Here is a 57,671-nt window from a genome sequence, read left to right on the forward strand (position 1 = left end):
TCACGACATGCTGGCCACGACAGGCGCGGCTGGGGAAGGGGGCAGATTGTGCCTCGTTATGGTCGGGGCAGCCAGTGGCGGGGCGTGGCTGATGCCCCTTTTGTGCATAGTTGCGTCAGGTTTTATGTCGTGCTCGGGTTGCTTCGCCATTGAGTCGCCCCCGCCCTGGCTCTAGAATCGGCTTCCGGCACTTATGCCACCGACACTCCGAGGAGACGATATGAACGGATTACCCCCTTTGCGCACCACACCGGCCCGATACACGACAGGTCGTGGCTGGCTCTGGGTTCGCAGCGGGTTCGATATCTTCAACAAGGGGATGGGGATCAGCGTAGCCATGGTGCTGGTCTGGTTTATGGTAGGCATGCTGCTGGAGCAACTGCCGGCGGGGGGCCTTATCTCCCAGCTGCTCTACATGGTGTGGGGCGCGGGTTGGGTGGCGGTCGCCGCTCGGGGTTATCGGGGGGAGCCGCTGCAGTTTGCCGATCTCTTCGCCGGTTTTCGCCACAAGTTGACCCCGCTGATGCTCGGCGGTCTGCTGGTGTTGCTGCTGTTCAGCCTGGTTGGCCTCGTCTGTCTCGGTCTGCTCTCCGTGTGGGGGCTGCTCCCGCTGTTGACGCAGGATCCCGAGAGCATGGTGGTCTCTGCCAGCCAGTTGCAACAACTGCTGCTGGTGTTGCTGGTGGGAATGCTGCTCATCATTCCCGTGCTGATGGGGGTCACCTTTGCTCCTGCGCTGATCTACCACCACGATATCGGCATCATCCAGGCGGTGCGTCTGAGCTTCTTCGGCTGCTGGCGCAATATGTGGCCCTTCTTCTGGTGGGGGCTGCTCTCAGCCATGTTGCTGCTGTTTGGCGCGGCGCTGCTGCTGGTGGGTCTGCTGGTGGTGATCCCGGCGCTCAACTACTCCATCTATGTGGCTTATCGGGATATTTTCCTGGACGAGAGTGCGCAGCAGGAAGCGCCTCACTCAGAACCATTCGGATTTGAAGCCTGATCAAGGGATCGGAATGAAGAAGGGGCACGCAGCGGCCCCTTCTCTTCATGGTCGGGTTTGAGGTGTGCTTACTCCTGCCAGATGGGATCCGCCGCCATGCGGGCTAGCAGAAAATCGAGGAAGCTGCGCAGCAGTGGCGACATCTGTTTGCGGGTGGCATACACCCCGTAGACCCCGAGGCGCTTGGGCTGCCAGTCGGTCAGCAGGGGCACCAGTTCTCCGCGCTCCAGATAGGGTTGGGCCGAGTAGCGTGGCTGCAGGCTGATCCCTGCGCCTTCCAGCGTTGCTTCCAGCAGCAGGTTGGAGATATTGGCGCTCAGGTTACCGCTGACCGGCACTGACTCGGGACCGTCCGGTCCATTAAACTCCCACAGGCTCTTGCCGAAGTAGGTGTAGGTGAGGCAGTTGTGCAGCGCCAAATCCTGCACCTTGTGTGGCATCGGATGACGGGCCAGATAGGCCGGGCTGGCACAGACTACCGAGTGGCAGGTGCCGAGACGGCGCGCCACCAGATTGGGGTCGAGGTCGTTGGTGATGCGGACCGCCAGATCGATCCGCTCCTCTACCAGATTGACGGTTCTGTCGAGCAGCAGAATGTCAATGGCCGTCCCCGGGTATTGCGTCAGATAGTCGTTGGCAGCCCCGACCAGCAGCGCTTCTGACAGGGAGTAGCTGCTGGTGATCCGCAGTTGTCCCTTGGGGGCGTCATCTCCCTTCACGGCGATCTGCTCCATTTCTTCGCCGAGGGCCAGCATGGCGCGGGCCCGGTTCAGCGCTTCCTCTCCCGGCCCGGTCAGGCTCAGACGACGGGTGGTGCGGTGCAGCAGGCGAGCGCCCATCCAGCTCTCCAGCTCGGCCAGATAGCGTGACACCATGGCGCGCGACATATCCAGTTTCTCTCCGGCGCCGCTCAGGCTCCCCTGTTCGACTACGCTGACGAAGACCCGCAATGCGGTCAGTCGATCCATGTATGGCTCTCTATATGTTCGATAAGTGCAACAGTGATGTGCTTTTTATGCTGTATTTGCACCTTATGTGATCCAATACACTCTGTCCATCAAATGAACCCCCGAATACTTAATGAGGAATAGATGATGAACAACACCCTGATCCGCAACCTGACTCTGGCGACCACCCTGCTGAGTGGCGCCGCACTGGCCGCCCCCCTGAGCGTGACCGTCTATAACCCTGGCGAGAAGGCGATCTTCCCGGTCTCCTCCTCACTGGTGACCGGTGACAAAGAGGCCATCCTGATCGATGCCCAGTTCGACGTACAAAATGGTCAGGCGCTGGTCGACATGATCAAGAAGAGCGGCAAGAAGCTGACCACTGTCTATATCAGTGCCGGTGACCCCGACTTCTACTTCGGTCTGGAGCCGGTCATGGCTGCGTTCCCGGATGTCAAGGTGCTGGCCGACCAGCATGTGGTTGACCACATCAACCAGACCAAGGATGCCAAGCTGAACTACTGGAGCCCGATCCTCGGCAAGGGGGCACCGAAGAGCCTGACCGTGCCGCAAGTGATGACGGCCAGTCACCTGACGCTGGATGGCGAGAAGATTGAAATCAAAGAGATGAACACCCCGAATGCCTACCTCTGGGCCCCTTCCATCAAGACTGCTTTTGGTGGTGTGCCGGTTTACCACGGGGTGCATGTCTGGATGGCCGACAGCCAGACCAAAGCGGCCCGCAGCAACTGGGTCAAGGCGCTGGACAACCTGCTGGCCCTGAAACCCGAACGTGTAGTACCGGGCCACTTCCTGGGCACTGCGCCCAAAGGCACTGCTGCTGTGACCTTTACCCGTGACTATGTAGAGCGTTTCGAGCTGGAGCTGGCCAAGGCAAAAAATTCCGGCGAGCTGATTGAGGCCCTGAAGAAGGCCTATCCGGCACTGCCGGTTGACGATGGTCTGGCCATCGGTGCCAAGGTCAATACCGGCGAGATGAAGTGGTAAGCCACTGAGCCTGCTCTCCCTGTGTTTTTTTACCGGGCCTCAGGGCCCGGTTTTTTATCCGAGATTGAAGTGAGAATGAAGATGAGCGAACCACAAACCATCCTCCATTATGTCTATGACCCGCTCTGTGGCTGGTGCTACGGTGCCGCCCCCCTGTTGCAGGCGGCAGCCACCATTGACGGGCTCGAGATCGAGCTGCATGCGGGCGGTCTCTGGCTGGGTAGTCGCCGTCAGCCGATGGGCGAGGCATTGCGTGATTATGTGCGTCCCCATGATCAACGGATCGAAGCGCTGACCGGCCAGCATTTTGGCGAGCGCTACTTTAACGAACTGCTGCTGAGGGAAGGGGCTCTGCTGGACTCCGAGCCGCCGATCCGTGCGGTCTTGGCCGTCACGACATTGGCGGGCGATGGGCTGGCCATGTTGCACCGGATCCAGCAATCCCACTATAGGGAAGGGTGCTGGATTGGTGAGCCGGCGTTTCTCGCCACGCTGGCGGCAGAGCAGGGGATTGCAGCGGAGGCATTCCAGCAAGCTTATCTGCAGGCCCCCTTGCTGCAACATCTGGCAGATAGCCATAGCTGGATGAAACGGCTGGGTGGTCAGGGTTATCCTACCCTTGGGCTGATGCACAAGGGGCGGGTCACGCCTGTACGGGTTGCCGATTTTATTGGGGAACCGGATGCTCTGCGCACGCATCTGCTGGCGCTAATGACATGATGGCTGTTATTTGAACACGGGATCGCTTCAGGAAAGGTGTCCAAGGCCGATAGGCAGACAAGCACAGAAACGGTATGAAATCCTTCTGTTTTCCGGGTGCAGGCTATGCTCTATATGACCATTCCCGGTGGATGTTGCGGGAGTGAAGACTCATTTCAAGGAAGCCCTTATATGTTCAAAAACATGTCCATCGGCCAGAAACTGAGTGCCGGATTTGCCATCCTGGCCTTGTTGGTACTGGGCTTGGCCTGGTTTTCAATCAGCCAGCTGGCAAAGCTCTATGGTGATACCGAAACCATCACAGGTAATTTGCTGCCTTCTACTCGTCTGGCGAGCCAGATGCATGTCGCAGTGCTGGATGCGCGTCGTTCAGAGTTGGCCCAGGTCATCGGTGGCCTGAACAAGGATGAGCAAGAGGTAAGCGATCGCACCCTGACCTTCAATAAGGCCAAGCAGGAATTTGAGCAAGCAGCCCAAAAATATGGTGCTTTACCTTTCACTACTGGTGAAGAGAAGCAGGTTTATGAGCAGGTGGTTGCGGCGGGGGCCAAGTATTTTTCGGTGCATGACCAGCTGATAAATGCCTTTGCTGCTGGCGATCTGGATAAAGTCAGAAGTCTGCGCAAAAACGAGACTCGTGCCGCATTGGAAGAGGTTGGTGCCAAGTCTTATCGTTTGCGGGAGATCAATAACGAGATTGCCGATGAGATGGTGAAAGACATTGCGGCCATGTATAGCAATGCCAGAACCATGAGCATTATTGTCAGCCTGGTGACGCTGGGTTTTGTGGTGGTGATTGCCTGGCTGTTGACCGCCCAGATCCGCAATCCGGTGATGGCCCTGCTGGAGCAGACCCGCCGTGTCTCCTCCGGTGATCTTACCTCCCGCATCGATATGCAACAGTTCAACAATGATGAACTGGGGACTCTTGCCAAAGGGTTTGGCGAGATGCAGACCAATTTGCGTACCCTGGTCAGTGAAGTCTCGGGCTCAGTGGTGCAACTGAGTTCGGCCACCGAAGAGATGAGCTCGGTAGCAAGGCAGTCAGCGGCCAACATGAGTGCCCAGCAGCATGAACTTAATCAGCTGGCAACCGCGATGAACGAGATGCAGGCTACGGTTCAGGAGGTTTCTCGCAACACCAGCGATGCCGCCAGTGCCGCCACCTCGGCCAGCGAAACCGCAGAGATTGGGGCCAAGACTGTTAATGACTCTATTTTGCGCATCGAGCGGGTGGCGGGGGCCATCGAGAGCACTGCAGTGGTGATCCGCCAACTGGGCGATGATAGCCGCAATATCGGCATGGTGCTGGAGGTGATCCGCGGCATTGCCGAACAGACCAACCTGCTGGCATTGAACGCGGCGATTGAAGCGGCCCGGGCCGGTGAGCAGGGACGGGGTTTTGCGGTGGTGGCTGATGAGGTGCGTACTCTGGCCAAACGAACCCAGGACTCCACCTCCCAGATCAATACCATCATTGCCGAGTTGCAGCAGCGTGCCGAACAGGCGGGCAGTACCATGCAACAGAGTCAGGAGCTGATGAACACCACGGTAGCTACCGCGCGGGAAGCGGGCGAGTCTATCTCCCAGATCAGTGGCTCGGTCAGCAGCATCTCCCACATGAACATCCAGATTGCAACGGCCACCGAAGAGCAGGGCGCGGTGAGCGAGGAGCTCAACCGTAACGTGGTCAATATCAGTCATGCTTCCGAAGAGGTGGCCGCCGGTGCCACCCAGATGGCTCAGGCGTGCAACGAGTTGAACCACCTGGCTACCCAACTGCAGGATATGGTGCGCCGTTTCAGGGTGTAATCCATCGGCGAGTCAAACAGCTCGATTACCGCGAGGTGATCGGGCTTTTCTGTTTTGGAGGGGCAGCCAGAGAGGCTCACTGCAAGTGGATGACTTGTCCCGCCGGACGATATTGTGCATGCTGATGGCCCATTTTCCAGGCAGGACTCTTGCTGTATGAATCTTCGCGATCTCGAATATCTGGTGGCGCTGGATGAGGAAAAACATTTTCGCAAAGCCGCTGAACGCTGCTTTGTCAGTCAACCCACCCTGAGCGGCCAGCTGCGCAAGCTGGAGGATGAACTCGGGGTCATTTTGATCGAACGTACCTCGCGCAAGGTGCTGTTTACCCCGGCTGGCGATGCCATGGCCCATCAGGCTCGTCGGGTGCTCAAGGAGGTGCGCGAGCTCAAGAGCATCGGTCAGCACTTCTCCGAGCCGATGTCCGGGGAGATCCATATCGGTTTTATTCCGACCGTGGGCCCCTACCTGTTGCCCCGCATTATCCAGACCCTGCGTGAGCATTTTCCCCAGCTGGAGTTCTATCTCTATGAGGAGCAGACCCAAACCCTGCTCAAACGGCTGGAAGAGGGGGAGCTGGATTGCGTCATTCTGGCCGAGATGCCGGGGATGGAGGGGTTTGGTTCAATCCAGCTCTACCACGAGCCGATGTGGTTGGCTGTGCCTTGCCATCACCCCGAAGCACAGGCCAGACAGGTGCCACTCGGCAATCTCAAGGGCAAGAAATTGCTGATGCTGGCCGATGGCCACTGTTTGCGGGAGCAGGCGATGGGATTCTGTTTCGCCGGCGGGATAGGTGAGGATCAACGCTTCAAGGGGACCAGTCTCGAGACGCTGCGCAACATGGTGGCCGCCGGTAGCGGCATGACCCTGGTGCCAAAGCTGGCCGTACCCGCCGATCATGATGAGGGAGGTGTGAGCTATCGTCCTGTGGTTGACCCTGTGCCGGGTCGTACCATCTCGCTGCTCTATCGCCACTACTCGGTACGTCGCCCCTGTTTCAACGAGCTGGCAGCCTCGATTGCCACGCTGATGAGCAAGCAGTTGGCCCAATAAAAAAACCGGCAGCCAAGGCTGCCGGTTTTGCTTCTGCCGCGAGAGCAGCTTAGAAGATATCGTCGGTTGAGACAGGCCCTTCCACATCGGGGTTGTCACCACCATAGACCTGATTGCCGTCCGAACTGGGCGCGGCGTAACGGGTCGGCTCGGTCCCTTCCTTGAAGTATTCGTCGGTTCCGCCACTGGTCGCCAGCAGTCCGGTTTCGCTGTCAATCTTCACCGTCATGATCCCTTCGGGAACCGGCATCTTGTGCTCCGGCAGCTTTTTGAGGGCGACTTTCATGAAGTCGATCCAGATAGGCTGTGCAGCGCCACCACCAAACTCGGCACGGCCAAGGCCACGCTGGTGGTTGTCAAAACCGATCCAGGAAGTAGCTACGATGTCCGGGGTATAGCCGGAGAACCAGGCATCCCGCGATTCGTTGGTGGTACCGGTTTTGCCGGAGATATCGTGACGTTTCAGGTCACGGGCTGCACGCCAGCCGGTACCACGCCAGCCGTTGCCACCCCAGATGGCTGTGCTCAAGGTGTCGGTGATCAGGAACGCGCTCTGGGCACTGATGGTATGCGGGGCGATGGTTGGCGCGAGAGGGGTCTGCGTGCCATCTTGTGCTGCGTCATCAACAGTTGGCTCCGGCAGTGTGCTCTGCTCGGACGCCGTCTGCTGTTCGCAATTGTTGCAGGCAATGGCAGGATTGGCCTGATAGAGGGTGTTCTCCAGGCTGTCGGTGACTTTGTCGATGAAGTATGGGGTCACCAGGAAGCCACCGTTGGCCAGTACCGAGTAACCACGCACCACCTCGAGGGGGGTAAATTCGGCTGCGCCCAGCGCCAGCGACTCATGGGGCGAGATGAAGTCGCGGGGGAAGCCAAAGCGTGTCAGACCGTCGATATAGGTATCCAGACCGATGGCGCGCATCAGTCGAACCGACATCACGTTCTTGGACTTGGCCAAACCCAGACGCAGCGGGGTGGGGCCATCATAAACGGCCGGGGAGTTCTTGGGCTGCCACATGGGCCCTTTTGACGGATCCCACTGGTTGATTGGCGCATCGTTGATGAGCGACGCCAGGGTATAGCCGTGCTCCAGCGCGGTCGCATAGAGGAAAGGCTTGATATTTGAACCGATCTGGCGACGCGCCTGATCGACCCGGTTGAATTTGGATAGTTCGAAGCTGAAGCCGCCAACTACTGCTTCCAGCGCGCCATTTTTCGGGTTCATGGCAACCAGCGCGGCGTTGACGTCCGGGATTTGGGCCAGCAGCAACTCTTCGCCCTCTTCCCGCACCCAGATCTGGGCGCCGACTTTCAGTACATCGCGTGCCGATTTCGGGGCATAGCTTTGGCGGTCGTCGGTAATAAAGGAGCGAGCCCATTTAATGCCGTTCCAGCCCAGCTCTGCTTCCTTGCCATTTTTAAGTACCAGTGTGGCGCTACGGTCACCGAGCTTGGTAACTACGGCCGCCATCAGCGGATCATAAGTGGGTTGCTTGCCAAGGTGGGCCACGATCTGCTCGTAATCCCAAGCTGTTTCGCCTGCCTTCCACAACTGGGCCGTCGGGCCACGATAGCCGTGACGCATATCGTAGGCAAAGACGCCATCCAGCAGTGCCTGTCTGGCGGCCCGTTGGCGTTCGGCAGAGACGGTAGTGTAGACGTGTAGGCCCATGGTGTAGGCATCTTCACCAAACTGCTCTACCATCTTCTGGCGTACCATTTCACCCAGATAGGGAGCGTGCAGGGTCACTTCGGCGCCGTGAAAACGGGCCTTGATCGGCATTTTGGACGCTTCGTCAAACTGGGCCTGGGTGATCTTGCCGGTCTCCAGCATCCGACCAAGCACAACGTTGCGGCGCGCAAAGGCGCGCTCTGGGGATCGGATGGGGTTGAGCATGGAGGGGGCTTTGGGCAGACCGGCAATGATGGCGATCTCGTCCAGCCCCAGATCCTTGACCTCTTTACCAAAATAAACCTGAGCCGCAGCACCGATCCCGAAGGAGCGATAACCGAGAGGGATCTTGTTGAGGTACAGTTCGAGGATCTCGTCTTTTGAGAGATTCTGCTCGATCCGCCAAGCCAGGAAGACCTCCTTTATCTTGCGGATGATGGTTTTCTCATTGCTCAGGAAGAAGTTGCGTGCAACCTGCTGGGTAATGGTGCTGGCACCCTGACGGGCATGACCTGATACGGCCCAGACGGAGGCGGCGCGAATAATACCGATGGGGTCAATGCCGGGGTGCTCGTAGAAGCGGGCATCTTCGGTTGCCAGTACGGCATCGATCATTGGCTGGGGGATTTCATCCAGGCGCAACGGAATGCGACGGATTTCGCCATATTGGGCGATCAATTCCCCATCCCGGCTGTAGACCCTCATCGGGGTTGCCAGTTTGACATCACGCAGTGCGGTGACATCGGGCAGTTGGGGTTTGATATAGAAGTAGATACCGATGAGGCTGGCAACACCCAGCACAGCACCCAGCATCATGACAATAAACAGGCGAACGAGCCATTTCAGCATGGAAGAACTACCAATCGTCTTAAATTTAGCCAACGGGCGCAGAGTATAGCCCTTTTGCCATCTGGAATTCGAGGTTTTCCTGTGGCAAGTCACCCATCGATAGGATGCGAGAGGTTAGCACTACAGTGAGCAATAACCAAGGTGCCTCCCTTTATCTCAAGAAAGCGAGGTGGGTCACTTTTCGGTATAAACTTTATGACATTGATAGTTAGAGCATTTAGGATGGATCAAGCTCTCATCTGATTAGAGTGTCCTACACTCAATTCAGGTATAAAACCCAATAACGCATGGATGTGTATATGTTTGGGCTATTTAATAAGGGATCCCTCCTCCCCCTGGTGGGCATTGATTTCGGTAGCCAGACCATCAAGGCCGTTACCCTCACTGGTCGTCCCGGCAAGCTGCATATTGAATCTGTTGCCGAGGTCGCCACCCCGAAAGGTACGCTGGTTGATTACCAGCTACAGGATATCGAGCGGGTCAGCCCATCTTTGAAAACCCTCAAGCGCCTTATCTCTGGCCACAGCGATTATGCCGCGACAGCGGTGACCGGCTCCAACGTGATCACCAAGGTCATCCAGATTGATGCTCGCCTTGGTGACAAGGAGCTGGAGAGTCAGGTGCAGCTGGAGGCCGAACAGATCATTCCCTTTCCCCTCGATGAAGTCAGCCTCGATTTTGAGGTGCTGGACACCAGCGCCAGTGAAGATCGTCAGGATGTTCTGCTGAGCGCAGCCCGTACTGAGAGCGTCAATGGCCGGGTCAGCGCTCTCGCTGAGGCTGGCATTGCCGTCAAGGTAGTGGATGTGGGAGCCCATGCCTTGGGGCGGGCCGTTGTGGCCTGTTTGCCCGAGTTGCAGGAGAGTGAGCGACCGATCGGGGTGATCGACATTGGCGCCAGTGCCATGACCTTCGCAGCCTTGGTCAAGGGAGAGGTGATCTACTCGCGCTTGCAGAATTTCGGCGGTGATCAATATAGCCAGGCGCTCTCCTCTTTTTATGGCATGACCCTCGATGAAGCTGAGCAAGCCAAGACCAAAGGCACCTTGCCTGTTGACCATGAGTTGGACGTGTTGATGCCACATATCAACTCGCTGTTGCAACAGGTGCGGCGCAATATCCAGCTGTTTTGTAGCTCGTCAGGTTATCGCGATATAGCCAAACTGGTGTTGACCGGGGGAGGCAGCTTGCTGCCTGGCTTGTTGGTACAGGTAAAAGAGGAAGCCAACTGCGAGGTGTTTCATCCGGATTTGTTCGCCCTGTTTGGCAAACCGAAAGGAGAGGTTGATCTGGTACATGGCGCTAAATACATGACGGCATTCGGGTTGGCTCTGAGGAGTTTTACACCATGTCAAATATAAACCTTCTCCCCTGGCGCGAGGCTCGTGCTCAGCGGCAAAAGAAACAGTTCGGTGCCCTGCTCGGGCTTTTCGTGTTGGTCACTGTCGCACTGAGCCTCTTTGCCAACTGGCTGGTCGAGCGTCAGATTGCCGCCCAGCAGCAGCGTAATCAGCGTCTGGTTCAGGAGATGACCATCCTGGATGCACAACTGGGAGAAATCCGCCTGCTTAAAGAACGTCGCAAGGAGCTGATCGATCGGATGCAACTCATCGAACATCTCCAAATGCGTCGAAATGTGCCCGTTCGTCTTTTCAACCAGCTGCCCTCTCTGGTACCCAATGGGGTTTACCTCAATACCCTCTCGTTGCAGAACAATATTATCGATGTCAACGGCAAGACAGAAGCTTATGGTCGAGTGGCCAGCATGATGCGTCGAATCGATGGTTCCGGCTGGCTGGGACAGTCGAAAATAAGCACCATTTTTGCAGCGGAGGTCGCGCCGGTATCGTTGAGTCAATTCTCGATGATGTTCCTGATTGCCAATAATACCGCTGCTGCCGGGGATATGGCCAAGGAGAGCAAATGAACCTTCAGCAACTCAACGAGCTTGATCTGAATGACATCGCGAGCTGGCCAAAATGGGCGAAAGCTGTCTTTATCCTGCTGTGCTGTGTGTTGACTGGTGGCGCTATTTATTACTACGTGATTGCCAATTCCTTAGGCAATCTGACCAAAGAGAGCGCCAGAGAGACGGAGCTGAAAGGCCAGTTTGAAAGCAAGGCGATGCTGGCAGCCAATTTGGGCGCCTACAAGGCACAAATGATCCAGCTCGAGCAACTGGTCGATACCCAGCTCAAGCAGCTGCCCAATACCCATGAGGTCGCCGGTTTGCTGGACGATATCAGTTTTATTGCCACCGATAATGGCTTGAAACTCAATCGCATCAACTGGGAACCGGAGGTCAAGCACGAGTTTTCTACCGAATTGCCCATGCGGATCGAGGTGGTAGGTAATTATCATCAGATCGGCAAGTTTACGGCAGATATGGCAGCCCTGCCTCGTATCGTCATACTCGACTCCTTTACCTTGAGTCAGAGCAAGGATGAGGGAGACCTGATTGCTATGTCGATGCTGGCCAAAACCTACAAGTACAACGGTAAAACAGTGGAGCAGAAACAATGAGACGTATCTGCTGGTTGTTACCTGCCCTCTTGCTGACGGCCTGTGGTGGTCAGGAGGAGATGGATTCCTATATTGCCGAAACCAAGGCAAGACCCCCTGTACCTATTGAACCCTTACCCCAGTTGAAGCCGTTTTCCCCCATGCACTATCAACAACGCGATCTGCGTAGCCCCTTCATGATGCCGCAACCAGAAGCAAGTGTCGGGCGCGCGAATAGTGCCCAGGTGAAGCCTGATTGCGCACAGGTTATGATGGACAGAGAAAAAGAGGTATTGGAAAACTACTCTCTCGCCAGCTTGTCAATGCACGGCTCCTTGGGAAAGGCCGGGCAGTTGTGGGCCCTGATCAGCACACCTGATGGAAAATCAATACGGGTCGGGCTCAACCAGTATATGGGGCTCGATCAGGGTAGAGTCATCAAGATTACTCCTACGGCAGTGGATTTACTGGAAACCATTCCGGACGGGAAGGGGTGCTGGGTAACAAGAGAAACCCAGTTGGCGATGGCCAATATGCAAGAAAAACAATAATCAGGGACGAACAGCAATGAGAACAACCATAGACAGTGTAACAAAAGTGGCTTTGCTGTTTTGCGCCAGTGCCTTTGGTCAGGCGTGGGCAGTGGCAACCTTGCAAGAGATAAAAGTTAATCCATTGCTGGCAGACCAGTTGCAACTGGAGCTCAGCTTCAGCGAGCCTGTGAGTGGCTTTACCGATCGTCTCTCCTATCAACCTAACCAGCTCCTGTTGCATGTCCCCGGTGCTGTGGGCGCACTCAAGGTGAACCCGCTGCCTATTCAGCGTCAGGGAGTAGACAACATCAAGGTGGAAGGGAAGGGGGCAGGCCTTGATATCAAGATCGCTCTCGATCAGCTGGCTCCCTATCAGGTGCAGCAACAGGGTAATAAATTGCTGGTTTCCCTTGGTGAAGGGACCTCATCAGCTCTGATTAATGGCGAAAGCGCCCTGATTGCACCTGCCGCAACGGCTTCCTCAGCCATGGTGGCCACTCCAGCTCCTTCGGCACTGCTCAATTCTCAGGTTGTTGCCAAGTCAATGCCTGTTGCACCGGTAACCCCTCCTGTTGCGACGCCTGCTGCCAGCAAACCACTGCTCGGCAGCTATCAGAACAGTGGCGGTGGAGCCTATTTCAACTCGGTGACCGGGGTGGATTTTCGTCGTGGCAAGGATGGTCAGGGGGAGTTTCTGGTCACACTTGACAACAGCTCGGCTGCCGTCGATGTGAGCAGCCGCGGTCAAACTGTGCTGGCCAAGTTTCATGGTACTCGCGTGCCTGATGGTTTGCTTAATCTGATCAATGTGCAGGATTTTGCGACACCGGTCTCTCAGGTTGAGGTGTCCCGGCAGGGCAACGATACCCTGTTTGAGCTGTCGGTTAATGGCCAGTTTGATTACCGTTACGATCAGGCTGATAAACTGTTCATTATCGAAGTGAAAAAACGCACGGCGGCATCTGCGTCTTCAAAGCAGTATCAGGGCAAGCCCATCTCATTGAACTTCCAGGATATCCCGGTTAGAACCGTGTTGCAGCTTATCGCTGACTTCAACAACCTCAATCTGGTTACTACCGATTCTGTGGCAGGCAATCTGACACTACGTCTGGATGGCGTGCCCTGGGAGCAGGCGCTCGACATCATTTTAAAAGTGCGCGGTCTGGATAAGCGGCTTGATAACAACATCCTGCTGGTTGCTCCGGCTGAAGAGATTGCGGCACGGGAGAAACAGCAGCTGGAGAGCCGGAATCAGGTGGCTGATTTGGCCCAGTTATATACCGAATATATGCAGATCAACTATGCAAAAGCATCCGAAGTGGCTGCTCTGCTCTCATCCGAGAGTACCAAGTTGCTATCGCCACGTGGCGCGGTGAGTGTGGATGAACGGACCAACGTGCTGGTTGTGAAGGATACGGCTGAGGTTATCAGCAGTATCAAGCGGATGCTGGATATTCTGGATATCCCGGTCAAGCAGGTGGTGATCGAAGCGCGTATGGTGACCATCGATGACGGTTTCGATGAAGCGCTCGGGGTACGTTGGGGAGTGACCAAGAACGATGGTCACGGCAACAGCACTTCAGGCTCTATTGAAGGGAATGATTCGTCCGGTAATAACGACGGTAGTTCAACGATTACCAGACCCTCGGTCGATAATCGGATGAACGTCAATCTGCCGGTGACCAATGCTGCCGGTACCTTGGCATTCCAGGTTGCCCGTCTGGCCGATGGAACCCTGCTTGACCTTGAATTGTCTGCGCTGGAAAAAGAGAGCAAGGCCGAGATTATCGCCAGTCCGCGGGTGACCACTGCGAACCAGAAACCGGCGTTGATCGAACAGGGTACCGAGATCCCCTATGTGGAGTCCTCTTCCAGTGGTGCAACCTCGGTCACCTTCAAGAAGGCGGTACTGAGCTTGAAAGTCACGCCGCAGATCACCCCTGACAACCGGGTGATCCTCGACCTGACCGTGACCCAGGATACCAAGGGCGAAACCGTACCGACCGGTACCGGTGATGCAGTCTCCATCAACGCCCAGTCCATCACGACGCAGGTACTGGTTAACAATGGCGAGACACTGGTGCTGGGCGGCATCTATCAGCAGACTATCAAAAGCGATGTGACCAAGGTGCCCTTGCTGGGTGATATCCCCGGATTGGGCGCCCTGTTCCGCAAGACCACCAGCGAGAACAAAAAGCGTGAACTGCTTATTTTCGTGACCCCCAAGATAGTCACCGACGCCTTCTGAAGGCTTTACATGTGAAGGTAAAACACATATAACCTTACGCCCCAATGAGGCTGGGGCGTAAGGGCTGCGGTTGCCAGTCCCGATATCTATTGAGATAATCCCCCTCCTGATCCATCGCAAGATAAGGTTCATAGGTACCCCGATCCAGTATTTATCGGGGTCGTACAGTTTGTAATTACTAACGAAAAAACATGGCTGAGAAACGCAATATTTTCCTGATAGGTCCCATGGGTGCGGGCAAGAGCACCATAGGTAGACATCTGGCAGAACAACTGCATATGGAGTTTTTCGACTCAGATCATGAGATTGAGCGCCGCAGTGGTGCTGATATCGGCTGGGTGTTTGATGTTGAAGGCGAAGAGGGTTTCCGTATTCGCGAAGAGAAGGTGATCAGCGAATTGTCTGAGCAGCAGGGTATCGTGCTGGCAACCGGTGGTGGAGCCATCAAGAGCCGGGAAACCCGCAACAAGTTGTCTGCTCGTGGCATCGTGGTCTACCTCGAAACCACCATTGAAAAGCAGTTGGCGCGTACACAGCGAGACAAACGCCGTCCTCTGCTACAGACTGAAGAGCCGCCGCGTGAGGTGCTTGAGCGTCTGGCACAAGAGCGCAACGCCCTGTATGAAGAAGTGGCTGACTTTGTTATCCAGACAGATGATCAAAGCGCAAAGATCGTTGCCAATCAGATTGTGAAGCTGATCGGTATGTAATCAAGAGGACGTCCATGGAACGGTTGAAGGTCGAACTGGGTGAACGCAGCTATCCCATCGAGATAGCTGCAGGGTTGTTGCAGCGCCCCGAGGCGCTGGTATCGACCATCAAGGGCAAGCGGGTGATGATAGTGACCAACACGGTCGTTGCTCCGCTTTATCTTGAACGGGTAACCGCTCTGCTGTCGGGTTTTCAGGTTGAACACCTGATCCTGCCTGACGGCGAGGCGTACAAGAACCTAGCGACTTTTGAGCAGATCATGTCTGCTCTGCTTGAAACCAACCATGGGCGCGATACGACGCTGATCGCTCTGGGGGGCGGCGTGATCGGGGATGTGGTGGGCTTTGCGGCAGCAAGCTATCAACGTGGCATTCCTTTTATCCAGATCCCGACCACTCTGCTCTCCCAGGTTGACTCCTCTGTTGGCGGTAAAACCGCGGTCAACCACCCCCTCGGCAAGAACATGATTGGGGCTTTTTATCAGCCCAAACAAGTTGTTATCGATACCGAATGTCTGAGTACCTTGCCAGCCCGCGAATTTGCCGCAGGGATGGCCGAGGTGATCAAGTACGGCATCATTTGGGATGCTGATTTCTTCAGTTGGCTGGAGCAGAACATGGTGCGTCTGCAACAGCTGGAACCTGCCGCGCTGGCCTACGCCATCAAACGTTGCTGCGAGATCAAAGCCGATGTGGTCGGTCAGGATGAGACCGAGCACGGCGTCCGTGCACTGCTCAATCTGGGCCACACCTTTGGTCATGCCATCGAGGCTGAGCAGGGGTATGGCAACTGGCTGCATGGTGAAGCGGTATCCGCTGGCACCATGCTGGCAGCCTGGACTGCGCAGGCCCGTGGCGATATGAGCGAAGCGGACGTTGCGCGAGTGCGCGCTCTGCTGCTGGCCGCCAATTTGCCCATTCATGCGCCTGCCGAGATGGATTTCGCCGCCTTTATTCGCCATATGCGCCGTGACAAGAAGGTGCTGGAAGGCAAGCTGCGTCTGGTGTTGCCGGTTGGCATCGGCCATGCGCAGGTGGTGGGGGATGTGTCCGATGCCGAGTTGCTGGCGGTGATCGAGTCTGGTCGTGACGAATAAACTGCTAAAACTTCCTTCCCAGCGGCAGCTGGTTGACCGGCTGCTGCATCTGATTGAATTCAATCACCCTTTCATTTTTCTCTCCGGTAAACCCGGTTGTGGTCGCGGTACCCTGTGCGAATCCCTGCTCGGCGTGTTGCCGGAAAAAGTGCGGGTGGTAAGCCTGATTGGTACGCCTGCCATGAAGATGGTGGATGTGCGCCAGCTGTTGCTGCCACAGGTGGTGGCGCGCCCGCTGTTCAATCCACAGGATGCGCTGGCGGAGAGCTTCTTTCGCATGCTGGAGGGGAGCAAGCCAGCCACCCTGTTGCTGCTGATAGAGCGGGCCGACCAGTTGCCAGCTGAATTGCTGGGAGAGTTGTGGGCGATCATACGTCATAACGATACCCTGGCGGCGCCCCATCAGCTGGCCATTATTGTCTCGGGCAGTGACGTCTGGTGTCGTACCCAACGACCGCAGCTCAAGGGGCGTGCCATGCCAGCCCTTGAGCTGGAAGTGCCGCCACTGAGCCCGCCCGAGCAGCGCATCTTCTTGTATGAAAAAGCCAAAGAGCTCAAGATCCCGGCGACCCTCTTGCCCAAGCCGCAAGTGGAGGAGATCCTGAAAACGGCGAACGGACATCCGTCCACCATCATGCAGTTACTGGAGGATATCATGACCGACAGAAGGCCCAAGAAGCGTCAGGCGGAGTTGCCTGTCAAGAAGATTGCCACCGCTATCGCGCTGGTTGCTGGCGGCCTGCTGGCGTTGAGCTACCTGCTGCCTGCGCTGTTTGACAATGAAAGCAAACCGGCGCTGCAGGATCCGGTGCAGAACACGGCATTGCCGATCCCGGTAGCGGGAGGCGATCCCCTCACCGCTGGCGGTTCGAATACCGATGCCGCTGCACAAGGCGCGCAAAACAGCGATGCAGCCAGCAATCCCAACGGGGTAGTGAAGGATTGGCAGCCGGAGGCGAAAGTGCTGCCCAAATCGGTGGAGAGCGAAACTGTGACCACCGAATCAACCAATTACGAAGGGCGTCGGGTGGTGATCTCTGACGAGGTCGTGCAAAAGCTGATGACCGAACCCAAGGTGAGCGGCGCTCTGCCTACTGACGTGGTGGACGAGCTGACCGGCAAGAACCCGAGTGGCACAGCCCCCAGTGGTGCAATCGCAACCACGGTGCCAGCCAGTACCTCCAAAGTACTGAATCCGGCGACAACCGCAACGCCTGCGGCCACCACCAAAACCGCCAGCAACGAGCCGGTTGCCGCGCCAGCACCCAAGGTGGCCCTGACACCGGTCGCCACCTTGAACAAGAAGCCGCGCAACCACTACAGCGTTCAGCTGATGGGGGCGAGCAACACCAAGGCGGTGGATCAATTTGTCGCCGAGCATGGTCTGGCGGGCAAGGTATGGGTCTATCAGACCAAATTCCGTGGCAGCCCTTGGTATGTGGTGCTGCAAGGGGATTATGCCGGTCTGACCCAGGCCAAGAGTGCCATTCGCAAGCTTCCGCCAGCCTTGCTGAAAGGCCAGCCCTGGCCCAAGTCGTTTGCACAGGTACAAAAAGAGCTGAAGCAATAGCCTTGATACCGGATAAGGGGGTAGAATCGTCCCCCTTTTTGGGTCTTGCCTTCTTACACACCGGATTTCCATGAAAAAAACACGCGCTTTTTTAAAATGGGCCGGGGGAAAATACTCCCTGGTTGAAGAGATTGCCGAGCGCCTGCCGGCCGGGCGTGTGTTGCTGGAGCCCTTCGTCGGGGCCGGGTCTGTGTTTCTCAACACCGACTACGACGCGTATGTGCTCAACGACATCAATCCGGATCTGATCTGCCTGTACAACCACCTCAAGCTGACGCCGGACAGTTTCATTGCCGAGGCGCGCAAGCTGTTTGTGGCAGAGCACAACCACAAGGCGGCCTATTACCGGCTGCGTACCCAGTTCAATCAGACCGAGACCACCTTCGAGCGGGCGCTCTTGTTCCTGTTTCTCAACCGTCACGGTTTCAACGGACTGTGCCGCTACAACAAGAAGGGCGGCTTCAACGTGCCGTTCGGCTCCTACAAGAAACCCTATTTCCCGGAAAAAGAGCTGTGGGCCTTTGCCGAAAAGGCGCAGAAGGCGACCTTTATCTGCGAGAGCTACGCCGATGCCATCAAGCGTGCCGAAGAGGATTGGGTTATCTATTGTGATCCACCCTATGCGCCGCTCTCCACTACGGCGAGCTTCACCACCTATGCCTCCGGTGGGTTTACCCTGGATGATCAGGCGATCCTGGCGCGACTGGCCCGTCACACAGCCGCTCACAAAGGGGTGCCAGTGCTGATCAGCAACCACGATATCGAGCTGACTCGTGAGCTTTATCGCGGTGCCCGCCTCGACGAGATCCTGGTCAAGCGCACCATCAGCCGCAACGGCGGCACCCGCAACAAGGTGGCCGAGTTGTTGGCGCTCTATCCGCCCGGAATCGAACCCGAGCAGGGCTACTATCCCAGCGACAGCGAACTGCTGCCACTGACGTAACAGACCATGCGGCGCCCAAGGGTGCCGTTTTTTATGGGCGCGCCTGGGCCTGTGCCGATGCCCCAAAACCCGGGTGGTTGTGGGAGGGGAGGCGATTGCCCCATTTACCCCGCATTCGAGTCGTTTTCGCCCGCCTTTTACGTTAAAATTGCGCCGCTTTTTCTCCCTGGCTGCCAATGGATGATGCTGATGAAAGACTTTCTGATTGCCCCCTCGATCCTCTCTGCCGATTTTGCCCGTCTGGGTGACGATGTAGCCAAGGTACTGGCTGCTGGTGCCGACGTGGTTCACTTCGACGTGATGGACAACCACTATGTCCCCAACCTGACCATTGGCCCCATGGTCTGTCAGGCGCTGCGTGACTACGGTATCGAGGCCCCCATCGACGTGCACCTGATGGTCAAGCCGGTGGATCGCATCATTCCTGATTTTGCCAAGGCCGGTGCTTCCCTCATCACCTTCCACCCGGAAGCGTCCGACCACGTAGACCGTTCTCTGGGCCTCATCAAGGAGATGGGCTGCCAGGCCGGTCTGGTGCTGAATCCTGCTACCTCGCTCTCCTGCCTCGAGTATGTGATGGACAAGCTGGATGTGATCCTGCTGATGTCGGTCAACCCGGGCTTCGGTGGCCAGAGCTTTATCCCCGGTACCCTCGACAAGCTGCGTCAGGTGCGTCGTCTGATCGACGAGAGCGGCCGCGATATCCGACTCGAGATCGATGGCGGGGTGAAGGTCGACAACATTCGCGAGATCGCCGAAGCGGGCGCCGACATGTTTGTCGCCGGCTCGGCCATTTTCAGCCAGCCTGACTACAAGGCGGTGATCGATAAGATGCGTGCGGAGCTGGCTCATGTCACACGCTGAGCGCGCATTTGATTTGGTGCTGTTCGATCTGGACGGCACCCTGATTGACAGCGCCGCCCAACTGGCGCTGGCGGTCAATCTGACTCTGGCTGATCTGGGTCTGGAACAAGCTGATGAAGCGGTTATCCGTACCTGGGTCGGCAATGGTGCCGACAAGCTGATCCAGCGGGCGCTCGCCTATCGCGAGGCTGACCCCGAGCTGTTTGCCAAGGCCAGACCGATCTTTTTCCAGCACTACAACGCCTGCCTGCTGCAAGGGCTGGCTATGTATGACGGGGTTGCCCAGAGTCTGCGTCGCCTGCAAACCCTGGGTTACAAGCAGGCGATCGTCACCAACAAGCCGAGTGATTTCGTGGCACCCATCCTCGATGCCCTTGGCATCAGCGATTGTTTCGAACTTTGGCTTGGCGGCAACTGCGTGCCAGTCAAGAAGCCGAGCCCGGAGCCATTGCTGCACGCTTGCCAGGAGTTGGGGGTGAGCCCGGCTCGCACTCTAATGGTGGGCGACTCCGAAAATGACGTGCTGGCGGCCAAGGCGGCCGGCATGAAGGTGGTGGGCCTGACCTACGGTTACAACTATGGCCGCCCCATTGCCGACTCCCATCCAGACTGGGTATTCGAGCAGTTTGCCCAGCTCGATGCACTTTTGGTCTAATAGCGCAGCTGGGCTGGCTGAATAACAAGGATTAACACTCTCATGACTAAACCAATCGTATTGAGCGGGGCGCAACCCTCCGGTCAACTGACCATCGGCAACTACATGGGGGCCCTGCGTCAGTGGGTCAACATGCAGGATGAGTTCGACTGCCTCTACTGCATCGTCGACCTGCACGCCATCACCACTCGTCAGGACCCGGCTGCCCTGCGCAAGGCTTGTCTGGACGCAGCCGCCCTCTATCTAGCGGTCGGTATCGATCCCAAGAAGAGCACTGTCTTCATCCAGTCTCACGTGCCGCAGCACGCCGAGCTGGGCTGGATCCTCAACTGCTATACCCAGATGGGTGAGTTGTCGCGCATGACCCAGTTCAAGGACAAGTCCGCCCGTTTCGAGAACAACGTCAACGTCGGCCTGTTCGGTTATCCGGTGCTGATGGCAGCCGATATCCTGCTCTATCAGGCCAATCAGGTGCCGGTCGGCAACGACCAGAAGCAGCATCTGGAGCTGACCCGCGACATCTGTACCCGTTTCAACAACCTCTATGGTGAAGTGTTCACCATGCCGGAGCCCTTCATTCCGACCGAAGGGGCGCGGGTGATGAGCCTGCAGGATCCGACCAAGAAGATGTCCAAGTCGGATGACAACGAGGCCAACTTCATCGGCCTGCTGGAAGATCCCAAGCAGATCGTCAAGAAGATCAAGCGTGCGGTGACTGACTCCGACGAGCCGGCGGTGGTGCGTTTCGACCCGGAAAACAAACCGGGTGTCTCCAACCTGCTGACCCTGATGTCCGGCGTGACTGGCCGCTCCATCCCCGAGCTGGAGCAGCACTTCGAAGGCAAGATGTATGGTCACCTCAAGACCGAGACCGCCGAAGCCGTGGTTGCGCTGCTGGAACCGATCCAGGCTCGTTTCCACGAGTTGCGTCAGGATGAGGCCCATCTGATTGCGATTCTTGCCGAAGGGGCACAAAAGGCGCGTGAAAGAGCTGAAAAAACCCTGACCAGCGTATATGATGTAGTCGGCTTCGTTCCTCGAGCCTGACATACTGGGAAGGTGTAGTAGAAGAGAGCTGGGTATTTGCCTGGCTTTCTTTATTTTCCCACGTTGTATTTTGTTTAATTCTTTATTTCAACCCGGGTTATATCCCCAAGAGTACGCATGTCTGTTCAACCAAATATTTCGATTGAAGAGCTGAGTGATAAAGGTCACTGGCTGCGCAAGTTCCGCAAGGCGAAAAACCTCAATACCCTGCAATTGATGGTCTCCAATGCCATCGATAAACATCACAAGACTGCTGCCATCGCTGCAGCCATCTATCTGGCCGAGTGTCAGCGTGAACGGGAAATGGAACAGGGTCGTTATCTCGATCGTTAATTCTCCACTGTTGGTTATCTCATGCTGTTGTTGATCGATAACTACGACTCTTTTACCTGGAATCTGGTGCAATATTTCGGCGCCCTGGGACAAGAGGTTGTGGTCAAGCGCAATGATGAACTGACGCTTGATGCCATAGCGCAGCTCTCCCCCCGTTTTCTGGTGATCTCTCCCGGTCCCTGTACGCCCAATGAGGCGGGGATCTCTCTCGATGCCATCAGCCACTTCGCCGGCAAGCTACCCATTCTTGGCGTCTGCCTTGGCCACCAGTCGCTGGCGCAGGCGTTTGGTGCCCGCGTGGTTCGCGCGCGTCAGGTGATGCATGGCAAGACCTCCCTGATTCGCCATCGCGGCGAAGGGGTATTCTACGGTCTAAAGGATCCCTTGCGGGTGACCCGTTATCACTCACTGGTGGTGGAGCGCGACACGCTGCCCGACTGCTTCGAGGTCACCGCCTGGAGCGAGCATGCCGATGGCTCGTTTGACGAAATCATGGGATTACGCCATAAGACACTTCCTGTCGAGGGTGTTCAGTTCCATCCGGAGAGTATTTTGAGCGAACAGGGCCATTTGCTGCTGGCCAATTTTCTGTCCTGTTCATAAAAATTTGTGATCACCTTCTCAAGTTTGAAAGAAGGTAAAAAATATTTCTCTGACACTTTATTCAGCCCCCTTCCAGCCCAAATTATCTCTTGCCAAGCCCCCCTGAGTCGTTATGCAATGCGGTTGCCTAAAATCTCAAGGTCAATCGAACATTGTTCCTCATAGGTCGTCTTGTTACAGACTTTTTACTTTATTTCTGTGATAATCCCGTCACGTTTACACGGATTTAACTTTTAGGCGGTGGATTATTCTGTCGCCGAATCTGAAGGAGAGCTATATGTCAGAGTTGTTGGCAGTGACACGTGAAGTGTTTGATGAAGTGATGGTTCCCAACTATGCGCCCGCCAAGATCATCCCGGTGCGTGGTGAAGGGTCACGTGTCTGGGATCAGGAGGGGCGCGAGTATGTCGACTTCGCCGGTGGTATCGCCGTTAACGGCCTGGGTCACTGTCATCCCAAGCTGGTCGAGGCTCTGAAAACCCAGGGCGAGAAGCTGTGGCACCTCTCCAACGTAATGACCAACGAACCGGCCCTGCGTCTGGCCAAGAAGCTGGTCGCGGCCACCTTTGCCGACAAGGTCTACTTTTGCAACTCCGGCGCCGAAGCGAATGAAGCTGCCCTCAAGTTGGCTCGCCGCTACGCCATCGAGAAGTTTGGCGAGCAGAAGACCCAGATCATCGCCTTCAATCAGGGCTTCCACGGTCGTACCTTCTTTACCGTCAGCGTCGGTGGCCAGGCTGCCTACTCCGATGGCTTCGGTCCCAAGCCCGGTGACATTACCCATGTTCCCTACAACGATCTGGCGGCACTAGCCGAGGTGATCTCCGACAACACCTGCGCCGTGGTGATGGAGCCGCTGCAAGGGGAGGGTGGCATTATTCGTCCTACCGACGAGTTTGCCAAAGGGGTGCGCGAGCTGTGCGACAAACACAATGCCCTGCTGGTGTATGACGAAGTGCAGTCAGGGGTCGGCCGGACCGGTGATCTCTATGCCTATATGGGGCTCGGCGTCACGCCGGACATCCTCACCAGCGCCAAGGCGCTGGGGGGCGGTTTCCCCATCGGCGCCATGCTGACCACCGACGAAATCGCTTCTTACCTGAAAGTGGGCACTCACGGCTCTACCTACGGCGGTAACCCGCTGGCCTGTGCGGTCGCCGAGGCAGTGATCGACGTGATCAATACTCCCGAGGTACTGGACGGGGTCAAGCGGCGCGAACAGCTGTTCCGCGATGGGCTTGAGGCGATCAACGCCAAATACCACTGCTTTAGCGAAGTGCGTGGCAAGGGGCTGCTGCTGGGTGCCGCTCTGAGCGAGGACTTCAAGGGGCGTTCCCGCGACTTCCTGCTGGCCTCTATCGATCAGGGGCTGATGGCACTGGTTGCCGGTACCAACGTGGTTCGTTTTGCCCCTTCACTGGTGATCCCGGAAGCGGACATCAAGGAAGGGTTGGCCCGCTTCGAGAAGGCGGTTGCCCAGGTGGTCAACGCCTGATTCCAAATTGAGGTGGGGAGCTCTCCCGGCAGGAGCCGGGCCCCCACCTGTCGTCAATGAAAGGGAGTTGTCATTTATGTTGGTTATCCGTCCCATCGAGCAAAAAGATTTTGCCGGGCTCAAGACCTGCGCCATCGAGTCCGGCACCGGCATGACCTCGTTGCCCGTCAACGATGAGTTGCTGCAGCGCAAGATCGATGCTTCTACCCAGACTTTTTCCGACAAGCCCGCCGGCAAGGGGGACTGCCTCTACTTCTTCGTGGCTGAGGATCTGGAGACCGGCGAGATGGTCGGCACCTGTGCCATCGATGCCGCGGTTGGCCTCTCCCAGCCGTTTTACAACTACCACATCGGCAAAGTGGTGCACTCTTCTCCCAAGCTCGGCATCTACAACGTCGTTGAAACCCTGACTCTCTCCAACGACTACACCGGCAACTCCGAGCTCTGCACCCTGTTCTTGCGCGAATGTGCCCGCGAAGGGCTCAACGGCCGCCTGCTCTCCAAGCACCGCTTTCTGTTTATGGCCGAGCACCCCGAGCTGTTTGACGAGACCGTCTTCGCCGAAATGCGCGGCGTCTCCGATGCCAACGGTCACAGCCCCTTCTACGAGTGGCTGCAAACCCACTTCTTCTCGATGGATTTTCCCACCGTCGACTATCTGACCGGCATCGGCAAGAAGCGTTTTATCGCCGAACTGATGCCCAAGTACCCCATCTACGTCAATTTGCTGAGCAAAGAGGCGCGGGCCGTTATCGGTCAGACCCACGAGAAGACTCGCCCGGCCATCAAGATGCTGCAGGACGAGGGCTTCGTGAACCGTGGCTACGTCGATATTTTCGATGCGGGCCCCACCGTCGAGTGCGACGTGAAGAATATCCGCAGCGTGCGCCGCAGCAAGAAACTGCGAGTGCTGGTGGGCGAGCCCATCGGTGGCAAGACCCACCTTATCTGCAACAGCCGTTTCGAACATTACCGCGCCTGCTACGGCAATATCCGGGTCGATCTCGACAAGCACGAAGCCATCATCCCGCCCAAGATGGCGGCGGCACTCAAGGTGCAGGATGGCGACATGGTGCGGGTGGTTGACCTCGACTGAGGCAAACAGGACAAGCAAACCGATTATCAGGCAGGCAGCCGAGGCTGCCTGCCAGCGACAGGGAGTGAATGGATGAGCCAGTTAGTGCAATTTATCGACGGTCAGTGGCTTGCCGGTGAAGGCAAGCCGTTCGAGTCAACCGATCCGGCCAAGAACGAGGTGATCTGGCAGGGGGCTGCCGCCAGTGCGGCGCAGGTGGATGCCGCCGTCAAGGCCGCCCGTGCCGCCTTCTACCACTGGGCGGACATGAGCCTTGAGGATCGTCTGGCCATAGTGCGTCGTTATGCCGACCTGCTTGGCGAGCAGAAAGAGGTTTTGGCCCTGACCATCGCCCGCGAAACAGGCAAACCGCTGTGGGAGACCCGCACCGAAGTGGCCGCCATGCAGGGCAAGATTGCCATCTCCATCCGTGCCCACGACGAGCGTACCGGCACCGTTGAAAATGCCATGCCGGGCGCCAAGGCGTTTGTCCGTCACAAGCCCCACGGTGTGGTGGCGGTGTTCGGCCCTTACAACTTCCCGGGTCATCTGCCCAACGGCCATATCGTACCTGCACTGATCGCGGGTAACGCCGTGGTATTCAAACCCTCCGAGCTGACCCCCATGGTCGCGGAAGCCATGGTCAAGGTGTGGCAGGAGGCCGGATTGCCCAAGGGAGTGCTCAATCTGGTGCAAGGGGAGGTCGAGACTGGCAAGTCGCTGGCTGGCAACTCGGATATCGACGGCCTCTTCTTTACCGGCTCCTCCCGCACCGGCCATTTCCTCCATCAGCAGTTTGCCGGCCAGCCGGGCAAAATTTTGGCCCTCGAGATGGGCGGCAACAACCCGCTGATCGTGAAAGATGTGAGCGACATCGACGGCGCCGTCTATGCCATCGTCCAGTCGGCGTTCATCACTTCCGGTCAGCGCTGCACCTGTTCCCGCCGTCTGTTTGTCGAGCGGGGCGAGCGGGGCGATGCCCTGGTCAAGCGACTGCTCGAGGTGGTCGGCCAGATCAAGGTCGGCCTCTATGACGCTGCCGAGCAGCCGTTCATGGGCTCGATGATAAGCGAGAAGGCTGCACTGGGTATGGTCGAGGCGCAAGCCAACCTGCAGCGCCTCGGTGGTGAGAACCTGCTTACCCTCAAGCACCTGGAAGCGGGCACAGGCTTTGTCTCCCCGGGTATTATCGACGTGACCTCAGTGAGCGCGCTGCCTGACGAAGAGTACTTCGGCCCGCTGCTGCAACTCATTCGTTACGATGATTTCGATGCTGCCATCGATCAGGGCAACGCCACCCGCTACGGTCTCTCGGCCGGTCTGCTGGGGGACAAGGAGGCGGACTGGCACCACTTCTTCAAGCGGATCCGCGCCGGTATCGTCAACTGGAACAAACCCATCACCGGCGCCTCCAGTGCCGCGCCGTTTGGTGGTATCGGTGCTTCCGGTAACCACAGGGCGAGCGCCTACTACGCTGCTGACTACTGTGCTTACCCAGTTGCCTCTGTCGAAGACAGCAAAGCGGCCATGCCGGATCAACTGTCGCCCGGCCTGCGCTTCCAATAACGACACGGGGCATCCAGCGGTGCCCCCATCTGTACCTGCAATCAAAGGAAAGAGAGATGCAAAAGGATATCGACACCCTGTTCAGCCATCTGTGGGACAACTACATCAAGGTGACCCCGAGCGCCCTCAAGGTGCACACCCTGCTGGGTGGCGGCGAGCCCATCGTCAACGATCACGTGGCGTTTCGTACCTACAACCTGCCCAAGCTGGGGCTGGAGAAGCTGGCCGCCCACTTCCTGGCGCTCGGTTACGAGCAGAAGGGCGAGTACGTTTTCAAGGCCAAGAAGCTCTACGCCAAGCACTTCGAGCATCAGGATCCGGACGCTCCCAAGGTGTTTATCAGCGAGCTGAAGGTGGAAGAACTCTCCCCAGCGGCGCAGGCCATCATCCACAAGCTGGCCGATCAGGTGCCCGATCATCTGACCGATACCCCGGCATTTCTCTACACCGGTGCCCCCTGGCAGGTCTCCTATGCCGATTATCAGACTCTGCTGGCGGAGAGCGAGTACGCGGCATGGATGGCAGCATGGGGCTATCGTGCCAACCACTTCACGGTCAATATCAACAAGTTGAAGGATTTCGACACCATCCATCAGGTCAATGCGGCGCTCAAGGCGGCGGGTTTTGTGCTCAACAGCGTGGGTGGCGAGGTGAAGGGGGACCCGCAGGTGATGCTGGAGCAATCCTCCACCATGGCAGACAAAGCCGAGGTGCCGTTCAGCGATGGGGTGCGTACCATCCCGAGCTGCTTCTACGAGTTTGCCCTGCGCTACCCGCAGCCTGATGGCGTGCTCTATCCGGGCTTTGTCGAAGCGTCCGCCGACAAAATTTTTGAATCCACCAATGCCATGTAACAACGGGTGTTGGCCAAAGTGCCACTGTTCATGATGTGACATGACGACAGCCCCATATCGGGGCTGTCGTCATTTGCATATCTGGGGGATATCTAGGGTGCGGGGTAGAGAGCACCCAGCACAGCCGGACGGCTGGCGCCGGTGACGGCGGGCAGGTTGCCGGGTTTGTGCTTGATAAAGCGCTCCGCCAGCCAGGCAAAGGCTGCGCCTTCCATCCAGTCGGGCGCAATGCCAAGTTCGGCAGTGCTGGCGATGCGCCATGCGGGCAGCAGGCTGGCCAATTCGCTCAGCAGCGGGGCGTTATGGGCGCCGCCGCCGCAGACAAACAGCTCGGGACGGGTTTGCGCCTCATTCGGCGCAGGCAGCTGGCGGGCGATGCTGTGGCAGGTGAGCGCCTGCAGAGTGCGCTGCACATCCGCCGCGGCATAGGGTTGGCCAGCCAGCTCGCCATCGAGCCACTCCAGGGTGAACATCTCCCGCCCGGTGCTCTTGGGGGCGGGGGCGGCGAAATAGGGGTGAGCCAGCAGCTTCTCCAGCAGGGCCGGGATTGGCTTGCCGCTGGCCGCCCACTGGCCGCCGGCATCGTAACCGGCCCCCTTGGGGTGATGGCGGCGATACCAGCCGTCGAGCAGGGTGTTGGCCGGGCCGGTATCGAAGCCATAGACCCCGTTGGCATGGCCCGGCAGCACCGAGATATTGGCGATGCCGCCGAGGTTCAGCACCACCCGCAATGCACCGGGGCGGGCAAAGAAGGCCTGATGGAAGGCGGGCACCAGCGGGGCCCCCTGACCGCCGAGGGCCATGTCCATGGTGCGAAAGTCGGCGATGACATCGATGCCGGTCAGCGCCGCCAGCAGGGCCGCGTTGCCGATCTGCAGGGTGAAGCCAAGCTGGGGGCGGTGGCGGATGGTCTGGCCGTGGCTGCCGATGGCGCGAATATCGGCGGGCGTGAGGCCCGTATTGGCCAGCAGGGCGTGGGTGGCGGCGGCAAATTCGCGCGCCACCAGATTGTCGGCCACCCCCATGCGATCGATCTCGTTGTCGCTAGGGGTACAGAGCTCATGCAGCTCGTGGGCGGTTGGCCAGGGGTGGCTGAGGGCCGCCTCGACCCGCAGTTGATCCCCGTCGATCACCACCAGCACGGCGTCAATACCGTCCATGCTGGTGCCTGACATCAATCCGATATAGCGTTCAGCCATTGGCTCTCCTCACTCGCTGGTCGGGATAGTCCGCTTCCCGACACCGATGCAGCATGGCGCCGAGCCATGCGCAGGCAAAATAAAAAGGGCTGGCGGGGCTGCTACCCCGCCAGCCCTGATGGCTTAGTTGCCGCGGCTATCCCGCTTGTTCTGGGCCAGCTGCAGCTCGGGGCTGTCGAGCTTGGCCAGTTGCGGCATCGCCAGCTTTTTGAAGTTGGCCAGCTCGCGTCCGCTCAGGGTCTCTGCCTGCGGCAGGGTGAGGGTGCGCGGGTTCTTGTGAATGCCGCCCACCACGAATTCGTAGTGCAGGTGCGGGCCGGTGACGCGGCCGGTGCCACCCAGAGTGCCGATGGTCTGCCCCTGCTTCACCCGCTGTCCCTTGTTGACGGTGCGTTTGGAGAGGTGCAGGTACTTGGTCACATAGTTGCCGGCATGCTTGATAAAGACGTAGTTGCCGTTGAACTGGTTGTAGCCCGCCGCCACCACGTTGCCGGAGCCCGCCGCCATGATGGGGGTGCCCACCGGCGCCACATAGTCGATGCCGTTGTGGGGGCGGATCTTGCCGGTCACCGGATGGAGGCGGCGCGGGTTGAAGTTGGAGCTGATGTATTTGAAGTTGACCGGCGCGCGCAGGAAGCTCTTGCGCATCGCTTTGCCTTCCGGGGTGTAGTAGTTGCCATCTTCATTGAGCACGGCGCGGTAGGCGGTGCCCTGGTTGACGAACTCCGCCGCCAGAATATCGCCGGAGGCGACCCGCTCGTCGTCGCGGAACTTGTCTTCATAGACCACCCGGAAGCTGTCTCCCGGTTGCAAGTCCTGGGCAAAGTCGATGTCCCAGCCGAAGATGGCGGCCAAGTCCATGATCTGATCTTCGGTCATCCCCGCATCCACCGCGGCGCCCCAGAAGCTGGAGCGGATCTCCCCTTTGCTCACCTGTTCGCGGGTGTCGAGGGCGATCTTGACGTTGCGGGCGACAAAGGTCTCCTCCTTGCGGCTCACCTTGAGCGCCTGCTCCAGACTGTGGGGGTAATAGAGGCTGTGCAGCTCGCCGTTCTCGGTGAGCTTGAAGGTGAGTTCCTGCCCAGGTTGCAGCATCCGCAGGGGATCGCTGCCCTCGAGCTGATCGATCAGGTGCAGATCCGTGGTGCTCAGGCCAATGCGCTGGAAGATGACTCCCATGTTGTCGCCACGGCGTACCTTCACCTGCTTGGTGATGTAGCGTGGTTTGGGCGGGGTGGCAGGCTGGGCGGCCTCGGCCGGCAGCTCGTTGTTCAGCGCGTTATCGTTAGCCGGTTCCCGCAGGGCAATTTCGTTGCCGTTTTCATCGACCCGTGTTGCTACTGCCTGTTCGCTGGGCCAGGCAGCCAGCATCATGATCATGATGCTCAAGATCAGCACCATCTTGCGGTGCCAGTGGGGGAGTGCGTTGAAGGCGTGCCAAATAACCATGAGAAGCAGATGAAGTCGGGCAGAATGGACGGATTTTACAGCCTTTCCAATTGGCCCGCCATTCCAGTAATATGTTTGGCCCTGTGGAATCGTGATGGAGAGTCAAAAAATGTCCCAGCTCGAGGTGGCGCTAGCCGAGATCAAGCGCGGAGCGGAAGAAATTCTGGTTGAAGAAGAACTTGTCGCCAAGTTGAAGGAAGGGCGCCCGCTGCGCATCAAGTTGGGCATGGACCCGACCGCCCCCGACATTCACCTGGGTCATACCGTGATCCTCAACAAGCTGAAAACCTTCCAGGATCTGGGCCATGAAGTGATCCTGCTGATCGGTGACTTCACTGCCATGGTGGGTGACCCCTCCGGCAAGAACGCCACCCGTCCGCCGCTCTCCGAAGAGGCCATCAAGCACAACGCCCTCACCTATGCCGAGCAGGCGTTCAAGATCCTCGACCCCGCCAAGACCCGCATCGAGTACAACTCGACCTGGCTGAGCGAGCTGGGTGCGACCGGCATGATCAAGCTGGCGGCCAAGCAGACCGTGGCCCGCATGATGGAGCGCGACGACTTCAAAAAGCGCTACACCGGCGGCCAATCCATCGCGATTCACGAATTCCTCTATCCGCTGCTGCAAGGCTATGACTCGGTCGCGCTGAAGGCGGACGTTGAGCTTGGCGGTACCGACCAGAAGTTCAACCTGCTGATGGGCCGAGAGCTGCAAAAAGATGCCGGCATGGCGACCCAGTGCGTGCTGATGATGCCGCTGCTGGTGGGTCTGGACGGTGTCAAGAAGATGTCCAAGTCCGCAGGCAACTACATCGGCGTCCACGACGCTCCGGGCGAGATGTTCGGCAAGATCATGTCCATCACCGACGATCTGATGTGGAACTACTACGAGCTGCTCTCCTTCCGTCCGCTGGCTGAAATCGAAGAGTTCAAGGCAGGCATCGCTGCCGGTACTCTCAACCCGCGCGACGTGAAGATCTGGCTGGCCAAAGAGATCATCGCCCGTTATCACGACGAAGCGGCGGCCGAAGCGGCCCACGAAGATTTCACCCAGCGCTTCTCCAAGAACGCCATTCCGGACGAAATGCCGGAAGTCGAGCTGGCTCTGGAAGGCGAAGGTCTGGCCATTGCCAACCTGCTGAAAGAGGCGGATCTGGTGGCCACCACCTCCGAAGCGCTGCGGATGATCAAGCAGGGTGCGGTCAAGGTGGATGGCGAGAAGCTGGAAGATGGCAAGGCACTCATCGGTGCCGGTACCGCCGTCTATCAGGTCGGCAAGCGCAAGTTTGCCCGCGTGACTGTCAAATAAGCAGTACCGTCAAATAAGCCGTCGCATCAGGCAAGCTGGCCATCAAACCGGTTCAAGCTTGTTCAACAGGGCCTCCTTCTGGAGGCCTTGTTGTATCTGGGCGGCACGGATCTGGGCGATAAAGTGCCGCAGCACGGCACTGCTTGGGTGTGGCCGTGTTGCCAGACTGATGCTGGTCATCATGCCGTTGCCCTCAATGGGGTGATAACTGACCCCGAGCGGGCGCAGCGCCGCCACCGAGCTGGGCACCAGAGTCACGCCAAAGCCCGCCTGCACCATGCCGACGGTAGAGATCACCTGCGGGCATTCGGGCCCCAATATAGGCTCGAACCCCGCCTCCCGGCAGAGACCCACGATGCCGTCATAGAGCCCGGGCCCGATGGCGTGGGGAAACAGAATAAAACTCTCGTCCTTCAGGCTGGCCAGTGGCAAGGGGCCCGGCTTGGCCTTGGGATGGCTGGTCGGCAGGGCGATCAGCAGCGGCTCCTGCTCGATAAGGTGGTGGGCAAAGCCCTCGCTACCGCGGCAGGGGAGCCGCAAGATGGCCGCATCCAGCCGATCGTTGCGCAGCGCCTCCACCAATGCCGGCATGGTGCCCTCCTGCGGGCTGAGGGCCACCTCGGGGTAGCGCTCCCGATAGTCGTGCAACAGGGTCAGCACCGCAGGGTGGAGCACGGTGGAACCGGCGAAGCCGATCCTCAGCGCCCCCTGCTCGCCCCGAGCAATCCGCTTTACCTTCAGTTTTGCCGCATCGGCCAGCGCCAGGATCTGCGCCGCATCCCGATAGAGGCTCTCGCCCGCCTCGGTCAGTTCGACACTGCGGGTCAAACGGCGCAGCAGAGGGGTGCCCAGGGTCTCTTCCAACTTGCGGATCTGCTGGCTCAGGGGCGGCTGGGCCATGTTGAGTGATTCGGCTGCGCGGGTGAAATTCTGCTTTTCAACAACGGCCATGAAGTAGCGGAGCGTACGAAGTTCCATATCGATTGAGTCTCAAAGTCATGGGATCAGCGTATTGGTGTTGAAATGTGAACCAAGTCACCATTGGATCCGAACGCTAACAGGATTCACGGTGGAGGTGAAACCCGAATGGAACATATTGCAACATCTGACAGTGCCGGGTGCAGCTGTGCCCTCGAAGTGAGCCAGCAGTTTTCCCGCTGGCGCAGGCAGCATGACGGTGGTGAGATCTACCAGAGTTCCCTGATGAGCGCCCTGCTGGCGGGGGTCTACGAAGGGGAGACCACCATGAGCGAGCTGCTGCGCCACGGCGACTTTGGCCTCGGCACCTTCAATCACCTCGATGGTGAGCTGATCGCCTTCGAGCGCCAGATCCACCAGTTGCGCTCCGATGGCTCGGCCCGTCCCGCCCGCGCCGATCAGAAGACTCCCTTTGCGGTGATGACCCATTTTCGCCCCTGTCTGGAGCGTCGCTTCGACCATCCCCTAAGCCGTGACGAGATCCACCAGTGGGTGGATCGGCTGGTGGGCTCCGACAACGTCTTCGTCGCCCTGCGCCTCGACGGCCAGTTTGAAACGGCCAAGGTACGTACCGTGCCGCGTCAGGAGCCCCCCTATCGCCCCATGCTGGAAGCCATCGAACAGCAACCGCTGTTCCGTTTTGCCGCGGTGGCGGGGACTCTGGTGGGTTTTCGCTGCCCGCCGTTCGTGCAGGGGGTCAATGTAGCGGGCTTTCACGAGCACATGATCACCGCCGATCGCAAGGGGGGCGGTCATCTGCTCGACTACACCATGGCCCACGGCACCCTGCGACTTTCTGTGGTGCGTCACCTCAATCTGGCCCTGCCATCGGATCCCGCTTTCCGGCAGGCCGACCTCAACCCCGCCGATCTCGATCGCGCCATTCAGGCCGCCGAAGGCTGATAGACAAGGAGCAATATCATGGAAAACAGACAGTGGAAGTGCGGTGCCGAGCTGGTGGTTCGTCATCTGGAGGCGCAAGGGGTCAAGCAGGTGTTCGGGATCCCGGGGGCCAAGATTGACCGGGTGTTCGATGCGCTGGAGGACTCCCCCATCGAGACCATAGTGGTGCGCCATGAGGCGAACGCCGCCTTTATGGCGGCCGCCGTGGGGCGCCTCACTGGCAAGGCGGGGGTGGCGCTGGTCACCTCGGGCCCCGGCTGCTCCAACCTCATTACCGGGTTGGCGACTGCCACCTCGGAGGGGGACCCCATGGTGGCGCTGGGCGGTGCGGTGCGCCGTGCCGACGGCCTCAAACTCACTCATCAGAGCATGGATACGGTCAACCTCTGCCGTCCGGTCACCAAGTTCAGTGCCCAGGTCAACAGCGGGGCGGCGATCTCGGAAGTGATGGCCAACGCCTTTCGTGCCGCTGAGCTGGGACGGCCAGGGGCTGCGTTTGTCAGCCTGCCGATGGATATCATCAACAAGCCGGTACAGGGCAATGTGCTGGTGCCCCGCGAGGTGCCGGAGCCGGGCTGTGCCGATGAACAGAATATGGAGCAGGCATTGACCCTGCTGCGCAACGCCCAGAATCCGGTGGTGCTGCTCGGCCTGATGGCGAGCCGGCCGGAGAATGCCGAGGCAGTGCGCGCCTTCCTCGACAAGGCGCGGCTGCCGGTGACCGGTACCTATCAGGCTGCCGGGGTGGTGGACAGCTGCCACTTCGATGACTTTGCCGGACGGGTGGGGCTGTTTAACAACCAGCCGGGGGATCAGCTGCTGGCAGGGGCCGATCTGGTGATCTGCATCGGCTACAGCCCCATCGAGTACGACCCCGTGCTGTGGAATGGCGATCGGGAGCGGCGCATCCTCCATATCGACGTGCTGCCAGCCGATATTGACAGCAGCTACTGCCCGACTGCCGAGCTGGTGGGGTCGATCCGCGCCAACCTGTTGCAGCTGACCCGCATCATGGGCAATCCGAAAATCCGTCCCCCCGAGGTGGATCGGCTGCTGCAAGGGGTACGCCAGCAGCGGCTGCGACTGGCAATGCGGGCCGACGATCTGCACGGCAATCCGGTTCACCCCTTACGTATCGTGCGCGAGCTGCAGGATCTGGTACGCGACGACATGACCCTCTGCGTCGACATGGGCAGCTTCCATATCTGGATTGCCCGCTACCTCTACAGCTTCCGTGCCCGTCAGGTGTTGATCTCCAATGGTCAGCAGACCATGGGGGTGGCACTGCCGTGGGCCATCGGTGCGGCGCTGGTGCGGCCGGGTGAGAAGGTGATCTCGGTATCGGGGGATGGCAGCTTTATGCAGTCGAGCATGGAGCTGGAGACGGCGGTGCGGCTCAAGAGCAATATCGTCCACATCATCTGGGTTGATAACGGCTACAACATGGTCGCGATGCAGGAGCAGCAGAAGTATTGCCGCACTTCCGGCGTCTCTTTTGGCCCCATCGACTTCAAACGCTATGCCGAATCGTTCGGGGCGGCCGGGTTTGCGGTGCGCTCGGCCGACGAGCTGCGCGCCACCCTGCGTGCTGCGCTGGCGGTGGAGGGGCCAGCTGTGGTAGCCATTCCGGTGGATTACTCCGACAACCCGGGGCTGATGGCCCAGCTCAGGCCAGAAGTATTGGCATAAGTGTGGGCAGCGGTGTTGGCCTGAATCCCTGTGTAAGGGCAGGCAGACCCGCCCATATAGCAAAAACCGGCATCAATGGATGCCGGTTTTTTATTGTTTTGCGGGATTGGTGGCCTTAACGGGCCAGCTGGACGGCGGCGCGTGCGCGGGCCGGTTGCGGGCGACGCTTGTTTTTTGGCGCGCAGGCCATCTTCAGGCGCAGCCACTCGCGCCACAGCAGCCAGCAGAGCGGCAGGGTGAGCAGCAGCACGGTCGCGGGCTGGGCCATCAGCACCCCATCACGACCCCACAGTTGCGGCAGCAGGAAGATGAGCGGCAGCAGCAACACGGTTTTGGCGATGGAGATGACCAGCGCCTGACGGGTACGTGCCATGGATTGCAGCAGCACGATGCCGAACATGATGATCCCCTCCAGCGGAATGGCGCCGAGGTTGAGGGTCAGACTGCTGATGGCGGCGGCCAGCAGCTCGGGATCCTTGTCGCCGGTATAGAGCATGGCGACCTGTCCCGGCAGCAGCTGGATGGTGAGCCACACCAGCATGCCGTAGATAAAGGTGAACTTGAGCCCCATCTCCATCAGGTACTTGAGGTTGCGGTGGCGCTTGGCCCCTGCCGCCTTGCTGATGAGCGGCTGAATGCCGAAGGCGAGCCCCTGCAGAATGACGATAAAGACAGCTTCGGTGTAACCGGCCACGGTAAAGCCCGCCAGATCCTTCACATTGCCGTACACCATCAGCTGGCTGTTGTGCAGCATCAGCAGCAGGCCGAGGTTGAACTGGGCAATCAGGCTCGGCAGACCGGTAAAGAGCAGGTGCGGCATGGCGGGGAGGTTGGGCACCAGATCCCGCCAGCTGAGGCGCAGCCGCGCCCAGGGGGTAAAGAAGTAGCCTAGGCCGATCAGGCTCACCGCACCCTCTGCCATCAGGGTGGCTTGCGCGGTCCCGATCAGTCCCAGCCCCAGCCGACCCACCATGATGTAGTTGAGGATGATATTGAGCACGGCGCCGCTGCTCACCAGCACCATGGCCAGTTTCGGGCGACCATCGTTGCGCAGCAGATAGGGCACCGCCAGATTGCTGGCCAGCAGCAGGGTACCGCCGCCAATCCAGGTGAGGTAGTCACTCGCCTGTTTCCAGGTCTCGGTGCCCTGTTCAATCCCCAGCCCCAGCAGGATATCGGTGTGGGTGTAATAGAGCAGCACCGGCGCAACGCCCCCGAGTCCGGCCAGCAGCCAGAGGGCGTTGACCAGCGCCTGACGGGCCAGCGTGTCGTTTTTCGCCCCTTGCTGGAAGGAGATGGCAGTGGCCGCCCCCATGCTGATCATGGCGGCCAGACCGATCAGCACCATGATGACCGGATAGACCAGGTTGATCCCGGCGAGGCCAGCGGCACCGACATAGTGGCCGACGAAGATGCCGTCGATGAGGTAGTAGGCCCCCGAGACCAGCATGGCAAGAATGGAGGGGAGGGCGTAAGCCCAGAAGCGACGGGTCATGGCCCGTTGCCGCAGTGTTAAATAGGCAGACATATCTGTTCTCTCGGGGAGTTCGATTATCGAACAGCTAGTCTAGATTAATACTTATTTGGTGATAATCAGGGTTTCACTTGATGAATTGCTGAGTATTACTCACTAATCCGGGGTTTTGGTAGTGGGCCTTGAGCATGTCGATCAGGATGCGCAGCCCGCTGCCCAGTTGATGCCGACTGGGATAGAAGAGGTAAAAGCCGGCAAAGGTAGGGCACCAGGGCTCCAGCACGGTGAGCAGTTTCCCTTCCGCGACCTTTTGGCTTACCTCCTCTTCCAGACAGTAGGCCAGTCCCAGCCCCGCCTCGGCGGCGCCCAGATAGAGGGCCGGGGTGCTGGTGGTGAGCGGCCCGGTCACTTCGATCTCCAGCATGGTGCCATCGGCGGCAAAGGCCCAGCGATAGTGGTGGTGCGGAGTGAGGCGATAGCCGATGCAGGCGTGGCGGCTCAGCTCGCTCGGGTGTTCCGGCGTACCGTGCTCCGCCAGATAGGCCGGGGAGCCCACCACCAGATAACGCTGAGGCGGGCCGAGGGGGATGCCGATCATCTCCTTGGGCAGCAGATCGCCATAAAAGAGCGCGGCATCGTAGCCATCTTCAATCAGCCGGGGCATCAGCTCCTGCTCCACCACCTCCACCTGCATCCGCGGATAACGGGCCAGATAGTCGATCAGCACAGGTGCCAGCAGGCTGTCGATGGCGCCGCGCGGAGCGCAGAGCTTGAGTCGTCCCACCGGTTCATCGCTGTTGCGGGCCAGCTCGCAAAGCGCCTCTTCAAGAGTATTGAGGGTGGGGAGCAGCTGCTTGAGCAACCGCTGGCCCGCTTCTGTCGGCACCACGGCGCGGGTGCTGCGGTTGAGCAGCCGCACCCCCAGCCTTGCTTCCAACCCCTTCAGGCTATGGCTGAGGGCGGAGGCGGAGACCCCGAGTTCGAGGGCGGCCTTGCTGAAACTGCGGTGACGGGCGACGGCGGCAAACACCGCCAGTTCGGCGAGATCGGTACGGGTAATGGTCATCATCAATCAACAAAAAGGCGTGAGTCACAAGGGTACGCCAAGGCCGTGTCGCACACAATCCGCGCTAAATGGGTGGCTTGTTGCAAATATGTAGCTGCTCGCAGGCCATTGATTCCAGTGAAACTAAGTTGAATTGTTAAAAAAAACTCACAATAAGGCGCTTTGAGTGTGATCTTGGTCGTCCGAAAGGCGACCAAAATCAAACTTTGGTTGATTAATTCAAAAAAACGCTGTGATTAATAAGGGCATTTAATTAAAGTCAGCCCATCAAGAGTGGCGCACGTTAATCGGTTGTTAAGTGAGACGGGCGCCGACCCTCAGGGTCAAAATCTCGCACTGTTGTTTGTTGCAATCCTGTTGTCACAAGGAGTGATGGCCAGGTTGCCGGGGGGCGAGAGGTTAATATCAAGGACGGACAGCAGGCGTTCCAGGGAGATGGAACCGGGCCAAGGCCCGACCAAACAAGAATCCCATTTTCCTAGATGACAGGAACAACGTATGTCTGACATGAATATTGCAGCTGATGGTCGTTTAGCCAGCAACACCTCCCGCGGCGTCAACAAGGCCGATGTGGTCTGGATGCTGGGTCTGTACGGTACCGCGATCGGTGCCGGTGTGCTCTTCCTGCCAATCAACGCCGGTGTAGGTGGCCTGTGGCCGCTGGTTGCCATGTTGATCCTGGCGCTGCCGCTGACTTTCTTTGCTCACCGTGGTCTGACCCGCTTCGTGCTGTCCGGCTCTACCCGTGATGGCGACATCACTGAAGTAGTAGAAGAGCACTTCGGCAAGACCGCAGGCAAATTCATCACCCTGCTCTACTTCTTTGCCATCTACCCGATCGTGCTGATGTATTCAGTTGCCATCACCAACACCGTCGAGAGCGTGATTGTTCACCAGCTGGGCATGTCTGCACCTCCCCGTGCCGTTCTGTCACTGGCCCTGATCCTCGGTCTGATGGCGGTTGTTCGTCTGGGCGGCCAGGTTATCGTCAAAGCGATGAGCGTGCTGGTATTCCCGTTCGTGCTCACCCTGATGGGTCTGGCGTTCTACCTGATCCCGCACTGGAACGGTGCCATCATCACTGAAGCTCCGGCCCTGTCCGACGCCTTTAACGGTGACTTCATCAAGACCCTGTGGCTGGCTATCCCGGTAATGGTGTTCTCCTTCAACCACTCCCCGATCATCTCCTCCTTCGCGGTGGACAACAAAGGTCGTTACGGTGAAGGTGCCGAGAAGAAGTGCAGCAACATCCTGCTGGGTGCCCACGTCATGATGGTGATGACCGTTATGTTCTTCGTATTCAGCTGCGTACTGAGCCTCTCCCCGGCTGACCTGGCTGCTGCCAAAGAACAGAACATCTCCATCCTGTCCTACCTGGCCAACCACTTCGATAACCCGGTTATCGGTACTGTGGCTCCGCTGATCGCCATGGTTGCCATCAGCAAATCCTTCCTGGGTCACTACCTGGGGGCGCAAGAAGGCATGAACGGCCTGATGGCCAAGGCGCTGCGCGAGAAAGGCAAGAACGTTGACACCAAGCAGCTGAACAAAGTCACTGCCGTGTTCATGATCCTGACCACCTGGGCCATCGCTACCATCAACCCGAGCATCCTCGGCATGATTGAAGACCTGGGCGGCCCGATCATCGCAATGCTGCTGTTCCTGATGCCGATGTACGCCATCACCAAGGTTCCGGCCATGCGCAAATACGCTGGCAACATCAGCAACGGCTTCGTGACCATCATCGGCCTGATCGCCATGTCCGGTATCATCTACAAGCTGATTGCCTGATAACTCCGGTTACCAAGTTGAATGAAGAAGCCGCCTCGCAAGAGGCGGCTTTTTTTATGGCTGTTTGGGGCGCCGAGCGGATGCGGTATCGCTACTTCATCAGCTTCTTCACCTCGTCGTTGGCCAGCGCCTTGTTGAATTTGTCCCGCGCTTCTTTCCCCTTGGCGGAGTTGGTAAAGCAGACGTGGAGGGACTTGTCCTCGAGGATCTTGCCGTTGAAGCCGAGGTTGGCGGCAACGTCCTTGAGTTGGGGATCGCTCTCCAGCAGATAGGTCATCACATTCTGGTCGATGACCGCCAGATCGAGCCGACCGTTGCCGAGCTTGAGCAGGTTCTGGCTGTCCGAGCTGGTGGCGTCAGCCGAGAGTGCCTTGCTGGCCACTTTTTCGTCGAACTCGGTGGTATTCACATAGCCGGTGACGACACCAATTTTCTTGCCCTTGAGGTCATCAAGGCTTTGCCAGGTGACCGGCTGATCGGCTCGCTGGGCAAAGCCGAGAGGGCCGTTACCTATGGGGTCGGAGAAGAGGCAGCTGCTCTTGGGGTCGAGATACTCGGGGAAATAACCCAGTACCTCGGGGTTGTTGGTCGCCTCGTCCACGGCCCGTTGCCAGGGATAGAACTTGATGGTCAGCGGGTCGCCAGCCAGGGCAAAGGCTGCGGTCACCACCCGACTGCTCTTGCCCTGCTCAGGGAGGCTGGCGCTGGTGTAAGGGGGCCATTCAAGGCTGGTCAACACTGCCGCCTGCGCGGCCGACATGCCGAACAAGGGAAGAGTGGCCAGGGCGAGGTGCTTCCATTTCAGGCTCATAGGGATAACTCCTTGTGGTCAAACACCCCTTAAAGATAGCCCCCGGTGTCGATTGCGGATGCCGGCCATGGCTGACCGGCATCCGTGCCTCTATTTGTTGTCGATATTCTCCGACTGCCAGAGGGCATAGCCCTTGCCGGAGGCCGTGGTGGGCAGATCAATCTGCATCAGGTCGTTGCCGATGACAAAGGGGCCCGAGTAGCGGGCGCGCAGATCCTGCGCCAGATCCTTCACCCTGATCTTGCCGTTGAGGCCGATATGGCTGAACACGGTCAGCGCCGGTTTGGCTTCGTTCATTACCCGGGCCGCCTGCTCAGGGGAGGCGAGGTGACCGGCGATTGCCTTGTAGCCGGGGTTGGCCTTCATCTGCTCGGCAGAGGTCATGGAGACGCAGTGCACCAGCAGATCGGCCCCTTTGGCCTGCTTCACTACTTCGGGGCTGTAGCGGGTATCGCCGGAGAGCACCACGCTGTGGCCGTGGTAGTCGATGCGATAGCCGAATGACGGCTTGATGTTGACCCCGTGGTCGTTGTCAAAGGCAGTCACCTTGACCCCGTCATGGTTGTAGACCACCCCGGCGGTGACCTCGTGGCTGTTGATCTCCACCCCGTCCAGCGGCGTTCCCTCATCCTTGACCCGGGTGGCGATGTCGGTGGCGTAGGCCTGCTGCAAGCCACGGGCGAGAGCTGTGGTGCCTTTGGGGCCGTAGAGCTCCATCGGCGCGTGGCGCTGGCCATAGGCCGGTTGCAGCCAGCCGGTCAGCCAGAGATCCGCCAGCCCGTTGGTGTGGTCGGAGTGAAAGTGGGTGAGGAAGAAGGCGTTGACCCGGCCGATGGGGATATGCAGCTGCCACAGGCGAGTGGCGGAGTTGCGGCCAAAATCGAACACCAGCTTCTGGTTGCCCGCTTCGACCAGAGTGCTGTAGCCGCCCCGGCTGATCTGGGGCACCGGAGTGCCGGTGCCGAGCAGGCTGACCCGAAAGATATCGGGCTGGGCTTGAGTTGCTGAGGCAGGGGCATGGTCGTGGTTGCTGATAAAGCTGCTCTCGGCGGCCTGACTGGCGCCGCTGGCCAGCAGACCGACCAGTAATGCGGCCAGATAGGTGCTTTTCATGGGAATTTATCCTGTGGGGAAGGGACGGCATCACTATATTGGTAACCAAAAGTTAAATAAATTGACTGAAATCTATTTCTTACTAAACTTTTGGTTGTGAATCAGGGGCTTTGTCGCGGGCTAAATGGCCTTGAAACGGGCAAAAAGGAGGGGTTGTGGACCGATTGACCAGCATGCGTATCTTCACCCGGGTGGTGGATCTCGGCTCCTACAGCGCGGTGGCGAGCGAAGAGGGGGTCAGCGCCCAGATGGTGGGCAAGCATGTGCTGGGGCTGGAGCAGTGGCTGGGGGGCAAGCTGTTTCACAAGACCACCCGCCAGCAGACCCTGACCGAGCTGGGCCAGCTTTTTCTCGCTCGCTGCCAGCGGGTGTTGGAGGAGCTGGCACTGACCGAGTCGCTCACCCAGAATCTGCTGGCCGAGCCGGCCGGACGGCTGCGCATCGCCGCTCCCCTCAGTTTTGGCCACCACCGGCTGGTGCCGCTGCTGCCCGCTTTTCTCGACCGTTACCCCAAGCTGGATCTGGATCTGCAGCTTACCCCCCGCTGGGTCGATCTGGTGGAGGAGGGGTTCGATGCCGCCATCCGTACCCTGCGCCCGCAGGATGAGGCGCTGATTGCCCGTCCGTTGCTGACCCAGCACTACCGCCTCTGCGCGGCCCCCGACTACCTCAATCGCCACGGCGTGCCCCGTCATCCGGCCGATCTCGCCCTCCACCAGTGTCTGCACGGCAACTGGGGCGAGCACGAGCGCTGGCAGTTTGTTGGTGAGGATGGTCAGAGCGAGGAGGTGCGGGTTGCCTCGCGCCTGCGCATTAATCACTGGCCAGCCTTGCTGACGGCTGCGCTCTCGGGGGCTGGCATCACCTTGCAGCCGGCCGAACAGGTGCGTGAGCATATCGCTGCGGGGCGTTTGCTGCCGCTGCTTGGTCGCTATCAGAGCCCGGCCAAGACCCTCTACTTCATCTATCCGGCGGCGCGGCGGCAGGTGCTCAAGATCACCCTGCTGGGGGATTTTCTGGCCGAGTCCCTGCAAGCTGAGCCCGAGCCTGAATAAAAGGCTGCATATTCTCGCCACCGCGCTTAACCATCGTGCTTAACAAAGGGGCGGAGCAGGCCTAACATGGCGGGATGTTTTTCTAGTCGGGACAAAAGGATATGTCTGGGTTGAAAAAGGATCTCGGGCTCTGGCAGGGGATGGGGCTGCTCGCCACCTCGCTGCTTGGCACCGGGATCTTCGTGGTACCGGCGACCGCCGCCTCGCTGGCGGGTGGGGCCTCGCTCTGGGCCTGGTTGCTGCTGATTGCGCTGGTGCTGCCCATCGCCTTTACCTTTGCTCGCCTCGGCCGTCGCTATCCCCATGCGGGCGGCGCGCCGCACCTGATCGGCCTCGCCTTTGGCAACGGCGCCGAGCGCTTCTCCGCCTTCCTCTTTCTGGCTGTGCTGCCGGTGGGGCTGCCTGCCGCCCTGATGATTGCCGCCGGTTTCTGGCATGCCCTGTTCGAGATGGGGGAGTGGACCCTTTGGGCCATCCAGTTGCTCACCCTGCTCGGGGTCTTTCTGCTGGGGCTGCGCGGGGCGCGCTCCTCCGGCAACCTGCAACTGTTGATAGCGCTCGCCATTCTGGGGCTCACCCTGCTGATCTGGTTCAAGGGGGAGGTGAGCTGGCGCGATGCGGCCCGGCCGCTGCCTAGCGCGGATGAGTGGCCCCCTATGGCCACCGCGCTGGCGGTGATGTTCTGGTGTTTCGTCGGGCTGGAAGCCTTCGCCCATATGGGTGAGGAGTTCAAGCGGCCGGAGCGGGACTACCCCATCGCCCTGCTCGGCGGGGTGCTGCTGGCGGGGCTTATCTACTGGGTGCACTCGCTGGTGGTGCTCAAATATGGCCTCTACGGCGATGAGGCGAAAAACGCCACCGCCATCCCCTCCCTGCTGGCGCTGCTGTTCGGCCCCACCGCCAAGTGGCTGGTGGCGGTGCTCGGCTACCTATCCTGTTTTGCCAGCATCAACATCTACATTCAGGGCTTTGCCCGGCTTATTTGGAGCATGGCACGGGAAGGCAAGTTGCCCCCCTCGCTGGCCGTGCTCACCGCGCGCGGCGCGCCGCTGCGGGCGCTCGGCCTAGTGCTCGCCATCTGTCTGCTCTGCATCACCCTCATCATCTGGTTGCGACTGCCGCTCGATGAGCTGATCCGCTACGCCAACGGCAACTTCGTGCTGGTCTACCTGCTCTGCATGGCGGCGGGCTGGCGTCTGCTCGGCGGGGTGGGCAAGGGACTGGCGGGCGTGAGCGTACTGCTCTGCGCTCTGGTGCTGGTGGCACTCTCCACTCAGGTGCTCTATGCGGTGGTGCTCAGTCTTGGCTACGGCGGCTTCTCGTTGTGGCGGCGTCATCTGCGCCGCAGTCGTCAGCAGGATGCGCTCCCGCTGGCGAAGTAACGTCTCCCCGATTGTCGAAGAAATGAGAAAGCCCTGATGTTCAGGGCTTTTTGATTCCGGCATATGGGATGTTCATATGAATACTAGTTGGCATGCTATTTGCCGAAAAGTGCGGTGTCGGATCAACTCAACGGCGATTTATAGCCAAAAAAAGTGGGATCCAGCTCCCGTTTTGCTTAAAGTGATCCCTTCCGATCCCGGTGGTCGGAATGCCCGCAAGGATGCCCTTCAGACGTAAACAGGATGGCCTGGCCAGACTGACTCTCAGAGATGTGATTGCTTCGGTTCTCTTTTTATCTGTCACCTGTAGTGATAGCGCCTTGTTCCGTTCAGTCAGCCCGGGTTTTGCGTCTCTCTCATCGTGCATTGTCACCATCTGCAGCGAGTGAATCATGAGCGAATCGGTTTTTGAGATCCACGACTGGACCCTGAGCGTTGACGACAACATGTTGTGTCGCCCCGACCGTGAGGTCTACCTCGAACCCAGACTGGTCAATCTGTTGCGGTTTCTGGCCCACAATGCCGGCACCGTGTTTGGCCGCGATGCCCTGATCAACGAGGTGTGGGATGGCGCCGAGGTGACCGATCAGGTAGTGACCCAGTCCATCTTCGAACTGCGCAAGATCCTCAAAGATGGTCGCACCGATGCGACCGACTATATCGTCACCGTACCCAAGCGCGGCTACAAGCTGGTGGCACCGGTGCGGCCGTTGCAGGTGGTTTCCGTGGTGATGGCGGACGAGCAGCCCGCGCCCGCGGTCAATACCGCTCTCTCCGACAACCCGACGCTCTCCGATCTGAGCCCGCCCGTGGCTGAGCAGGATGATGATGCACAGCCCAATGTCGCCCCTTTTCCCGCCGGGCCCCTGACCCGCGCCATCTCTACCCATGCCAAGGATGCCCGCAGCCGCTGGAAGATGGTGAGTTTCGATATCTTCGTTGCCATCGTGCTGATCGCCATTGTCAGCATGCTCAGCTACCAGCACACCAGCCCCCAGGTACACGCCATGCTGGATCCCAATCTGCTGGTGTTCCGCTTCCACTCCGGTATGGATGACAACAACGAGAACGTGCGCCTCGCCGATGGCATTACCCGCGCCCTGATGGGGGAGGTGGCCGTGGCTACGCCGCTGCGGGTGCAGTATGGTGCCACCACTCTGATGGGGGGCATCATGCCCGGCAAGGAGCTGAGTGTGCGGGTCACCCGCCAGCCCCGTGGCACCTATCTCGATCTGGAGTATCGCAATATCAACACCAACCGGGTGCTGTTCAGCCATCAGTACCAGCTCAGTCGCCACAGTGTGCACGGCGTGTTGCAGGCCAGCAGCCAGGATCTGCTGCGCGCCCTCGACCAACCCGATGCCGAGCCGGGGATGGGCTGGCCGACCGATGATGCCTCCCTGATGGCGATGATGGAGGCGCAGTACTACATCAACAGCCGGGATCCGGTCGCCCTCAAGCGTGGCATCGATCTGCTGGAGCAGGCGCTGATTGCCCATCCGGATCAGCCGCTGCTGTTGGCGGAGCGCTATCTGGCGGGCGAGGCGCTGGCCACCTTGGCGGGCAAATCCGAGAGCGAACGGCTGCAGGGGATTGGCACCCATCTCGCCAGCGTGGTGCAAAACAGCGGCGCTCTCCCTGCTCGGGTGTGGGAGGCGTTGACCCTGCAGGCGCTCCTCAACGGCCAGCAACAGCAGGCCAACTATCTGCTGGAGAAGGCGGCGAGTCGCGGCCGCTCGGTGCTCTATTACATACTGCAGGGCAAGCTGGCGGAGCTGGACGGTCGTCCCGAGGCGGCGGGTGATGCCTACAGTCAGGCCTTTCTGATGGAGGCGACCGAGCAGACCTATCTGCTCTGCCAGCAGCTCGGTTTCTACAGCAATATGGAGAGCCTCACCCCGGCTCTGTTCAATGCGCTGGGTCAGAGCAAGGTGAAGCTCTTCTAACTCTGCAGTGTTGGTTTTCCCCCGGTCGGTGCGGTTGCCGGCCCCATCCACAGGCTGCCTTCGGGCGGCCTGTGCGGTTTCTGCTCGTCTCAATCCTGCTTCTTTGCCATTGGGGATAGTCGCTCTGGCGAGTCATGATTTATCCCCCACCGCTCCCCACTATCCCCACTTGCCTTGCCCACGGCATTCGTTGCACTCGCGTTTGTTCGGCTTTACGCCGTGTGCAGCTTGTGACATCTGCTCATGGTTGGCGGCGGGATAAGCTGTCTGTCTCGACCCATTTCTCATTGCTTACCGGTTATCGCCGTTGCGCTTTACCTCTGAGTTTGGATTGTGATGAGCCGAGCTGAGGGGCGAACAGGAGGTGAGTGGCCACTCAGGGTGATGGTCAGCTGGGCGTTCGGATGGTTACAAGGGGAGGGGGCGCAATGGGCGCTGCTTTATCCCGGGTTTATCTGACCAAAAATATCAAGACGGCGAGATAAGGGGGTTATCAAGGGGCAAAAACGGGTTGGCCGGATATCAAGGTTTTATCAAGAGGGCTGTGTGATGTGATGTCAATTTACTGTTTTTAAATGGTTTTTATCAAAAGTGACGAGGCGGCGAAAAAAGTTGCCTCATATTTTTATCCGTTAGCTGGTCTTTATGTTTTCCGGGGATGAGAGGCCTAGTCTGTGCCCATTCTTTGGCGGGGCGTTCCGCCAAATGTGTATGTGACGACCCGACCTTTTATAGAACCGGAGATCTTATGTCCCTCGATACGAGCAAGAAGATTGGCCTTATCGCCTGTACAGGTGTGGTGGCCGGCAACATGATGGGGAGTGGTATTGCGCTGCTGCCTTCGGCACTGGCCACCATCGGCTCCATCTCTGTCTTTAGCTGGGCAATCTGTCTGGTAGGCGCCATGGGCCTCGCCTTTGTCTTCGCCCGCCTTGCTACCAAGAACCCGCAAGAGGGTGGCCCCATTGCTTACGCTGGCGAGATCTCTCCGGTGTTCGGTTTCCAGACCGGTGTGCTCTATTACCACGCCAACTGGATCGGTAACCTGGCCATCGCCATTACCGGCGTCTCCTACCTCTCGGTCTTCTTCCCCATTCTCAATAGCCCAATTCCGGCCGCCGCAGCCACCATCGCTGCCGTCTGGATCTTCACCTTCGTCAACCTGCTTGGCGGTAGCTGGGTGAGCCGACTCTGTACTCTGGGTCTGGTGCTGATCCTGCTGCCAGTTGTCGGTACAGCGGTGATGGGCTGGGGTCATTTTGATGCCACTGTCTACAGCCAGAACTGGAACACCACCAGCGGCAGCGACCTGCATGCGGTCATCAGCGCCGTGCTGATCTGCCTCTGGTCTTTCGTCGGTGTTGAATCTGCCGCCGTCTCTTCCGGCATGGTGAAGAATCCCAAGCGCACCGTACCGCTCGCTACCATGCTGGGTACCGGTATCGCCGGTGTTATCTACATCCTCTCTACCCAGGTGATCAGCGGCATGTTCCCGGCCGGTGAAGTGGCTGCCTCCGGCGCCCCGTTTGCCATGGCCTCTTCCGCCATCTTCGGTAGCTGGTCTGCACCATTCGTCTCTGCCTTCACCGCCCTGGCCTGCTTCACCTCGCTCGGTTCCTGGATGATGCTGGTGGGCGAGGCGGGCAAGCGTGCCGCCAACGACGGCAACTTCCCGAAAATCTATGGTGAAGTGGACAAGAACGGCGTGGCCAAGAAGGGTCTGATCCTGGGCTCCCTCAAGATGACTGCCCTGATGATTGGCCTGACCGCCTTCACCTCCCAGTCCGCCCACGCTGCCGACCTCTTCAATGTGCTGACCACAGATGCGGTGTTGCTGACCATGCTGCCCTACTTCTACTCCAGCATTAACCTGATCCGCTTTGAGGGCATGACCTCCCGCAGCATCGGCGCCATGATCTTCTCCGGTGTGGCCTGTGTCTTCTGTCTGGTGGCCCTGATGGGCGCCAAGGGTTCCAACCTTACCGCTACCTTCGTGGTGTCGCTCATCATCCTGATGTTCTACGCCAAAAAACAGGGTCTGCGTCAGCACGACGCCCTGCTCAACGAGCAACCCAGCAACTAATTCCCCCTTTTATCTTCCGAGCGCTCTTCACTCACCATCCCTGATGGAGAGCGCCCCTTTACGTGTGGAGCATTACGATGAATATCATTGCCATCCTCAACCACCTGGGCGTTTTCTTTAAAGAAGAACCCATTCGCCAGCTACAAGCCTCCCTCGAGCGCAAGGGTTTCGAGGTTGTTTATCCGGTAGACGTCGCCGACCTGCTGAAACTGATCGAGAAGAACCCCCGCGTTTGCGGCGCCATCTTCGACTGGGACAAATACTCTCTGGGCCTGTGCAAGGAGATCCATGATCGCAACGAGAAGCTGCCGATCTTTGCCTTTGCCAACGACCAGTCCACCCTGGACATTCACCTGACCGACCTGCGTCTGAACGTGCACTTCTTCGAGTACCGTCTCGGCATGGCTGACGACATCGCCCTCAAGATGGGTCAGGCCACTCAGGAGTATCAGGACGCTATCCTGCCGCCGTTCACCAAGGCACTGTTCAAGTACGTGGAAGAGGGTAAATACACCTTCTGTACGCCGGGTCACATGGGCGGTACCGCCTTCCAGATGAGCCCGGCTGGCAGCATCTTCTATGACTTCTATGGCCCGAACGCGTTCAAGGCCGACGTCTCCATCTCCATGCCGGAGCTGGGCTCCCTGCTGGATCACTCCGGTCCGCACAAGGAAGCCGAAGAGTACATCGCCCGTACCTTCAACGCCGATCGCTCCTACATCGTTACCAACGGCACCTCCACTGCCAACAAGATCGTCGGTATGTACTCAGCGCCAGCCGGCAGCACTGTGCTGGTGGATCGCAACTGCCACAAGTCGCTCACTCACCTGATGATGATGAACGACGTGACCCCGATCTACTTCCGTCCGACCCGCAACGCCTACGGCATTCTGGGTGGTATCCCGCAGAGCGAATTCAGCCGCGACACCATAGCTGCCAAGGTTGCCGCGACACCGGGTGCCCAGGCTCCCCGTTACGCCGTCGTTACCAACTCCACCTATGATGGTCTGCTCTACAACACCGGCTTCATCAAGGAAGCGCTGGATACTCCTTACATCCACTTCGACAGTGCCTGGGTGCCTTACACCAACTTCAGCCCGATCTATGAAGGCAAGTGCGGCATGAGCGGTGAAGCGATGCCGGGCAAGGTGTTCTACGAAACCCAGTCCACCCACAAGCTGCTGGCGGCCTTCTCCCAGGCCTCGATGATCCACATCAAGGGGGACGTGGAGGAGGAGACCTTCAACGAAGCATTCATGATGCACACCTCCACCTCGCCGCAGTACGGCATCGTGGCCTCTACCGAGATCTCTGCTGCCATGATGCGTGGCAACACCGGCAAGCGTCTGATCAAGGACTCCATCGATCGCGCCATCTCCTTCCGCAAAGAGATCAAGCGTCTGCGTGATCAGAGCGAAGGCTGGTTCTTCGACGTATGGCAGCCGGACAACATCGACACCGTCGAGTGCTGGAAGCTGGATCCGAAAGATGACTGGCACGGCTTCAAGGACATCGATGACAACCACATGTACCTGGATCCGATCAAGGTCACCCTGCTGACCCCGGGTATGGGTCGTGACGGCCAACTGCTGGAGAAGGGCATTCCTGCTTCACTGGTCTCCAAGTTCCTGGACGAGCGCGGCATCGTGGTCGAGAAGACCGGCCCCTACAACATGCTGTTCCTCTTCTCCATCGGTATCGATCAGTCCAAGGCGATGCAGCTGTTGCGCGCCCTGACCGAGTTCAAACGTGGTTATGACCTGAACCTGACCATCAAGAACATACTGCCGAGCCTCTATCGTGAAGACCCGAGCTTCTACGAAGGGATGCGCATTCAGGAGCTGGCGCAGCGCATTCACGAGCTGACCAGCAAGTACCGTCTGCCGGAGCTGATGTTCAAGGCGTTCGACGTACTGCCGGAGATGAAGATGACTCCGCACGCCGCATGGCAGCAAGAGCTGGCCGGCAACGTGGTGGAAGTGCCGCTGCGTGACATGGTTGACCGCATCAGCGCCAACATGATCCTGCCGTACCCGCCGGGAGTTCCGTTGGTACTGCCGGGCGAGATGGTGACCCAGGATTCTCTGCCGGTGCTCGAGTTCCTCGAGATGCTGTGCGAGATCGGTGCCCACTACCCGGGCTTCGAGACCGACATCCACGGCCTCTATCGTCAGGCCGATGGCAGCTACACCGTCAAGGTGCTGCGTTAATCGACAGTGACAACAGTCGAAAGTGACAACAACGGGCCGCAAGGCCCGTTTTTCCCTCCGGAATTCCTGTTCTTATTGCGTGAGTCGCCAATCATGAAGCGAGTGCTCTCCATTCAATCCCACGTAGTCTTTGGCTGTGCCGGCAACAGTGCCGCCGTTTTTCCCATGCGTCGCCTCGGGATCGAGGTGTGGCCGATGAACACGGTGCAGTTCTCCAACCACACCCAATACCGCGAAGGCTGGCAGGGGATGGTGATGCCCGGCGGCCATATCCGTCAGCTGGTAAACGGCCTGGCGGAGATCGGTGTGCTGTCCGAGTGCGATGCGATCTTGAGCGGCTACCTCGGCTCGGCCGAACAGGGGGAGGAGATCCTGGCGGCGGTGGCCCGGCTCAAGGCGCTCAATCCGGCCGCCCTCTATTTTTGTGACCCCGTGATGGGTCACCCCGACAAGGGGTGCATAGTGGCACCCGGCGTCGCCGATTTTCTGAAAACCAGGGCACTGGCCTGCGCCGATATGCTGGCTCCCAATCTGCTGGAACTGGAACAGCTCACCGGCCGCGATATCCGCAATGTGCCGGAGGCCATCGAGGCGTGCCAGCAGCTGCGCGCGCAAGGGGTCAAGCTGGTGATGGTCAAGCATCTGGGCAAGGCCGGTTTTGCCATGGACCGCTTCGAGATGTTGCTGGTGTGCGAGGAGGGCGCGTTTCACCTCTCCCGCCCACTCTACCCTTTTGCCCGCCACCCCATCGGGGTGGGGGATCTGCTGAGCGCCACCATGCTGGCCAATCTGCTGGCCGGTTGTACCCCGGTAGCGGCGTTTGAGCTTACCAACGCCAGCGTGGATGCCGTGCTGGCCCGCACCTGGCTGGCGGGAGCTTACGAGCTGCAACTGGTGGCGGCCCAGCACGAGATGGCGCTGCCGCAGGTCTCCATTCGGGCGACCCGCCTCTGAGCTGGTTACGCCAACAGCAGAAACAACAAAGCCCTGATCATCAGGGCTTTTTATATTTCAGATTCGGGGAGAGGGCTTAGTCCTGCGGGCTTTTGAGCGCCTTGACCACATCCTCTTTGGGCTCCAGCTCCTTGACCTGATTGAAGATTTCCAGCTCCCCTTGCGGGCTGACGGTGTAGGCATCGGCATCCTGATAGCTGCCGCTGCCAGCGCTCTCTATGATGACCACCAGCTCGGGCTGCTTGTCGCCATTCAAATCGATCAGTTTCAGCTCCCGGATAAAGCCGTTGCGAGCCATCACCTTGCCATCCTGAAACTCATCCAGTGGAAATTGGGCGTTCTGGCCCGAGTAGAGCCGCACGTCATAGCTGCCGATGGAGGCTGGCTCACCGGCCCCCTGCGCCACCCGGATCACCTGCCCGGAGGGGAGGGTCAGTTGCTTGCTAAATGCCTCTTCGGCCTGTGCCGCCAGCGGCAGGGTCAGCAGCCCTGCCATCATCAATGCTCTGTTCATCTTGCAACCTCTTGCTGTCTGTTGAGTGCGGGCACCCGGGGAGCCCGCCGTGATGCTGTTACCAGATCTTCACCCGTTTCTGGGGCGGCAGATAGAGTTTGTCCCCCGGCTGGATGTTGAATGCCTCATAGAAGGCGGGAATGTTCGGCACCACGCCATTGACCCGGTACTCGGGCGGCGAGTGGGGGTCGGAGCGCAGCAGCATCTGCATCAGCTCGGGGCGATACATCCCCTTCCACACCTGCGCCCAGCCGAGGAAGAAGCGCTGTTCGCCGGTGAAGCCGTCCAGCACCGGCGCCTCCTTGCCATCCAGTGACAGCTCGTAGGCCTTGTGGGCGATGGTGAGGCCACCCAGATCACCGATGTTCTCCCCCAGGGTAAACTGACCATTGACGAACTGGCCGTTGATGGGCTCGAAGCGGTTGTACTGGGCCACCAGACGGCTGGTGCGGAAGCGGAACTCCTTGAGATCTTGCGGTGTCCACCAGTCGCGCATCATGCCGTCACCGTCGGATTTGGCCCCCTGATCATCAAAACCGTGGCCCATCTCGTGGCCAATGACCCCGCCGATGGCGCCGTAGTTGACCGCATCATCCGCCGTCATGTCGAAGAAGGGGGGCTGCAAGATGGCCGCCGGGAAGACGATCTCGTTGTTGCTCGGGTTGTAGTAGGCGTTCACCGTCTGGGGCGACATGTGCCACTCGTCCCGGTCGACCGGTTTGCCGAGGCGCGCCAGACTGTCTGCGTATTCAAAGGCTTGCGAGCGTTGCAGGTTGCCCACCAGATCATCCGGTTTGATGGTGATGGCGCTGTAATCCTTCCACTTGTCGGGGTAGCCGATCTTGGGGCGGAACTTGGCCAGCTTCTCGAGTGCCTGCGCCTTGGTCTCGGGCGACATCCAGTCGAGCTCCTTGATGCTCTGGCCGTAGGCGGTGCGCAGGTTCTCCACCAGCAGCTCCATCCGCTCCTTGGCCGCTGGCGGGAAGTAGCGGGCCACATAGAGCTGGCCGACCGCTTCACCCAGATGATCGTTCAGCACCCCGAGCGCCCGCTCCCAGCTGGCCCGCTGCTTGGGCGTGCCGCTCAATGTGGTGCCGTAGAAGGCGAAGTTGGCGCGGTCGGTCTCGCTGTCAAGATAGGGGGCGTAATCGGTCAGCAGTTGCCACTTGAGGTAGGCCTGCCAGTCGGCGATGGGAGTCTGGGCCATCACCTGATCCAGCGCGCTCAGATAGGTCGGCTGACCGATAATGAGCTCCGGCTGGCCAGCAATGCCTGCGGCATTGAGATAAGCCTGCCAGTCGAGATGGGGGGCGAGGCGTGCCAGTTCGCTGGCGGGGCGCTTGTTGTAGTTCTTCTCCCGATCCCGCAGGGCCACGTTGTCCCACTGGATGGTGGCGAGCCGGGTTTCGAGGGCCAGAATCCGCTTGGCCTTGCCGCTCGGGTCAGATTCCCCGAGGCGGCTCAGCATGGCGGCGATATGCTGCTGGTACTTCTGGCGCAGGGCCTGACTCTCGGGATCCTGCTTGAGGTAGTAGTCCCGATCCGGCAGTCCCAGTCCACCTTGATAGAGGTAGACAGCATAGCGGTCGGGGGACTTGGCATCGGCGTCGATCCAGATGCCAAACGGCGCGCCGCCGCCCATGCGGCCACTTTGGGCAAAGGCGCGGGCCAGCGCGGCCTGATCACCGATCCGGTCGATATCGGCCAGCGCCGGTGCCAGCGGGGTGAGCCCCTTGGCATCGCGGCCTGCCTGATCCAGATAGCTGGCGTAGAGATCGCGGATCTGCTGGGTCGGCGTGCCGGTGGCGGCCTCCTGCTTGGCCAGCCCCTCGACCAGCACCCGCACATCGGCGAGGGATTTGTCCCGCAGCATGTAGAAGGCGCCATCGGCGGGGCGATCGTCGGGGATCTTGGCGGTGGCGAGCCACTTGCCATTGACGTAACGGAAGAAGTCATCGCCGGGTTTGACCTGGGTGTCCATATTGGCCAGCGCCAGCCCGGAGTGTTTGGGGGAGTCTTGCGGTACCTGACTGCAGCCAGCCAGCAGGGCCAGTCCAATCAGGCCGGCCAGTAAGCTTTTCTTATTGTTCATCTTGTTTGATTCCAATTCCGATTGTTTGCTTCCCTGCCCATCTTCCTTGCTCCAACCGGTTATACGACCGCCTTGCGGCCAGCCTGGTGGAGAGGGCGGGCGAGCCTCACTCTAGCAGCAGTGTTGCAGCTTGATAAGCCCGACTCTGCTAAGATCGGCCGGTCCGTTTTGGGGAAGCCTATGATTTCTCATCTTTATTCTCGCTTTTGTCTGACTATGCCAGCGCCGGAAGGTTCCACCGGTCTGCTGGTGGCCTTCAGTGGCGGCCTCGACTCCACCCTGCTGCTGGTGCTGGCGGCGCAGTATGCCCGCGAGCACAGCCTGCCACTTCGCGCCCTGCACGTGCACCACGGCCTCAGTCCCCATGCCGATGAGTGGGTCGCTCATTGTGAAGCCGTGTGTCAGCAATTGGCGGTGGAGCTGCTGGTCGAGCGGGTAACCCTTGCCCGTGGCAATGGCGAGAGTCTGGAGGCGCAGGCGCGCACCGCCCGTTACCAGCGGCTGACTGCCCGGATGCGGGAGGGGGAGTGGCTGCTCACCGCCCACCATCAGGACGATCAGCTGGAAACCCTGCTGCTGGCCCTCAAGCGCGGCGCCGGTCTGCGCGGGCTGGCGGGGATCCTGCCAAGCCAGCCCTTTGCCGGCGGCCTGTTGCTGCGCCCGCTGCTCGATATGAGTCGCGCCGAGCTGGGAGAGGCGGCGGCGAGCCTCCCCTTTGGCTGGGTGGAGGATGAGAGCAATCTGGACGTGAGTTATGACCGCAACTTTTTGCGCCAGACGCTTATCCCCCAGCTCAAGGCGCGCTGGCCCGCCATGGCCCAGACCGCGGCGCGCAGCATGGCCCTGTGCGCCGAGCAGGAGGCGCTGCTGGATGAGCTGGCCGAGAGTGACTGGCAGCTGGCGGGCGAGGGGGAGGCGCTCCATATCGGTCCGCTGCACGCCCTTTCACCCACCCGGCGCAACAATCTGCTGCGCTACTGGATCCGCCGGCAGGGGGGCGAGATGCCATCCCGTGAGCAGCTTGCCCGGCTGTGGCAGGAGGTCGCGCTGGCGCGCGGCGATGCCAATCCCCAGCTCAACTGGGGGCGCCAGAGCTGTCGCCGTTATCAGGAGCGGCTCTATCTGGTGAGCCCTGACCTGCAACCCTGTCATCAGGTATTGCCGCTGACCGTGGGTGAGCCGCTGACCCTGCCGGACGGGTTGGGCGAGCTGGTGGTGCGCATGGCGGAGCACGGCGAGGGGCTGCTGCGTGCCCCCCGAGCGGATGAGCCGCTCTCGGTGCGTTTTCAGGTGGCGCCCGGGATCCCCCTCAAACCGGTGGGGCGAAGCGGCAGTCGGCGGATGAAGAAGCTGCTGCAGGAGTATGGCGTGCCTTCGTGGCAGCGGGGGCGCATCCCCATCCTTTACTATGGCGAGCAGGTGGCGGCGGTGGTGGGGCTCTTTGTTTGCGACGGCTTTATGGCTGAGGGAACTGGTCTGGTCTGCCACTGGCAGGGAAGCGGTACAGCCCCGGTTCTGCCCGAGCAGGATCTTGCCTGAGGTGATCGGTGTGAGCGGGGACCCCAAAAAAAGAAGCTCCGGTCACATGGCGTGCATGTGCCGGAGCAAAGAAGAGTTCGGGATTATTCGAGAAGGCCGGCTGAGCCGGCTTTTTTGCGAGCATAGAGGTGGTTGTCGGCCGCCTCGTAGAGGCTCGGCACATCGACCCCGGATTGCCAGCTGGCGGCGCCAAGGCTGCATCCGACCGAGAAGGTGCTGAGCTCCTTGTTGGTCATCAACATATGCTGCAGTCGCAGCCAGACCGGGCGCCACGCCTCGGGTTCGGCCGGTTGCAGCAGCAGGGCAAATTCATCTCCCCCGAGCCGGAAGGCTTGATCCGTGCTGCGGATGCACCCCTTGAGCAGCTGGGCGAAGCGGCTAAGCACCAGATCCCCCACTGGATGACCCCAAGTGTCATTGATCTGCTTGAAGCGATCGAGATCCAGCAGCACCAGTCCGTGGGGCTCGCGGCTATGCTGCTCGATGGCGCGGCCGATGGCTTCGTCAAAGTAGGAGCGGTTGCCAAGGCCGGTCAGGTGATCGAGCCGGACCAGCTGATCCAGTTTTTCCAGCCGCAGATAGAGGGGCAGCAGCAGGCAGAGCAGCTGATGGTATTGCATCAGTACCCGTTGCTGGCTGCCGCTCAGCGGGTGTTCCAGCTCGTAGTGGAGCTGGCCGAGCAGCTGGCCATGCTGACCGCGCAGCTCGAACGGATAGTTGTGCAGGTTGAGGGTGGCCAGCGGCGGGTGCTGGATCAGCACATGGGGCTGGCCACAATCGAGGTAGAGACCGTGGATCCTGACAATTCTTGCCGCACGATCGGCAAAAGTTGTCAGCAGACCGCCGAGATCGCTCTGCCCCAACAACTGCTCGAGCAACTGGTTGCGTTCAACGCTGGGCAACGGCGTGAGCCGCTCCATCTGGCGAACCCACTGCTCGATGCCATGGCTAAAGCCATTAAGTGACGACGTATTTTCCATGGTCTTCCACCTGTAACACCTGACTACTGTCTCCTCCCTGCAATTGGCATGCCCAATATATCTTTCCTGCCCGCCAGATCGGCTGACTAAGCTTAAGTCGATAAAAGGAGAGGGAAATTTGTACACCGACCTGTTGATCCTGCTGTTCGCCGCCGTGCTGCTGGTGGCAACTTTCCGGCGCCTCGGCTTGCCGGTCATCCTTGCCTACCTGATTGCCGGCGTCTTGCTCGGCCCCCACGGACTGGCGGTGATCACCGGCCAGTCGATCATGCAGACCATTGCCGAGCTGGGGATCGTCTTTCTGATGTTCTCGCTGGGGCTGGAGTTCTCCCTGCCGAAATTACTGGCGATGCGTCGGTTGGTGCTGGGGGTGGGGATGTTGCAGGTGCTGCTCACGTCACTGCTCTTCTTCGCCATCGGCTGGTGGTGGGGGCTGGGTCTGGCCCAGTCGTTGGTGGTGGCGGGAACGTTGGCACTCTCCTCCACGGCTGTGGTGATCAAGCAGCTCGGCGAGCAGAAGCAGCTCCATACCCGCCGCGCCCAGCTGGGGGTGAGCGTGCTGCTGTTTCAGGATCTGGCGGTGGTGCCCCTGCTGGTGATGATCCCTATCCTCGCCCAGCCGGAAGTGCAGGGCAGCGCCCTGGCCGCCGAGATCGCCTGGGCCACCCTCAAGGGGTTGTTTGCTCTCTTCACTCTGCTGGCGGTGGGCAAGTGGTTGCTGCCACTGCTGTTTCACGAGGTGGCGCGAGCCCGCTCCGACGAGTTGTTCGTGCTGAGTGCCCTGCTGGTGGCGCTGCTGGCTGCCTACATGACCCATTCGCTGGGGTTGTCGATGGCGCTGGGGGCGTTTCTGGCGGGGATGATGTTGGGGGAGTCCCACTACCGTCATCAGCTTGAGGTAGACATCAAGCCCTTTCGCGACGTGTTGATGGGGCTCTTTTTTATCACTATCGGCATGGCCATGGAGTGGGAGCTGGTGGCGCGGGCTTGGTGGCAGGTACTGATCTGCGTGGTGCTGCTGGTGCTGTGCAAATCCCTGCTGGTGCTGCTGGCCGGGCGGCTGATGGGGGAGCGCAAGCGCGACAGCATGGCCGCCGGCATCATGCTCAGTCAGGTGGGGGAGTTTGGCTTCGTGCTGCTGGCGCTGGCGCTCCACCACGGCTTGCTGGATCAACAACTGGTCTCCCTGCTGATCGGCATCGGCATCATCTCCATCGCCATGACCCCCTGGCTGGTGACTCAGGCCCATTCGCTGGCCCGCAGCCTGACCGACCCGGCGCTGCTTACCCGCTCCGAAGTCGCCCAGTCGGGCCTGAGCAAAAACCAGCACGTCATCATCGCCGGGTTTGGCCGGGCCGGGCAGACCTGTGCCCGCTTTCTCAAGATCGAGGAGATCCCCTTTCTGGCCCTAGACCTCGACCCCGAGCGGGTGAGCGAGGCCAAGCTGGCGGGGGAGCAGGTGGCCTTCGGCGACGCCAGCCGCCGCGATATTCTGCTGGCCGCCGGGTTGTTGCGGGCACGGCTGGTGATCATCACCTTTGATGATCGCAAGCGGGTGGAGGCGATGCTGGCACTGATCCGCGAACTGGCGGGGGATCTCAAGGTGCTGGTGCGCACCCGGGACGACAGCTTTCTGGAGCAGTACAAGCAGGCGGGGGCCTTCGAGGTGATCCCGGAATCCCAGGAGGGGGCCCTGATGCTGGTCTCCCACCTGCTGCTCAACTGCGATATCCCTATCGGCCGGGTGATCCGCCGGATGGAGCTGGAGCGCAGCAGCCAATATCGCTTCCTGCACGGCTTCTACTGGGGGGATCAGAGTGCCAGCAATCTGGAGGCGGATCAGCTGCTTGAACGTCTCCACCCGCTGTTTCTGCACGATCAGGCGTGGGCGGTAGGCCGTGAAGTGCGTGAGCTGCCGCTCGATGAGGTGCGGATCAAGGAGGTGCAGCGCGGGGATCAGAGTCTGGAACCCAGA

47 protein-coding genes (1 of these 47 only partly in view) are annotated in these 57,671 nt (G+C 59.5%); 35 read left to right on the forward strand and 12 right to left on the reverse strand.

Annotation, left to right across the window (positions count from 1 at the left end; all coding sequences use genetic code 11):
• Nucleotides 1–220 precede the first annotated feature (220 nt).
• Nucleotides 221–1,000 (forward strand): BPSS1780 family membrane protein, encoded by a 780-nt coding sequence (locus G5193_RS04850; protein WP_227342102.1) that lies wholly within the window; start codon nucleotides 221–223, stop codon nucleotides 998–1,000.
• Nucleotides 1,001–1,068: 68 nt separating this feature from the next.
• Here G5193_RS04850 and G5193_RS04855 read toward each other — a convergent pair whose 3' ends face one another.
• Nucleotides 1,069–1,968 (reverse strand): LysR family transcriptional regulator, encoded by a 900-nt coding sequence (locus tag G5193_RS04855; RefSeq protein ID WP_416004165.1) that lies wholly within the window; start codon nucleotides 1,966–1,968, stop codon nucleotides 1,069–1,071.
• Nucleotides 1,969–2,094: 126 nt separating this feature from the next.
• Here G5193_RS04855 and G5193_RS04860 point away from each other — a divergent pair, with 126 nt between their 5' ends.
• The 4 genes from G5193_RS04860 to oxyR all read left to right on the forward strand — a co-directional run bounded on the left by G5193_RS04860 (nucleotide 2,095) and on the right by oxyR (nucleotide 6,543).
• The gene (locus G5193_RS04860; RefSeq protein ID WP_227343009.1) at nucleotides 2,095–2,955 is read left to right on the forward strand and encodes a Vmh family MBL fold metallo-hydrolase; all 861 of its coding nucleotides are present in this window, start codon (nucleotides 2,095–2,097) and stop codon (nucleotides 2,953–2,955) included.
• A gap of 75 nt (nucleotides 2,956–3,030) precedes the next feature.
• A complete protein-coding gene (locus G5193_RS04865; protein WP_421205180.1) occupies nucleotides 3,031–3,675 on the forward strand; it encodes a DsbA family protein in 645 nt (214 codons plus the stop codon).
• Nucleotides 3,676–3,846: 171 nt separating this feature from the next.
• Nucleotides 3,847–5,487 (forward strand): methyl-accepting chemotaxis protein, encoded by a 1,641-nt coding sequence (locus tag G5193_RS04870; RefSeq protein ID WP_421205182.1) that lies wholly within the window; start codon nucleotides 3,847–3,849, stop codon nucleotides 5,485–5,487.
• Between the two features lie 156 nt (nucleotides 5,488–5,643).
• Nucleotides 5,644–6,543, forward strand: coding sequence for a DNA-binding transcriptional regulator OxyR (gene oxyR / locus G5193_RS04875; protein WP_216953055.1), 900 nt, complete (start codon nucleotides 5,644–5,646; stop codon nucleotides 6,541–6,543).
• A 49-nt stretch (nucleotides 6,544–6,592) separates the two neighbouring features.
• Here the strand turns inward: oxyR and G5193_RS04880 are convergent, their stop codons facing one another.
• On the reverse strand, nucleotides 6,593–9,064 hold the full coding sequence (locus G5193_RS04880) for a penicillin-binding protein 1A (protein ID WP_421205184.1): 2,472 nt from the start codon (nucleotides 9,062–9,064) through the stop codon (nucleotides 6,593–6,595).
• 299 nt (nucleotides 9,065–9,363) lie between these two features.
• Here G5193_RS04880 and tapM point away from each other — a divergent pair, with 299 nt between their 5' ends.
• The 18 genes from tapM to G5193_RS04970 all read left to right on the forward strand — a co-directional run bounded on the left by tapM (nucleotide 9,364) and on the right by G5193_RS04970 (nucleotide 27,159).
• On the forward strand, nucleotides 9,364–10,425 hold the full coding sequence (tapM, locus tag G5193_RS04885) for a PilM family type IVa pilus assembly protein TapM (RefSeq protein WP_302055918.1): 1,062 nt from the start codon (nucleotides 9,364–9,366) through the stop codon (nucleotides 10,423–10,425).
• Nucleotides 10,413–10,991, forward strand: a complete 579-nt coding sequence (gene tapN, locus G5193_RS04890; protein WP_216953058.1) for a PilN family type IV pilus biogenesis protein TapN — start codon at nucleotides 10,413–10,415, stop codon at nucleotides 10,989–10,991. The genes tapM and tapN overlap by 13 nt, the downstream gene beginning before the upstream one ends.
• A complete protein-coding gene (tapO, locus tag G5193_RS04895) occupies nucleotides 10,988–11,587 on the forward strand; it encodes a PilO family type IV pilus biogenesis protein TapO (protein WP_216953059.1) in 600 nt (199 codons plus the stop codon). The genes tapN and tapO overlap by 4 nt, the downstream gene beginning before the upstream one ends.
• Nucleotides 11,584–12,117 (forward strand): pilus assembly protein PilP, encoded by a 534-nt coding sequence (locus tag G5193_RS04900; protein ID WP_216953060.1) that lies wholly within the window; start codon nucleotides 11,584–11,586, stop codon nucleotides 12,115–12,117. The genes tapO and G5193_RS04900 overlap by 4 nt, the downstream gene beginning before the upstream one ends.
• 16 nt (nucleotides 12,118–12,133) lie before the next feature.
• Entirely contained in the window at nucleotides 12,134–14,347 is a 2,214-nt protein-coding gene (locus tag G5193_RS04905; protein ID WP_323912610.1) for a type IV pilus secretin PilQ family protein, read from the forward strand.
• 191 nt (nucleotides 14,348–14,538) lie between these two features.
• Nucleotides 14,539–15,057, forward strand: a complete 519-nt coding sequence (aroK, locus tag G5193_RS04910; RefSeq protein ID WP_005347909.1) for a shikimate kinase AroK — start codon at nucleotides 14,539–14,541, stop codon at nucleotides 15,055–15,057.
• A gap of 14 nt (nucleotides 15,058–15,071) precedes the next feature.
• A complete protein-coding gene (gene aroB, locus G5193_RS04915; RefSeq protein ID WP_021229792.1) occupies nucleotides 15,072–16,154 on the forward strand; it encodes a 3-dehydroquinate synthase in 1,083 nt (360 codons plus the stop codon).
• On the forward strand, nucleotides 16,144–17,724 hold the full coding sequence (locus G5193_RS04920) for an SPOR domain-containing protein (protein ID WP_266134308.1): 1,581 nt from the start codon (nucleotides 16,144–16,146) through the stop codon (nucleotides 17,722–17,724). Before aroB ends, G5193_RS04920 begins: the two co-directional genes overlap by 11 nt.
• Before the next feature lie 70 nt (nucleotides 17,725–17,794).
• Nucleotides 17,795–18,667, forward strand: a complete 873-nt coding sequence (locus tag G5193_RS04925) for a Dam family site-specific DNA-(adenine-N6)-methyltransferase (protein ID WP_005335008.1) — start codon at nucleotides 17,795–17,797, stop codon at nucleotides 18,665–18,667.
• Nucleotides 18,668–18,856: 189 nt separating this feature from the next.
• Nucleotides 18,857–19,531 carry a ribulose-phosphate 3-epimerase gene (gene rpe / locus G5193_RS04930; protein WP_005335006.1) on the forward strand — a complete coding sequence of 225 codons (675 nt, stop codon included), beginning with the start codon at nucleotides 18,857–18,859 and terminating at the stop codon, nucleotides 19,529–19,531.
• Nucleotides 19,518–20,186, forward strand: a complete 669-nt coding sequence (locus G5193_RS04935) for a phosphoglycolate phosphatase (RefSeq protein ID WP_005353990.1) — start codon at nucleotides 19,518–19,520, stop codon at nucleotides 20,184–20,186. Before rpe ends, G5193_RS04935 begins: the two co-directional genes overlap by 14 nt.
• A 42-nt stretch (nucleotides 20,187–20,228) precedes the next feature.
• Nucleotides 20,229–21,233 (forward strand): tryptophan--tRNA ligase, encoded by a 1,005-nt coding sequence (gene trpS, locus G5193_RS04940; protein ID WP_005362251.1) that lies wholly within the window; start codon nucleotides 20,229–20,231, stop codon nucleotides 21,231–21,233.
• 117 nt (nucleotides 21,234–21,350) lie between these two features.
• Nucleotides 21,351–21,566: a hypothetical protein gene (locus G5193_RS04945; protein ID WP_216953064.1), complete on the forward strand. Its 216-nt coding sequence runs from the start codon at nucleotides 21,351–21,353 to the stop codon at nucleotides 21,564–21,566.
• 21 nt (nucleotides 21,567–21,587) lie between these two features.
• Nucleotides 21,588–22,169: an aminodeoxychorismate synthase component II gene (locus G5193_RS04950; RefSeq protein WP_216953065.1), complete on the forward strand. Its 582-nt coding sequence runs from the start codon at nucleotides 21,588–21,590 to the stop codon at nucleotides 22,167–22,169.
• Between the two features lie 277 nt (nucleotides 22,170–22,446).
• The gene (locus tag G5193_RS04955) at nucleotides 22,447–23,664 is read left to right on the forward strand and encodes an aspartate aminotransferase family protein (protein WP_216953066.1); all 1,218 of its coding nucleotides are present in this window, start codon (nucleotides 22,447–22,449) and stop codon (nucleotides 23,662–23,664) included.
• A gap of 76 nt (nucleotides 23,665–23,740) precedes the next feature.
• Nucleotides 23,741–24,760, forward strand: a complete 1,020-nt coding sequence (gene astA / locus G5193_RS04960; RefSeq protein WP_005334994.1) for an arginine N-succinyltransferase — start codon at nucleotides 23,741–23,743, stop codon at nucleotides 24,758–24,760.
• A 72-nt stretch (nucleotides 24,761–24,832) separates the two neighbouring features.
• Nucleotides 24,833–26,305, forward strand: coding sequence for a succinylglutamate-semialdehyde dehydrogenase (gene astD, locus G5193_RS04965; protein ID WP_421205188.1), 1,473 nt, complete (start codon nucleotides 24,833–24,835; stop codon nucleotides 26,303–26,305).
• 56 nt (nucleotides 26,306–26,361) lie between these two features.
• On the forward strand, nucleotides 26,362–27,159 hold the full coding sequence (locus tag G5193_RS04970; RefSeq protein ID WP_005347890.1) for a DUF1338 domain-containing protein: 798 nt from the start codon (nucleotides 26,362–26,364) through the stop codon (nucleotides 27,157–27,159).
• A 92-nt stretch (nucleotides 27,160–27,251) separates the two neighbouring features.
• Here the strand turns inward: G5193_RS04970 and G5193_RS04975 are convergent, their stop codons facing one another.
• A complete protein-coding gene (locus G5193_RS04975) occupies nucleotides 27,252–28,358 on the reverse strand; it encodes an anhydro-N-acetylmuramic acid kinase (protein ID WP_421205190.1) in 1,107 nt (368 codons plus the stop codon).
• A 123-nt stretch (nucleotides 28,359–28,481) separates the two neighbouring features.
• The gene (locus tag G5193_RS04980; protein ID WP_421205192.1) at nucleotides 28,482–29,807 is read right to left on the reverse strand and encodes a peptidoglycan DD-metalloendopeptidase family protein; all 1,326 of its coding nucleotides are present in this window, start codon (nucleotides 29,805–29,807) and stop codon (nucleotides 28,482–28,484) included.
• Between the two features lie 109 nt (nucleotides 29,808–29,916).
• Here G5193_RS04980 and tyrS point away from each other — a divergent pair, with 109 nt between their 5' ends.
• Nucleotides 29,917–31,116: a tyrosine--tRNA ligase gene (gene tyrS, locus G5193_RS04985; protein ID WP_019445249.1), complete on the forward strand. Its 1,200-nt coding sequence runs from the start codon at nucleotides 29,917–29,919 to the stop codon at nucleotides 31,114–31,116.
• A gap of 42 nt (nucleotides 31,117–31,158) precedes the next feature.
• On the opposite strand, the gene G5193_RS04990 is transcribed toward tyrS, so the two are convergent.
• The gene (locus G5193_RS04990) at nucleotides 31,159–32,094 is read right to left on the reverse strand and encodes a LysR family transcriptional regulator (RefSeq protein WP_421205194.1); all 936 of its coding nucleotides are present in this window, start codon (nucleotides 32,092–32,094) and stop codon (nucleotides 31,159–31,161) included.
• Between the two features lie 108 nt (nucleotides 32,095–32,202).
• On the opposite strand from G5193_RS04990, the gene budA reads away from it, so the two are divergent.
• A complete protein-coding gene (budA, locus tag G5193_RS04995; RefSeq protein ID WP_005338506.1) occupies nucleotides 32,203–32,997 on the forward strand; it encodes an acetolactate decarboxylase in 795 nt (264 codons plus the stop codon).
• 18 nt (nucleotides 32,998–33,015) lie between these two features.
• On the forward strand, nucleotides 33,016–34,686 hold the full coding sequence (gene alsS / locus G5193_RS05000; RefSeq protein ID WP_005338504.1) for an acetolactate synthase AlsS: 1,671 nt from the start codon (nucleotides 33,016–33,018) through the stop codon (nucleotides 34,684–34,686).
• A gap of 115 nt (nucleotides 34,687–34,801) precedes the next feature.
• Here alsS and G5193_RS05005 read toward each other — a convergent pair whose 3' ends face one another.
• Together G5193_RS05005 and G5193_RS05010 are read right to left on the reverse strand one after the other, a co-directional pair.
• Nucleotides 34,802–36,214, reverse strand: a complete 1,413-nt coding sequence (locus G5193_RS05005) for an MATE family efflux transporter (protein WP_042055186.1) — start codon at nucleotides 36,212–36,214, stop codon at nucleotides 34,802–34,804.
• Nucleotides 36,215–36,287: 73 nt separating this feature from the next.
• The gene (locus G5193_RS05010) at nucleotides 36,288–37,226 is read right to left on the reverse strand and encodes a LysR family transcriptional regulator (RefSeq protein WP_042055187.1); all 939 of its coding nucleotides are present in this window, start codon (nucleotides 37,224–37,226) and stop codon (nucleotides 36,288–36,290) included.
• A 498-nt stretch (nucleotides 37,227–37,724) separates the two neighbouring features.
• Between G5193_RS05010 and G5193_RS05015 the strand changes: the two genes are divergently transcribed.
• On the forward strand, nucleotides 37,725–39,017 hold the full coding sequence (locus tag G5193_RS05015) for an HAAAP family serine/threonine permease (RefSeq protein WP_005338498.1): 1,293 nt from the start codon (nucleotides 37,725–37,727) through the stop codon (nucleotides 39,015–39,017).
• Between the two features lie 91 nt (nucleotides 39,018–39,108).
• On the opposite strand, the gene G5193_RS05020 is transcribed toward G5193_RS05015, so the two are convergent.
• Together G5193_RS05020 and G5193_RS05025 are read right to left on the reverse strand one after the other, a co-directional pair.
• Nucleotides 39,109–39,828 (reverse strand): substrate-binding periplasmic protein, encoded by a 720-nt coding sequence (locus G5193_RS05020; RefSeq protein WP_157161224.1) that lies wholly within the window; start codon nucleotides 39,826–39,828, stop codon nucleotides 39,109–39,111.
• Nucleotides 39,829–39,918: 90 nt separating this feature from the next.
• A complete protein-coding gene (locus G5193_RS05025; RefSeq protein WP_252412597.1) occupies nucleotides 39,919–40,941 on the reverse strand; it encodes an MBL fold metallo-hydrolase in 1,023 nt (340 codons plus the stop codon).
• A gap of 155 nt (nucleotides 40,942–41,096) precedes the next feature.
• Here G5193_RS05025 and G5193_RS05030 point away from each other — a divergent pair, with 155 nt between their 5' ends.
• From G5193_RS05030 to pdxY, 6 genes are all read left to right on the forward strand, one after another.
• Entirely contained in the window at nucleotides 41,097–41,996 is a 900-nt protein-coding gene (locus G5193_RS05030) for a LysR family transcriptional regulator (protein WP_245131573.1), read from the forward strand.
• Between the two features lie 101 nt (nucleotides 41,997–42,097).
• The gene (yjeH, locus tag G5193_RS05035; RefSeq protein WP_216977219.1) at nucleotides 42,098–43,378 is read left to right on the forward strand and encodes an L-methionine/branched-chain amino acid transporter; all 1,281 of its coding nucleotides are present in this window, start codon (nucleotides 42,098–42,100) and stop codon (nucleotides 43,376–43,378) included.
• A 392-nt stretch (nucleotides 43,379–43,770) separates the two neighbouring features.
• Entirely contained in the window at nucleotides 43,771–45,324 is a 1,554-nt protein-coding gene (gene cadC, locus G5193_RS05040) for a lysine decarboxylation/transport transcriptional activator CadC (protein ID WP_421205197.1), read from the forward strand.
• 748 nt (nucleotides 45,325–46,072) lie between these two features.
• Nucleotides 46,073–47,407 carry a cadaverine/lysine antiporter gene (gene cadB / locus G5193_RS05045; protein ID WP_033136539.1) on the forward strand — a complete coding sequence of 445 codons (1,335 nt, stop codon included), beginning with the start codon at nucleotides 46,073–46,075 and terminating at the stop codon, nucleotides 47,405–47,407.
• Between the two features lie 77 nt (nucleotides 47,408–47,484).
• Nucleotides 47,485–49,617, forward strand: coding sequence for a lysine decarboxylase CadA (locus tag G5193_RS05050; RefSeq protein ID WP_042055201.1), 2,133 nt, complete (start codon nucleotides 47,485–47,487; stop codon nucleotides 49,615–49,617).
• A gap of 93 nt (nucleotides 49,618–49,710) precedes the next feature.
• Nucleotides 49,711–50,571: a pyridoxal kinase PdxY gene (gene pdxY, locus G5193_RS05055; RefSeq protein ID WP_421205199.1), complete on the forward strand. Its 861-nt coding sequence runs from the start codon at nucleotides 49,711–49,713 to the stop codon at nucleotides 50,569–50,571.
• Nucleotides 50,572–50,647: 76 nt separating this feature from the next.
• Here pdxY and G5193_RS05060 read toward each other — a convergent pair whose 3' ends face one another.
• Nucleotides 50,648–51,085 (reverse strand): PliI family lysozyme inhibitor of I-type lysozyme, encoded by a 438-nt coding sequence (locus tag G5193_RS05060; protein ID WP_421205201.1) that lies wholly within the window; start codon nucleotides 51,083–51,085, stop codon nucleotides 50,648–50,650.
• A 58-nt stretch (nucleotides 51,086–51,143) separates the two neighbouring features.
• Complete coding sequence (locus tag G5193_RS05065) at nucleotides 51,144–53,177, reverse strand: M13 family metallopeptidase (RefSeq protein ID WP_216978232.1); 2,034 nt, start codon at nucleotides 53,175–53,177, stop codon at nucleotides 51,144–51,146.
• Between the two features lie 180 nt (nucleotides 53,178–53,357).
• On the opposite strand from G5193_RS05065, the gene tilS reads away from it, so the two are divergent.
• The gene (gene tilS / locus G5193_RS05070; protein WP_421205204.1) at nucleotides 53,358–54,716 is read left to right on the forward strand and encodes a tRNA lysidine(34) synthetase TilS; all 1,359 of its coding nucleotides are present in this window, start codon (nucleotides 53,358–53,360) and stop codon (nucleotides 54,714–54,716) included.
• 83 nt (nucleotides 54,717–54,799) lie between these two features.
• Here the strand turns inward: tilS and G5193_RS05075 are convergent, their stop codons facing one another.
• Nucleotides 54,800–55,696 (reverse strand): GGDEF domain-containing protein, encoded by an 897-nt coding sequence (locus G5193_RS05075; RefSeq protein WP_421205206.1) that lies wholly within the window; start codon nucleotides 55,694–55,696, stop codon nucleotides 54,800–54,802.
• 118 nt (nucleotides 55,697–55,814) lie between these two features.
• Here G5193_RS05075 and G5193_RS05080 point away from each other — a divergent pair, with 118 nt between their 5' ends.
• Nucleotides 55,815–57,671 carry the 5' portion of a monovalent cation:proton antiporter family protein gene (locus G5193_RS05080; RefSeq protein ID WP_227342126.1) on the forward strand. Its footprint extends 96 nt past the window's final position, so 1,857 of the gene's 1,953 nt are visible here — the first part of the coding sequence; it begins with the start codon at nucleotides 55,815–55,817; its stop codon lies off the right edge, out of view.

Origin of the sequence: Aeromonas sp. 601027 (assembly GCF_049174455.1) — a bacterium.
Lineage (GTDB): Bacteria > Pseudomonadota > Gammaproteobacteria > Enterobacterales > Aeromonadaceae > Aeromonas > Aeromonas veronii_A.

Excerpts from the sequence above, each read along its gene's own strand:
- G5193_RS05075 (WP_421205206.1), bottom strand. The coding sequence starts at position 55,696 with ATGGAAAATACGTCGTCACTTAATGGCTTTAGCCATGGCATCGAGCAG.
- tyrS (WP_019445249.1), top strand. The coding sequence starts at position 29,917 with ATGTCCCAGCTCGAGGTGGCGCTAGCCGAGATCAAGCGCGGAGCGGAA.
- G5193_RS05065 (WP_216978232.1), bottom strand. The coding sequence starts at position 53,177 with ATGAACAATAAGAAAAGCTTACTGGCCGGCCTGATTGGACTGGCCCTG.
- G5193_RS04860 (WP_227343009.1), top strand. The coding sequence starts at position 2,095 with ATGAACAACACCCTGATCCGCAACCTGACTCTGGCGACCACCCTGCTG.
- astD (WP_421205188.1), top strand. The coding sequence starts at position 24,833 with ATGAGCCAGTTAGTGCAATTTATCGACGGTCAGTGGCTTGCCGGTGAA.
- aroB (WP_021229792.1), top strand. The coding sequence starts at position 15,072 with ATGGAACGGTTGAAGGTCGAACTGGGTGAACGCAGCTATCCCATCGAG.
- oxyR (WP_216953055.1), top strand. The coding sequence starts at position 5,644 with ATGAATCTTCGCGATCTCGAATATCTGGTGGCGCTGGATGAGGAAAAA.
- astA (WP_005334994.1), top strand. The coding sequence starts at position 23,741 with ATGTTGGTTATCCGTCCCATCGAGCAAAAAGATTTTGCCGGGCTCAAG.
- budA (WP_005338506.1), top strand. The coding sequence starts at position 32,203 with ATGGAACATATTGCAACATCTGACAGTGCCGGGTGCAGCTGTGCCCTC.
- G5193_RS05015 (WP_005338498.1), top strand. The coding sequence starts at position 37,725 with ATGTCTGACATGAATATTGCAGCTGATGGTCGTTTAGCCAGCAACACC.
- tapO (WP_216953059.1), top strand. The coding sequence starts at position 10,988 with ATGAACCTTCAGCAACTCAACGAGCTTGATCTGAATGACATCGCGAGC.
- G5193_RS04870 (WP_421205182.1), top strand. The coding sequence starts at position 3,847 with ATGTTCAAAAACATGTCCATCGGCCAGAAACTGAGTGCCGGATTTGCC.
- G5193_RS04925 (WP_005335008.1), top strand. The coding sequence starts at position 17,795 with ATGAAAAAAACACGCGCTTTTTTAAAATGGGCCGGGGGAAAATACTCC.
- G5193_RS04900 (WP_216953060.1), top strand. The coding sequence starts at position 11,584 with ATGAGACGTATCTGCTGGTTGTTACCTGCCCTCTTGCTGACGGCCTGT.
- pdxY (WP_421205199.1), top strand. The coding sequence starts at position 49,711 with ATGAAGCGAGTGCTCTCCATTCAATCCCACGTAGTCTTTGGCTGTGCC.
- aroK (WP_005347909.1), top strand. The coding sequence starts at position 14,539 with ATGGCTGAGAAACGCAATATTTTCCTGATAGGTCCCATGGGTGCGGGC.
- cadC (WP_421205197.1), top strand. The coding sequence starts at position 43,771 with ATGAGCGAATCGGTTTTTGAGATCCACGACTGGACCCTGAGCGTTGAC.
- G5193_RS04975 (WP_421205190.1), bottom strand. The coding sequence starts at position 28,358 with ATGGCTGAACGCTATATCGGATTGATGTCAGGCACCAGCATGGACGGT.
- G5193_RS04935 (WP_005353990.1), top strand. The coding sequence starts at position 19,518 with ATGTCACACGCTGAGCGCGCATTTGATTTGGTGCTGTTCGATCTGGAC.
- G5193_RS04955 (WP_216953066.1), top strand. The coding sequence starts at position 22,447 with ATGTCAGAGTTGTTGGCAGTGACACGTGAAGTGTTTGATGAAGTGATG.
- G5193_RS04980 (WP_421205192.1), bottom strand. The coding sequence starts at position 29,807 with ATGGTTATTTGGCACGCCTTCAACGCACTCCCCCACTGGCACCGCAAG.
- G5193_RS05025 (WP_252412597.1), bottom strand. The coding sequence starts at position 40,941 with ATGAAAAGCACCTATCTGGCCGCATTACTGGTCGGTCTGCTGGCCAGC.
- G5193_RS04905 (WP_323912610.1), top strand. The coding sequence starts at position 12,134 with ATGAGAACAACCATAGACAGTGTAACAAAAGTGGCTTTGCTGTTTTGC.
- G5193_RS05005 (WP_042055186.1), bottom strand. The coding sequence starts at position 36,214 with ATGTCTGCCTATTTAACACTGCGGCAACGGGCCATGACCCGTCGCTTC.
- G5193_RS05010 (WP_042055187.1), bottom strand. The coding sequence starts at position 37,226 with ATGACCATTACCCGTACCGATCTCGCCGAACTGGCGGTGTTTGCCGCC.
- G5193_RS04855 (WP_416004165.1), bottom strand. The coding sequence starts at position 1,968 with ATGGATCGACTGACCGCATTGCGGGTCTTCGTCAGCGTAGTCGAACAG.
- G5193_RS05020 (WP_157161224.1), bottom strand. The coding sequence starts at position 39,828 with ATGAGCCTGAAATGGAAGCACCTCGCCCTGGCCACTCTTCCCTTGTTC.
- G5193_RS04990 (WP_421205194.1), bottom strand. The coding sequence starts at position 32,094 with ATGGAACTTCGTACGCTCCGCTACTTCATGGCCGTTGTTGAAAAGCAG.
- G5193_RS04950 (WP_216953065.1), top strand. The coding sequence starts at position 21,588 with ATGCTGTTGTTGATCGATAACTACGACTCTTTTACCTGGAATCTGGTG.
- rpe (WP_005335006.1), top strand. The coding sequence starts at position 18,857 with ATGAAAGACTTTCTGATTGCCCCCTCGATCCTCTCTGCCGATTTTGCC.
- cadB (WP_033136539.1), top strand. The coding sequence starts at position 46,073 with ATGTCCCTCGATACGAGCAAGAAGATTGGCCTTATCGCCTGTACAGGT.
- alsS (WP_005338504.1), top strand. The coding sequence starts at position 33,016 with ATGGAAAACAGACAGTGGAAGTGCGGTGCCGAGCTGGTGGTTCGTCAT.
- G5193_RS04865 (WP_421205180.1), top strand. The coding sequence starts at position 3,031 with ATGAAGATGAGCGAACCACAAACCATCCTCCATTATGTCTATGACCCG.
- G5193_RS04970 (WP_005347890.1), top strand. The coding sequence starts at position 26,362 with ATGCAAAAGGATATCGACACCCTGTTCAGCCATCTGTGGGACAACTAC.
- G5193_RS05050 (WP_042055201.1), top strand. The coding sequence starts at position 47,485 with ATGAATATCATTGCCATCCTCAACCACCTGGGCGTTTTCTTTAAAGAA.
- tapM (WP_302055918.1), top strand. The coding sequence starts at position 9,364 with ATGTTTGGGCTATTTAATAAGGGATCCCTCCTCCCCCTGGTGGGCATT.
- tilS (WP_421205204.1), top strand. The coding sequence starts at position 53,358 with ATGATTTCTCATCTTTATTCTCGCTTTTGTCTGACTATGCCAGCGCCG.
- trpS (WP_005362251.1), top strand. The coding sequence starts at position 20,229 with ATGACTAAACCAATCGTATTGAGCGGGGCGCAACCCTCCGGTCAACTG.
- G5193_RS04945 (WP_216953064.1), top strand. The coding sequence starts at position 21,351 with ATGTCTGTTCAACCAAATATTTCGATTGAAGAGCTGAGTGATAAAGGT.
- tapN (WP_216953058.1), top strand. The coding sequence starts at position 10,413 with ATGTCAAATATAAACCTTCTCCCCTGGCGCGAGGCTCGTGCTCAGCGG.
- G5193_RS04880 (WP_421205184.1), bottom strand. The coding sequence starts at position 9,064 with ATGCTGAAATGGCTCGTTCGCCTGTTTATTGTCATGATGCTGGGTGCT.
- yjeH (WP_216977219.1), top strand. The coding sequence starts at position 42,098 with ATGTCTGGGTTGAAAAAGGATCTCGGGCTCTGGCAGGGGATGGGGCTG.
- G5193_RS04850 (WP_227342102.1), top strand. The coding sequence starts at position 221 with ATGAACGGATTACCCCCTTTGCGCACCACACCGGCCCGATACACGACA.
- G5193_RS05060 (WP_421205201.1), bottom strand. The coding sequence starts at position 51,085 with ATGAACAGAGCATTGATGATGGCAGGGCTGCTGACCCTGCCGCTGGCG.